At 32.5% G+C, this 56,440-nt stretch carries 76 protein-coding genes, 1 pseudogene and 1 riboswitch (1 of these 78 cut by a window edge); of the genes and pseudogenes, 5 read left to right on the top strand and 72 right to left on the bottom strand.

Annotation, left to right across the window (positions count from 1 at the left end; translation table 11 throughout):
* Both ACREVU_RS17620 and ACREVU_RS17615 read right to left on the bottom strand, forming a co-directional pair.
* Positions 1–231, bottom strand: partial view of an SHOCT-like domain-containing protein gene (locus tag ACREVU_RS17620; protein ID WP_431552905.1) — the 5' portion only. Its footprint begins 186 nt before the window's first position; the window shows 231 of its 417 coding nt (coding positions 1–231); it begins with the start codon at positions 229–231; its stop codon lies beyond the left edge, outside the window.
* Between the two features lie 47 nt (positions 232–278).
* Positions 279–647 carry a DUF2089 domain-containing protein gene (locus ACREVU_RS17615; RefSeq protein WP_431552904.1) on the bottom strand — a complete coding sequence of 123 codons (369 nt, stop codon included), beginning with the start codon at positions 645–647 and terminating at the stop codon, positions 279–281.
* A 412-nt stretch (positions 648–1,059) separates the two neighbouring features.
* Between ACREVU_RS17615 and ACREVU_RS17610 the strand changes: the two genes are divergently transcribed.
* Positions 1,060–1,464 carry a hypothetical protein gene (locus ACREVU_RS17610; RefSeq protein WP_431552903.1) on the top strand — a complete coding sequence of 135 codons (405 nt, stop codon included), beginning with the start codon at positions 1,060–1,062 and terminating at the stop codon, positions 1,462–1,464.
* A gap of 391 nt (positions 1,465–1,855) precedes the next feature.
* Here the strand turns inward: ACREVU_RS17610 and ACREVU_RS17605 are convergent, their stop codons facing one another.
* The 11 genes from ACREVU_RS17605 to cdaA all read right to left on the bottom strand — a co-directional run bounded on the left by ACREVU_RS17605 (position 1,856) and on the right by cdaA (position 12,374).
* The gene (locus ACREVU_RS17605; RefSeq protein ID WP_431552902.1) at positions 1,856–2,386 is read right to left on the bottom strand and encodes a 2-oxoacid:ferredoxin oxidoreductase subunit gamma family protein; all 531 of its coding nucleotides are present in this window, start codon (positions 2,384–2,386) and stop codon (positions 1,856–1,858) included.
* Between the two features lies 1 nt (position 2,387).
* Entirely contained in the window at positions 2,388–3,137 is a 750-nt protein-coding gene (locus ACREVU_RS17600; protein ID WP_431552901.1) for a thiamine pyrophosphate-dependent enzyme, read from the bottom strand.
* Positions 3,137–4,207, bottom strand: a complete 1,071-nt coding sequence (locus ACREVU_RS17595; RefSeq protein WP_431552900.1) for a 3-methyl-2-oxobutanoate dehydrogenase subunit VorB — start codon at positions 4,205–4,207, stop codon at positions 3,137–3,139. The genes ACREVU_RS17600 and ACREVU_RS17595 overlap by 1 nt, the downstream gene beginning before the upstream one ends.
* 19 nt (positions 4,208–4,226) lie before the next feature.
* Positions 4,227–4,436, bottom strand: a complete 210-nt coding sequence (locus tag ACREVU_RS17590) for a 4Fe-4S binding protein (protein WP_431552899.1) — start codon at positions 4,434–4,436, stop codon at positions 4,227–4,229.
* A 109-nt stretch (positions 4,437–4,545) separates the two neighbouring features.
* Positions 4,546–5,208, bottom strand: coding sequence for a nucleotide-binding protein (locus tag ACREVU_RS17585; protein WP_431552898.1), 663 nt, complete (start codon positions 5,206–5,208; stop codon positions 4,546–4,548).
* Positions 5,209–5,354: 146 nt separating this feature from the next.
* A complete protein-coding gene (buk, locus tag ACREVU_RS17580; protein ID WP_431552897.1) occupies positions 5,355–6,425 on the bottom strand; it encodes a butyrate kinase in 1,071 nt (356 codons plus the stop codon).
* 97 nt (positions 6,426–6,522) lie between these two features.
* Complete coding sequence (ptb, locus tag ACREVU_RS17575; RefSeq protein ID WP_431552896.1) at positions 6,523–7,431, bottom strand: phosphate butyryltransferase; 909 nt, start codon at positions 7,429–7,431, stop codon at positions 6,523–6,525.
* A gap of 36 nt (positions 7,432–7,467) precedes the next feature.
* Positions 7,468–8,553: a butyrate kinase gene (gene buk, locus ACREVU_RS17570; RefSeq protein WP_431552895.1), complete on the bottom strand. Its 1,086-nt coding sequence runs from the start codon at positions 8,551–8,553 to the stop codon at positions 7,468–7,470.
* A gap of 167 nt (positions 8,554–8,720) precedes the next feature.
* Positions 8,721–10,319 (bottom strand): NAD(P)/FAD-dependent oxidoreductase, encoded by a 1,599-nt coding sequence (locus ACREVU_RS17565; protein WP_431552894.1) that lies wholly within the window; start codon positions 10,317–10,319, stop codon positions 8,721–8,723.
* A complete protein-coding gene (locus ACREVU_RS17560) occupies positions 10,309–11,556 on the bottom strand; it encodes a CdaR family protein (protein WP_431552893.1) in 1,248 nt (415 codons plus the stop codon). Before ACREVU_RS17560 ends, ACREVU_RS17565 begins: the two co-directional genes overlap by 11 nt.
* Entirely contained in the window at positions 11,526–12,374 is an 849-nt protein-coding gene (cdaA, locus tag ACREVU_RS17555) for a diadenylate cyclase CdaA (RefSeq protein WP_431552892.1), read from the bottom strand. The genes ACREVU_RS17560 and cdaA overlap by 31 nt, the downstream gene beginning before the upstream one ends.
* Before the next feature lie 264 nt (positions 12,375–12,638).
* On the opposite strand from cdaA, the gene ACREVU_RS17550 reads away from it, so the two are divergent.
* Both ACREVU_RS17550 and ACREVU_RS17545 read left to right on the top strand, forming a co-directional pair.
* Positions 12,639–13,658, top strand: coding sequence for a hypothetical protein (locus tag ACREVU_RS17550; RefSeq protein ID WP_431552891.1), 1,020 nt, complete (start codon positions 12,639–12,641; stop codon positions 13,656–13,658).
* A gap of 25 nt (positions 13,659–13,683) precedes the next feature.
* A riboswitch (cyclic di-AMP (ydaO/yuaA leader) is annotated at positions 13,684–13,813 on the top strand.
* Position 13,814: 1 nt separating this feature from the next.
* A complete protein-coding gene (locus ACREVU_RS17545; protein ID WP_431552890.1) occupies positions 13,815–14,375 on the top strand; it encodes a cell wall hydrolase in 561 nt (186 codons plus the stop codon).
* A gap of 63 nt (positions 14,376–14,438) precedes the next feature.
* Here the strand turns inward: ACREVU_RS17545 and ACREVU_RS17540 are convergent, their stop codons facing one another.
* From ACREVU_RS17540 to ACREVU_RS17520, 5 genes are all read right to left on the bottom strand, one after another.
* Positions 14,439–15,308 carry an NAD(P)/FAD-dependent oxidoreductase gene (locus tag ACREVU_RS17540; protein ID WP_431552889.1) on the bottom strand — a complete coding sequence of 290 codons (870 nt, stop codon included), beginning with the start codon at positions 15,306–15,308 and terminating at the stop codon, positions 14,439–14,441.
* Between the two features lie 99 nt (positions 15,309–15,407).
* On the bottom strand, positions 15,408–15,725 hold the full coding sequence (trxA, locus tag ACREVU_RS17535; RefSeq protein WP_431552888.1) for a thioredoxin: 318 nt from the start codon (positions 15,723–15,725) through the stop codon (positions 15,408–15,410).
* 208 nt (positions 15,726–15,933) lie between these two features.
* Positions 15,934–17,178: a tetratricopeptide repeat protein gene (locus ACREVU_RS17530; protein WP_431552887.1), complete on the bottom strand. Its 1,245-nt coding sequence runs from the start codon at positions 17,176–17,178 to the stop codon at positions 15,934–15,936.
* A gap of 311 nt (positions 17,179–17,489) precedes the next feature.
* Positions 17,490–18,545 carry a DUF4652 domain-containing protein gene (locus ACREVU_RS17525; RefSeq protein WP_431552886.1) on the bottom strand — a complete coding sequence of 352 codons (1,056 nt, stop codon included), beginning with the start codon at positions 18,543–18,545 and terminating at the stop codon, positions 17,490–17,492.
* The gene (locus tag ACREVU_RS17520) at positions 18,542–19,096 is read right to left on the bottom strand and encodes an RNA polymerase sigma factor (protein WP_431552885.1); all 555 of its coding nucleotides are present in this window, start codon (positions 19,094–19,096) and stop codon (positions 18,542–18,544) included. The genes ACREVU_RS17525 and ACREVU_RS17520 overlap by 4 nt, the downstream gene beginning before the upstream one ends.
* A gap of 61 nt (positions 19,097–19,157) precedes the next feature.
* Here ACREVU_RS17520 and ACREVU_RS17515 point away from each other — a divergent pair, with 61 nt between their 5' ends.
* A complete protein-coding gene (locus ACREVU_RS17515) occupies positions 19,158–19,844 on the top strand; it encodes a L,D-transpeptidase family protein (protein WP_431552884.1) in 687 nt (228 codons plus the stop codon).
* A 115-nt stretch (positions 19,845–19,959) separates the two neighbouring features.
* On the opposite strand, the gene citG is transcribed toward ACREVU_RS17515, so the two are convergent.
* The 13 genes from citG to ACREVU_RS17450 all read right to left on the bottom strand — a co-directional run bounded on the left by citG (position 19,960) and on the right by ACREVU_RS17450 (position 32,540).
* Positions 19,960–20,856, bottom strand: a complete 897-nt coding sequence (gene citG / locus ACREVU_RS17510; protein WP_431552883.1) for a triphosphoribosyl-dephospho-CoA synthase CitG — start codon at positions 20,854–20,856, stop codon at positions 19,960–19,962.
* Entirely contained in the window at positions 20,846–21,358 is a 513-nt protein-coding gene (gene citX, locus ACREVU_RS17505) for a citrate lyase holo-[acyl-carrier protein] synthase (RefSeq protein ID WP_431552882.1), read from the bottom strand. The genes citG and citX overlap by 11 nt, the downstream gene beginning before the upstream one ends.
* A gap of 6 nt (positions 21,359–21,364) precedes the next feature.
* Positions 21,365–22,408, bottom strand: coding sequence for a [citrate (pro-3S)-lyase] ligase (citC, locus tag ACREVU_RS17500; RefSeq protein ID WP_431552881.1), 1,044 nt, complete (start codon positions 22,406–22,408; stop codon positions 21,365–21,367).
* A 204-nt stretch (positions 22,409–22,612) separates the two neighbouring features.
* Positions 22,613–24,151: a citrate lyase subunit alpha gene (gene citF, locus ACREVU_RS17495; protein WP_431552880.1), complete on the bottom strand. Its 1,539-nt coding sequence runs from the start codon at positions 24,149–24,151 to the stop codon at positions 22,613–22,615.
* Between the two features lie 49 nt (positions 24,152–24,200).
* Positions 24,201–25,073, bottom strand: coding sequence for an HpcH/HpaI aldolase/citrate lyase family protein (locus tag ACREVU_RS17490; protein WP_431552879.1), 873 nt, complete (start codon positions 25,071–25,073; stop codon positions 24,201–24,203).
* A gap of 12 nt (positions 25,074–25,085) precedes the next feature.
* Positions 25,086–25,349 carry a citrate lyase acyl carrier protein gene (gene citD / locus ACREVU_RS17485; RefSeq protein ID WP_431552878.1) on the bottom strand — a complete coding sequence of 88 codons (264 nt, stop codon included), beginning with the start codon at positions 25,347–25,349 and terminating at the stop codon, positions 25,086–25,088.
* 32 nt (positions 25,350–25,381) lie between these two features.
* Positions 25,382–25,939: a Fe-S-containing hydro-lyase gene (locus ACREVU_RS17480; protein WP_431552877.1), complete on the bottom strand. Its 558-nt coding sequence runs from the start codon at positions 25,937–25,939 to the stop codon at positions 25,382–25,384.
* A 20-nt stretch (positions 25,940–25,959) separates the two neighbouring features.
* Positions 25,960–26,802: a fumarate hydratase gene (locus ACREVU_RS17475; protein WP_431552876.1), complete on the bottom strand. Its 843-nt coding sequence runs from the start codon at positions 26,800–26,802 to the stop codon at positions 25,960–25,962.
* A 93-nt stretch (positions 26,803–26,895) separates the two neighbouring features.
* On the bottom strand, positions 26,896–28,137 hold the full coding sequence (locus ACREVU_RS17470; protein ID WP_431552875.1) for a methylaspartate ammonia-lyase: 1,242 nt from the start codon (positions 28,135–28,137) through the stop codon (positions 26,896–26,898).
* Positions 28,138–28,189: 52 nt separating this feature from the next.
* A complete protein-coding gene (locus tag ACREVU_RS17465) occupies positions 28,190–29,647 on the bottom strand; it encodes a methylaspartate mutase subunit E (protein WP_431552874.1) in 1,458 nt (485 codons plus the stop codon).
* Between the two features lie 18 nt (positions 29,648–29,665).
* Positions 29,666–31,060, bottom strand: a complete 1,395-nt coding sequence (gene glmL / locus ACREVU_RS17460) for a methylaspartate mutase accessory protein GlmL (protein WP_431552873.1) — start codon at positions 31,058–31,060, stop codon at positions 29,666–29,668.
* Between the two features lie 33 nt (positions 31,061–31,093).
* A complete protein-coding gene (glmS, locus tag ACREVU_RS17455) occupies positions 31,094–31,507 on the bottom strand; it encodes a methylaspartate mutase subunit S (RefSeq protein ID WP_431552872.1) in 414 nt (137 codons plus the stop codon).
* Between the two features lie 49 nt (positions 31,508–31,556).
* Entirely contained in the window at positions 31,557–32,540 is a 984-nt protein-coding gene (locus ACREVU_RS17450; RefSeq protein ID WP_431552871.1) for a GntR family transcriptional regulator, read from the bottom strand.
* A gap of 272 nt (positions 32,541–32,812) precedes the next feature.
* On the opposite strand from ACREVU_RS17450, the gene ACREVU_RS17445 reads away from it, so the two are divergent.
* Positions 32,813–33,031: a hypothetical protein gene (locus ACREVU_RS17445; protein ID WP_431552870.1), complete on the top strand. Its 219-nt coding sequence runs from the start codon at positions 32,813–32,815 to the stop codon at positions 33,029–33,031.
* Positions 33,032–33,188: 157 nt separating this feature from the next.
* On the opposite strand, the gene cwlD is transcribed toward ACREVU_RS17445, so the two are convergent.
* The 41 genes and pseudogenes from cwlD to ACREVU_RS17240 all read right to left on the bottom strand — a co-directional run.
* A complete protein-coding gene (cwlD, locus tag ACREVU_RS17440) occupies positions 33,189–33,911 on the bottom strand; it encodes an N-acetylmuramoyl-L-alanine amidase CwlD (RefSeq protein WP_431552869.1) in 723 nt (240 codons plus the stop codon).
* A 143-nt stretch (positions 33,912–34,054) separates the two neighbouring features.
* Positions 34,055–35,668 (bottom strand): Na/Pi cotransporter family protein, encoded by a 1,614-nt coding sequence (locus ACREVU_RS17435; RefSeq protein WP_431552868.1) that lies wholly within the window; start codon positions 35,666–35,668, stop codon positions 34,055–34,057.
* Positions 35,669–35,935: 267 nt separating this feature from the next.
* The gene (rpsI, locus tag ACREVU_RS17430; protein WP_216157219.1) at positions 35,936–36,328 is read right to left on the bottom strand and encodes a 30S ribosomal protein S9; all 393 of its coding nucleotides are present in this window, start codon (positions 36,326–36,328) and stop codon (positions 35,936–35,938) included.
* Positions 36,329–36,352: 24 nt separating this feature from the next.
* Positions 36,353–36,793: a 50S ribosomal protein L13 gene (gene rplM / locus ACREVU_RS17425; protein WP_431552867.1), complete on the bottom strand. Its 441-nt coding sequence runs from the start codon at positions 36,791–36,793 to the stop codon at positions 36,353–36,355.
* Positions 36,794–36,957: 164 nt separating this feature from the next.
* Positions 36,958–37,692, bottom strand: a complete 735-nt coding sequence (gene truA / locus ACREVU_RS17420; protein WP_431552866.1) for a tRNA pseudouridine(38-40) synthase TruA — start codon at positions 37,690–37,692, stop codon at positions 36,958–36,960.
* A gap of 39 nt (positions 37,693–37,731) precedes the next feature.
* On the bottom strand, positions 37,732–38,532 hold the full coding sequence (locus tag ACREVU_RS17415; protein WP_431552865.1) for an energy-coupling factor transporter transmembrane component T family protein: 801 nt from the start codon (positions 38,530–38,532) through the stop codon (positions 37,732–37,734).
* A gap of 77 nt (positions 38,533–38,609) precedes the next feature.
* Entirely contained in the window at positions 38,610–39,464 is an 855-nt protein-coding gene (locus ACREVU_RS17410; protein ID WP_431552864.1) for an energy-coupling factor transporter ATPase, read from the bottom strand.
* Positions 39,449–40,294 (bottom strand): energy-coupling factor transporter ATPase, encoded by an 846-nt coding sequence (locus ACREVU_RS17405; protein ID WP_431552863.1) that lies wholly within the window; start codon positions 40,292–40,294, stop codon positions 39,449–39,451. Before ACREVU_RS17405 ends, ACREVU_RS17410 begins: the two co-directional genes overlap by 16 nt.
* An 80-nt stretch (positions 40,295–40,374) precedes the next feature.
* Positions 40,375–40,716: a 50S ribosomal protein L17 gene (rplQ, locus tag ACREVU_RS17400; protein WP_216157237.1), complete on the bottom strand. Its 342-nt coding sequence runs from the start codon at positions 40,714–40,716 to the stop codon at positions 40,375–40,377.
* A gap of 12 nt (positions 40,717–40,728) precedes the next feature.
* On the bottom strand, positions 40,729–41,676 hold the full coding sequence (locus tag ACREVU_RS17395; RefSeq protein WP_216157240.1) for a DNA-directed RNA polymerase subunit alpha: 948 nt from the start codon (positions 41,674–41,676) through the stop codon (positions 40,729–40,731).
* Between the two features lie 64 nt (positions 41,677–41,740).
* Positions 41,741–42,361, bottom strand: coding sequence for a 30S ribosomal protein S4 (rpsD, locus tag ACREVU_RS17390; RefSeq protein WP_216157243.1), 621 nt, complete (start codon positions 42,359–42,361; stop codon positions 41,741–41,743).
* Positions 42,362–42,412: 51 nt separating this feature from the next.
* Complete coding sequence (gene rpsK / locus ACREVU_RS17385; protein WP_216157246.1) at positions 42,413–42,805, bottom strand: 30S ribosomal protein S11; 393 nt, start codon at positions 42,803–42,805, stop codon at positions 42,413–42,415.
* Between the two features lie 15 nt (positions 42,806–42,820).
* Positions 42,821–43,189 (bottom strand): 30S ribosomal protein S13, encoded by a 369-nt coding sequence (gene rpsM, locus ACREVU_RS17380; protein WP_431552862.1) that lies wholly within the window; start codon positions 43,187–43,189, stop codon positions 42,821–42,823.
* Between the two features lie 136 nt (positions 43,190–43,325).
* The gene (gene rpmJ, locus ACREVU_RS17375; RefSeq protein ID WP_021122033.1) at positions 43,326–43,439 is read right to left on the bottom strand and encodes a 50S ribosomal protein L36; all 114 of its coding nucleotides are present in this window, start codon (positions 43,437–43,439) and stop codon (positions 43,326–43,328) included.
* Between the two features lie 15 nt (positions 43,440–43,454).
* Positions 43,455–43,673: a translation initiation factor IF-1 gene (gene infA / locus ACREVU_RS17370; RefSeq protein ID WP_431552861.1), complete on the bottom strand. Its 219-nt coding sequence runs from the start codon at positions 43,671–43,673 to the stop codon at positions 43,455–43,457.
* Positions 43,674–43,680: 7 nt separating this feature from the next.
* The gene (locus ACREVU_RS17365; protein WP_431552921.1) at positions 43,681–43,908 is read right to left on the bottom strand and encodes an RNA-binding protein; all 228 of its coding nucleotides are present in this window, start codon (positions 43,906–43,908) and stop codon (positions 43,681–43,683) included.
* Between the two features lie 104 nt (positions 43,909–44,012).
* Positions 44,013–44,333, bottom strand: a pseudogene (locus tag ACREVU_RS17360) (M24 family metallopeptidase); the annotation flags it as partial.
* Complete coding sequence (locus tag ACREVU_RS17355; protein WP_431552860.1) at positions 44,330–44,983, bottom strand: adenylate kinase; 654 nt, start codon at positions 44,981–44,983, stop codon at positions 44,330–44,332. The pseudogene ACREVU_RS17360 and the gene ACREVU_RS17355, both read right to left, overlap by 4 nt.
* 22 nt (positions 44,984–45,005) lie before the next feature.
* Entirely contained in the window at positions 45,006–46,286 is a 1,281-nt protein-coding gene (gene secY / locus ACREVU_RS17350; RefSeq protein ID WP_431552859.1) for a preprotein translocase subunit SecY, read from the bottom strand.
* Positions 46,287–46,727 carry a 50S ribosomal protein L15 gene (rplO, locus tag ACREVU_RS17345; protein ID WP_431552858.1) on the bottom strand — a complete coding sequence of 147 codons (441 nt, stop codon included), beginning with the start codon at positions 46,725–46,727 and terminating at the stop codon, positions 46,287–46,289.
* A 17-nt stretch (positions 46,728–46,744) separates the two neighbouring features.
* Positions 46,745–46,924: a 50S ribosomal protein L30 gene (rpmD, locus tag ACREVU_RS17340; protein ID WP_431552857.1), complete on the bottom strand. Its 180-nt coding sequence runs from the start codon at positions 46,922–46,924 to the stop codon at positions 46,745–46,747.
* A gap of 12 nt (positions 46,925–46,936) precedes the next feature.
* Positions 46,937–47,434 carry a 30S ribosomal protein S5 gene (rpsE, locus tag ACREVU_RS17335; protein ID WP_216157266.1) on the bottom strand — a complete coding sequence of 166 codons (498 nt, stop codon included), beginning with the start codon at positions 47,432–47,434 and terminating at the stop codon, positions 46,937–46,939.
* A 17-nt stretch (positions 47,435–47,451) separates the two neighbouring features.
* A complete protein-coding gene (rplR, locus tag ACREVU_RS17330) occupies positions 47,452–47,814 on the bottom strand; it encodes a 50S ribosomal protein L18 (protein ID WP_431552856.1) in 363 nt (120 codons plus the stop codon).
* Between the two features lie 20 nt (positions 47,815–47,834).
* Positions 47,835–48,374 carry a 50S ribosomal protein L6 gene (gene rplF, locus ACREVU_RS17325; RefSeq protein WP_431552855.1) on the bottom strand — a complete coding sequence of 180 codons (540 nt, stop codon included), beginning with the start codon at positions 48,372–48,374 and terminating at the stop codon, positions 47,835–47,837.
* Between the two features lie 198 nt (positions 48,375–48,572).
* The gene (rpsH, locus tag ACREVU_RS17320) at positions 48,573–48,971 is read right to left on the bottom strand and encodes a 30S ribosomal protein S8 (protein ID WP_431552854.1); all 399 of its coding nucleotides are present in this window, start codon (positions 48,969–48,971) and stop codon (positions 48,573–48,575) included.
* 32 nt (positions 48,972–49,003) lie between these two features.
* Positions 49,004–49,189, bottom strand: a complete 186-nt coding sequence (locus ACREVU_RS17315; RefSeq protein WP_125002882.1) for a type Z 30S ribosomal protein S14 — start codon at positions 49,187–49,189, stop codon at positions 49,004–49,006.
* Positions 49,190–49,204: 15 nt separating this feature from the next.
* Positions 49,205–49,747: a 50S ribosomal protein L5 gene (gene rplE, locus ACREVU_RS17310; RefSeq protein WP_431552853.1), complete on the bottom strand. Its 543-nt coding sequence runs from the start codon at positions 49,745–49,747 to the stop codon at positions 49,205–49,207.
* Between the two features lie 22 nt (positions 49,748–49,769).
* Positions 49,770–50,093 carry a 50S ribosomal protein L24 gene (gene rplX / locus ACREVU_RS17305; RefSeq protein ID WP_431552852.1) on the bottom strand — a complete coding sequence of 108 codons (324 nt, stop codon included), beginning with the start codon at positions 50,091–50,093 and terminating at the stop codon, positions 49,770–49,772.
* A 17-nt stretch (positions 50,094–50,110) separates the two neighbouring features.
* Complete coding sequence (gene rplN, locus ACREVU_RS17300) at positions 50,111–50,479, bottom strand: 50S ribosomal protein L14 (RefSeq protein WP_431552851.1); 369 nt, start codon at positions 50,477–50,479, stop codon at positions 50,111–50,113.
* Between the two features lie 36 nt (positions 50,480–50,515).
* On the bottom strand, positions 50,516–50,770 hold the full coding sequence (rpsQ, locus tag ACREVU_RS17295) for a 30S ribosomal protein S17 (RefSeq protein ID WP_431552850.1): 255 nt from the start codon (positions 50,768–50,770) through the stop codon (positions 50,516–50,518).
* Positions 50,771–50,791: 21 nt separating this feature from the next.
* The gene (gene rpmC, locus ACREVU_RS17290; RefSeq protein ID WP_164951487.1) at positions 50,792–51,004 is read right to left on the bottom strand and encodes a 50S ribosomal protein L29; all 213 of its coding nucleotides are present in this window, start codon (positions 51,002–51,004) and stop codon (positions 50,792–50,794) included.
* Entirely contained in the window at positions 50,994–51,437 is a 444-nt protein-coding gene (gene rplP / locus ACREVU_RS17285; protein WP_431552849.1) for a 50S ribosomal protein L16, read from the bottom strand. The genes rpmC and rplP overlap by 11 nt, the downstream gene beginning before the upstream one ends.
* Positions 51,438–51,462: 25 nt before the next feature.
* A complete protein-coding gene (rpsC, locus tag ACREVU_RS17280) occupies positions 51,463–52,128 on the bottom strand; it encodes a 30S ribosomal protein S3 (protein WP_431552848.1) in 666 nt (221 codons plus the stop codon).
* Positions 52,129–52,144: 16 nt separating this feature from the next.
* Positions 52,145–52,480 (bottom strand): 50S ribosomal protein L22, encoded by a 336-nt coding sequence (gene rplV, locus ACREVU_RS17275; protein ID WP_431552847.1) that lies wholly within the window; start codon positions 52,478–52,480, stop codon positions 52,145–52,147.
* A gap of 22 nt (positions 52,481–52,502) precedes the next feature.
* Positions 52,503–52,784 (bottom strand): 30S ribosomal protein S19, encoded by a 282-nt coding sequence (gene rpsS / locus ACREVU_RS17270; RefSeq protein ID WP_216157295.1) that lies wholly within the window; start codon positions 52,782–52,784, stop codon positions 52,503–52,505.
* 47 nt (positions 52,785–52,831) lie between these two features.
* Positions 52,832–53,665 (bottom strand): 50S ribosomal protein L2, encoded by an 834-nt coding sequence (rplB, locus tag ACREVU_RS17265; protein WP_431552846.1) that lies wholly within the window; start codon positions 53,663–53,665, stop codon positions 52,832–52,834.
* Between the two features lie 56 nt (positions 53,666–53,721).
* Positions 53,722–54,015, bottom strand: a complete 294-nt coding sequence (rplW, locus tag ACREVU_RS17260) for a 50S ribosomal protein L23 (protein WP_431552845.1) — start codon at positions 54,013–54,015, stop codon at positions 53,722–53,724.
* Complete coding sequence (gene rplD / locus ACREVU_RS17255; protein WP_431552844.1) at positions 54,015–54,635, bottom strand: 50S ribosomal protein L4; 621 nt, start codon at positions 54,633–54,635, stop codon at positions 54,015–54,017. Before rplD ends, rplW begins: the two co-directional genes overlap by 1 nt.
* 24 nt (positions 54,636–54,659) lie before the next feature.
* Entirely contained in the window at positions 54,660–55,289 is a 630-nt protein-coding gene (gene rplC / locus ACREVU_RS17250; protein ID WP_216157306.1) for a 50S ribosomal protein L3, read from the bottom strand.
* A 119-nt stretch (positions 55,290–55,408) separates the two neighbouring features.
* Positions 55,409–55,717 carry a 30S ribosomal protein S10 gene (rpsJ, locus tag ACREVU_RS17245; RefSeq protein ID WP_216157430.1) on the bottom strand — a complete coding sequence of 103 codons (309 nt, stop codon included), beginning with the start codon at positions 55,715–55,717 and terminating at the stop codon, positions 55,409–55,411.
* 406 nt (positions 55,718–56,123) lie between these two features.
* On the bottom strand, positions 56,124–56,440 hold a 317-nt coding region (locus tag ACREVU_RS17240), incomplete at its 5' end, for an EF-Tu C-terminal domain-related protein (RefSeq protein WP_503417262.1).

Below are 56,440 nucleotides of genomic sequence, written 5' to 3'. Positions count from 1 at the left end.
CAGCGGTAGGTTAATATTAACAATATCATTCTCTTTAGACCTTACTTTTATTCTGAGCATTTTTACTTTAAATTTACTGTTACTTTGACTATTGTTTTTTAATGGTGATTTTTCTAAAGTAACAAATTCTTTACTTTCTCCCTTTAGCGCTTCTATAAGCTGCATAGCTTTTTTCGAATCAATTTTACCTTCTTCAACCATTTTTAATATTCTTGAGATTTCATCATTCATTATATAAACCCCCTTTTTATAGCTCAAACTCTCTTTTTACAGATTAGTTACTTTCCATTTAACATTATTAATGCTTCGTCAGCAGTTATTTCACCTTTTTCTAACATATCTACTACATCCTTTTTATCAACAGAAGGTTTTTGCTTTAAAACAGTATACCCAAGTGCAATAATAACCTCGTCTAGCTTTGCTCTAACTGTTGGATATGATATTCCAAGTTCTTTTTCCACGTCCTTAATATTCCCTCTAGATTTTAAGAATACTTCAATGAAATATAGCTGCTCACTATTCAAATAATCAAATTTTGATAATTCAAATTGATTTTCAACAGTAGTGTCACATTCATCACATTTAAGCCTAGTTACTTTTAATTTCGAACTACAAACTGGACATTTACACAATATTTTATAAGCCAATTTTAGCACCTTCTTCCTCTATACTATTATATTGCCAATAATTAATATAGTCAATATATAAATTGATTATATTAATTATTTTTTAATATATATTTATTATATTAATATATATATTAATATTGTTAATACATATATTATATGTCTATCTTGAAATATTGTGATTAATTTAACCTATAGTGATGTGGTTTCCTCTTACTATTTTTGCATTTGTGTTTTGGAGATATATCTCATTTCCTTCAACTAAAAAAGCTAATAATTTGACGTAAATTATGTCATTAACAATGATATGTTTTGCTATAAAATAATACTTTAGATTTTTCATATCCAGTTTCTAATATTAATGATATGATTGAATTAAGGTTACTGTCATATTATATTTATCCCAATAGTGTATTTAAGGAGAATTGTTTCAATGGATAAATTTTCATACAAAAAAATCATGTATATAAATGAATTTTCATTTTTCTTTGGTTGGACAATCATATTTCTTCTAGGAGCAGACAAACCACCACCAATTGGATTTCTTTGGCTTGTTCTTTTAACTGCTTTTCTTGATGGTATCCAATTTTTATATCTAAAAGTATTTCTGCCCAAACTATTTTGTTCAGCTAATAAACTTTTTATTAAAAATCTAATGTTCTCTACCTTTGGAGGCTTAGCTGTTGGCTTATTAGTAATACTTATAAATTTTCAGCAATTTTTAAGTATCGGTTTATTAAATAACGCAATTTGGTTGGCTGTCATCACAATTGTAGGATTATTATATGGAATTTTCTTTTATTGGTTTAATCGCATATTAATGCGATTGATAAAATGAAAATATTATGTAATTGTACTCAATTCACATTTTTCTTTTACTCGGACCTCATCACAAGAAAAGGCTACTGGTTTACCAGCAGCCTTTTCTTGATGTTCTCGATGTTCCTTATCCTTACTGTTTTAATAGAGCTTCATATATCAAGTAGCATAAAAAGTATCTATTACGCAAACTTCATGAGAGCAAGCCTTAGTAATTCACAACTAACTTTAATGAAATATGCGTTAAGAAAATTACATGTTTGAGCACACAACAATTGAGAATTGTTGTGTGCCCATGAGGAATACTAAGGGGAAGCGAGTTTGTAATTTTTAGCATCTTTCAATAAAATTTGTTTAGAATTCCTTAGCAAAGCGAACTGAAGTTGTAGTAATAGATACTTTTTTCTTTCCTACTTGATATATGAAGCTCCTATTTCAAGCGCTTTTTTGTTTATCTCGAAAAATCTTTCTTTACCATGAGCTTTTAAAGCCTCTACTAATCCTTCCATAGTTACTATTCCCGTTCTCTTTACTAAAGCTCCTAAAAGTACCATGTTAGCAATCTGCTTGCTTCCAATTTTCATAGCTTCTGTTTGAGCTGGAACACATATTACTTCTATATCATTTCTAGTAGGCATTCTATCTACAAGGTCAGAATCCATTATTAATAGTCCACCTTTAACTAAGGTAGTTTCAAACTTATCAAGAGAAGGTCTATTCATAACTACCAATGTGTTTGCATCATTGATTATTGGTGAACCAACTAGCTCATCAGAAAGTATAACTGAGCAGTTAGCAGTACCTCCACGCATTTCTGGTCCATAAGATGGAAGCCACGAAACGTTCATATTGGCATCCATTCCTGCATATGCTAAAAATTTTCCCATTGAAAGTGTACCTTGACCACCAAATCCTGCAAATATAATTTCTTGAGATGCCATACTATTCAACCTCCCCAGTTGTATCTTTTTTAACTCCAAGAGTATAAAATGGCATCATATTATCTCGTAGCCATTCCATTGACTCCTGAGGTGATAATCCCCAGTTAGTTGGGCATATTGATAATACTTCCACCATTGAGAACCCTTTCCCATCAATTGCATTTTGGAAAGCTTTCTTTATAGCTTTTTTAGCTTTATTAACATTAGGAACATTATCTACAGCTACTCTTTCTACATAACAAGCACCTGCCAGAGTTGATATCATTTCTGATACTCTAATTGGGTATCCTTGAATCTTTACATCTCTTCCATAAGGTGTAGTTTCTGTTACTTGACCTGGAAGTGTAGTCGGAGCCATTTGTCCACCCGTCATACCGTAAATACAGTTATTTACGAAGATAGTAACAATGTTTTCTCCACGAGTCGCCGCATGTACTATTTCAGCGGTACCTATTGCTGCAAGATCTCCATCTCCTTGGTATGTAAATACCACTGCATCTGGATTAGATCTTTTAATTCCTGTAGCAACTGCTGGTGCTCTTCCATGTGCTGCTTCAAACATATCACAGGCAAAATAGTCATATGCTAAAACAGAACATCCAACTGGAGCTACCCCTATAGTTTTATCTATTATATCTAACTCTTCAAGTACTTCTGCTACTAATCTATGAATCAATCCATGAGTACATCCAGGACAATAATGTGTAGGAACGTCTAATAATCCTATAGTTGGTTTAAATACTATTGCCATTATTTACCGCCTCCTACTATTTCTTTAACTTTACTTAATATATCTTCAGGATGAGGAACCATTCCACCTGTTCTACCATAAAAATATACTGGTTTTCTTCCTTCAACTGAAAGTCTAACATCTTCAACCATTTGTCCACAACTCATTTCCACTGATATATATCCAAGTTTTGTGCTACCTATAGTTTTTTCAAAAGCTTCTAGTGGGAAAGGCCATAGTGTAATTGGTCTTATTAATCCTAATTTTATGCCTTCTTTTTCTGCCATTTTAACAACATTTTTACATATTCTCGATGTTGTTCCATATGCAACCATTATTAAATCGCTCTCACCATCACAATTGTACATTTCATATCTTGTTTCATTTTTCGTTATTTGTTTAAACTTTTCTTGTAGTTTTAAATTGTGTTGTTCTAGGTCTTCTGATTTTAAATAAAGAGAATTTATTACATTATGTTTTTTTCTCCCTTTTAACCCACTAGCAGCCCAAGTTTTTTCTGGTAATAATTTTGGTGTTCTTTCTTTAAACTCAACAGGTTCCATCATTTGTCCAAGCATTCCGTCTCCCATAACCATTACAGGAGTTCTATACATATCTGCAGTATCAAAAGCATCTTGAACTAAATCTACCATTTCTTGTATTGATGCTGGTGCATATACTGGCATGTTAAAATCACCATGTGATCCACCTTTAGTTGCTTGGAAGTAATCTGATTGAGCTGGTTGAATACTACCAAGTCCTGGACCACCTCTAACTATATTTACAATGACACATGGAAGTTCTGCTCCTGCTATATAGGATATTCCTTCTGCTTTCAAGCTTATTCCTGGTGAACTTGAAGATGTCATGCATCTTACTCCTGTACCAGCTGCTCCATAAACCATGTTTATAGCAGCAATTTCGCTTTCTGCTTGTAAGAAAATCCTATCAATCTTAGGCATTTTTCTTGATAAATATGCAGATATTTCTGTTTGAGGTGTTATTGGATATCCAAAAAAGCATTTGCAATTTGCTCTTATAGCTGCTTCTCCAATGGCCTCGTTACCTTTCATTAACACTTTTTCTCCCATAAGTTCATCCTCCTATTCTTTACTTTTCAACTGTTATTACACAATCAGGACACATTTTTCCGCAAGATGCACATCCAATACATTCCTTCATCTTTTCCTGCGTTACTCCTGCAGGATGATATCCTTTTATATTTAATTTATCCGAAAAACTTATGATTTTCTTAGGGCATGCTGTTATACAAAGTCCACACCCTTTACATCTGTCTTCTCTAAAAGTTACTCTTGGCATGTTTAAACCTCCTTAAAATACTATTTTATAAAATTTAAACGTTTACTTATTAATTTTACCCCGTGAATGTTCAACTGTCAATATTGTTAATATTTTAATTATATTCTTGCTATCTCCAAGGCGGTAACATATGTATATCTATCCCAAATATATCTCCTTGCAATTTTCCAGTCATTTCGGGAACTAAATCTTTTCTGCAAACCGTATATGCATGGGGTATATTTAATTCTTCAGATAGTTTAGCCACTATTTTATCTCCATCTATTATATGTTGTGGCAGTGTTTCGTAAGATAAATTAGTATTGGAGATTAAATGTGTTATCTTGAGTCTTGAGGCTCTTTCTATTGCTTTAAAGTATTCCACAACATCCCCAGCATTTGATGTGAATGGTCTATTTGTATTTATAACAAAGTACATATCGTAGGGCTCTTCCACGAAAAACCTATTGTACTGACCAAGGGCTATTGAACCTAAATCGTCTCCACCTACATCTACTACAACTTCATAGCTTTTATCGTTAAATATAGCTATTATTTCTGCTGGAACTACCATTAGTTCTGCGTTAACTAGTTCTGGATTTGATGCTATAACTCTTATTCCGTATTCCTCTAGTTGTTTTCTAACGTCTCTTACACAGAAATAAGGATTTACTATATCTAAATCAGCTATTGCAACTTTCTTTCCTTGTTTTGCAAGATTTACTGCATAATTTATTGCTATTTCTGTCTTTCCTGAACCAAAGTGACCTGTAAATACCCTAATTCTACTCATTTCACTCACTCCCCTTTAAAATTGCTTATTTTATTAAATTATTAAAAAAGTTTAGGCACATTCAAATAAATAGTATACTACTTATCATTTATTTGAATGTGCCTTGTTACTATAATTACTATAATTACTATAATTACTACAGTTTATTATTTATATTCTTTTGCCTTTTCTTCACCGTTTAACACTCTAAGTCCGCCTTCTGCTAGTGCTAATAGTTCATCTTCACCTGGATAAACTACAACCTTTGCAATGAATGCTACTCTTTCTTTTATATACTCAACCGTTTCTTTACCATAAGCTATTCCACCAGTTAAAATTATAGCATCCACTTTACCTGCTAAAACTGCTGCACATTTACCAATTTCTTTAGCTACTTGATAGGACATAGCATCAAAAACTAATTTAGCTTCTTTATCGCCAGCTTCTACTTTAGCTATTACTTCTCTAGCATCATTGGTGTTAAGGTAAGCAACAAAGCCACCTTTTCCATTTATCATTTTCCTTATATCCTCAATAGTGTATTTTCCACTAAAGCACATTTTAGATAAATCACCAACTGGTAATCCTCCAGCTCTTTCTGGTGAGAATGGGCCATCTCCATCTAATGCATTATTAACATCAATAATTCTTCCAGCCTTGTGAGCTCCTACTGAAACTCCTCCACCCATGTGTGCTACTATTAAATTGATTTCTTCATATTTTTTACCAATTTCTTTTGCATATCTTTTAGCTACTGCCTTTTGATTTAGTGCATGAAAAATACTCTTTCGTTCTAGTTCTGGAAGTCCTGATATCCTAGCTACATCCTCCATTTCATCCACAACTACTGGATCAACTATAAATGCTGGTATATCTAACGATTTTCCTATTTCATTTGCAATTATTCCACCTAAATTAGATGCATGCTGGCCTTGTACCCCAATTTTCAAATCATTGAGCATAGCATCATTTACAGCATAAGTTCCACCTTCGATAGGTTTTAGAAGTCCACCTCTGCCTACTATGGCATCTAGTGTATTTATATCAAAATTCTTTTCTTTAAGTACATTTAATATAACATCTTTTCTGAAATTAAGTTGGTCAAATATATCTTCAAATTTAGCTATTTCTTCTGATGAATGTCTTAAAGTCACTTCTAAAATTTGATTTTCATCCTCGTATACACCTATTTTAGTTGAAGTTGAACCTGGATTAATTATTAACAATTTATGTGTCATATATTTCCTCCTTAGTCTTTTAAAATTATTTATTATATTCTGCAAAACCCTTTCGGTTAGGTTAATAGTTGCAGATGCAGCCTAACAATTAGTAATCTTATTTGCTATACTCTGCAACTAATGCTGCAAGTGCTATAGAATTTAATTTTGTTTCTGGAGTATCTGCTCTAGAAGTTAATATAACTGGAGCAGAAGTTCCTACTAAGAGTCCACCATTCTTAGCCTCAGTAGTATAAGTTAAACATTTATACATAGCATTCCCAGCTTCAATATTAGCCATTAAAAGAATATCTGCTTTACCGGCTACTGGTCCTTGTAGGTTTTTATGTTTTGCAGCTGTTTCGGATAATGCATTATCTAGGGCTAGAGGTCCATCAACAATACATCCTTTTATTTGGCCTCTTTCATTCATTTTTGAGAGCATAGCTGCATCAAGTGTTGCTGGCATACTTTGGTTTACTACTTCTACCGCGCAAACTGCTGCAACTTTAGGAAGATCAATACCGCAAGCTTTTGCTACTTGTACGGAATTTTTTATTATATCTATTTTTTCTTTTAATTCTGGATACATATTAAAAGCAGCATCTGTTAAAAATATTAATCTATCATAGCCAGGTATTTCAAATACTGCTACGTGAGACATTTGCTTTCCAGTTCTAAGACCTACTTCTTTGTTTAATACAGCTCTTAAGAATGTAGCCGTATCTACTAGTCCCTTCATAAGCATATCAGCTTTTCCTGATGATACAAGTGAAACTGCAGTCATAGATGCTTTTTTATCATTTTTCTCATCTATAATTTCGAAATCTTCTATGTTCATACCTATTTTACTTGCAATAGAAATTATTTTTTCTTTATCTCCTACTAGTATTGCATTTGCTATACCATTTTTCTTAGCGTCTTGTATTGCCTCAAGAACTGGTGCGTCTTGTGCTACAGCTACTGCTACAGTTTTCATACCTTGCATTTTTGCGGTTTTTAATACTTCATTAAAAGTTTTAATCATTTGAGTACACTCCTTCTAATCTATTTCATATTTTTTTTACTTTGTTTCTTCTTCATATATTTTAGCTTTTTCTTCTCCATTTAATATTCTTAGAGCTCCCTGTGCCAAAGCTAACATTTCATCTTCCCCTGGTACTAATTCAACGGGAGCTATAAAGCTCACCATTTCACTTATCCAAGCAGTAAGTCTCTTATTGTAGACAAGTCCTCCTGTAAGAATTACAGCATCAATTTGCCCAGAAACTACTGTTGCCATGGCCCCAATTTCCTTAGCGATTTGATATGCCATAGCTTTTAAAATTAATTCTGCTCTCTCATCGCCATCGTCTATCATCTTGTCAACGATTCTTCCATCGTTAGTGTTTAGATAAGCTGCAAGCCCCCCCTCACCGGTTAATTTTTTCTTTAGCTGTGGAAGCGTATACTTTCCACTAAAAGCTAGTGCTACTAAATCTCCTGCTGGAAGTCCACCAGTTCTTTCTGGGGAAAAAGGTCCTTCTTCATTGGCGTTGTTAACATCTAAAATTCTTCCATTTTTAACTGGAGACACAGAAATACCTCCACCAATATGCGCAACGACATAAGTGCTATTATTAAAATCTTTATGTAATTTAGTACAAATCCTTCTTATTACAGCTTTTATATTCAATGCATGAACTAGTGAGCGTCTTGGGATTTCTGGAAGCCCCGATATTCTCGCTACATCTATTATCTCATCCACTGCAACAGGATCTACTATAAATGATGGTATGTTAATTTTGTTTGCGATCTTAAATGCTATTACTCCACCTAGGTTAGAAGCATGCTCTGCTTGATATCCTATTTTTAAATCCTCTAGCATTTTCGGTGTAATTTCATATGTACCACCAGGCATTGGTCTTAATAACCCACCTCTGCCAACTACTGCAATTAAATCTTCAAGGGCTATGCCTTCTTTCTCTAACCACTGTAGAATCAAATTGGTTCTCATATCCTTTTGGTCATAAATCTTATCAAATTTCTTGATTTCATCATAGCTATGGGTCAAATTAGATGTAACTACACAATTTTCGCCTTCGAAAATTGACAGTTTAGTTGATGTAGACCCGGGATTTATTGCTAAAATATATCCTTTGGTTTTCATTTAAACACCTCCCCTTATTTGCCTATGTAATAATAGCAACTACTCATTATTTATTATGTAAATATACTAATTATATAAATATACTACTATCTTGTAAATATGAGTTTCCGTTGCTACATTCATTTTAACAAATTTCATAGATGAAATTCAAGGGTTATAAAAATTTATTATAATTGCTTCCATTCTTTCATTATGTTTTCTGCCACTTTTAAACCATCCACAGCTGCAGATACTATTCCACCTGCATATCCTGCACCTTCACCTGCTGGATATAGCCCTTCTAAAGATATACTTTGAAGTTTTTCATTCCTATCAATTCTAAGTGGCGCTGATGTTCTTGTTTCAATCCCAGTCATAACTCCATCTTCTCTTGCAAAGCCTTTTATTTTATGTTCAAATTTAGGCAATGCCTCTCTTATAGTGTCAGTTACAAAACTTGGCAAACACTTAGTAAGATCAGCAAATTTGTATCCTGGTGTATAACTTGGTTTTACACCCCCTAATTCACTGCTAGTAGTACCCTTTAAGAAGTCTCCTACTAATTGTACCGGTGCATTATAATTTGCCCCTCCCAGTGTGTATGCTAAGGATTCGTAATGTCTTTGAAACTCTATACCAGCCAGTGGACTATCTGATGCAAAATCTTTAGGTCCTACTGATACAACTATAGCTGAATTACCATTTGTTTTATTTCTGTTATAACTGCTCATACCATTTATTGCAAGGCATCCCTTTTCTGAAGCTGCGGCTACTACTTCTCCACCTGGGCACATACAAAAACTATATACCGATCTCCCAGATTTTTCACTTGTATAAGTAAGCTTATAATCAGCTCCCTTTAATCTTGGATGACTGGCATATTTCCCATATTGATTTTCGTCAATCATAGCTTGGGGATGTTCTATTCTAACTCCTACAGCAAAAGGCTTACTAGACATAAATATTCCCTTTTCATATAACATTTCATAGGTATCCCGAGAACTATGTCCTGGAGCTAATATTAAGTTATCACAAGGTATTTCTTCTCCATTTACTATTATGCTTCTTATCTTTTTATCTTTAATTATTATATCGGAAAGTTTACTGTTAAATTTTACTTCCCCGCCTAGACTTATAATGGTTTCTCTAATGTTTTTCACCACTGATTTAAGTATATCTGTACCTATGTGAGGCTTACCCATATATAATATTTCCTCTGGAGCGCCAGCTTTCACAAATTCTTCTAATACGTAATCACATCTAGTGTCCTTTATTCTTGTGGTTAACTTTCCATCTGAAAAAGTTCCTGCACCACCCTCACCAAATTGGACATTAGACTCTGTATTTAAAACTGCCCTGGTCCAAAACTTAACAATACTATTTGTCCTACGTTCTACATTTTCCCCTCTTTCTATAATCAGTGGCTTATACCCCTTTTGTGCCATAAGAAGACCCGCAAACATTCCTGCTGGTCCCATTCCTACTATTATAGGCCTATGCTTCATCTCTTTACTGCCAAATTCGAACTCAGAATCATATCTAACTTCTTCAAGTTTAACATCCTTATCATTTGCCCTAGCAACGATTTTCATTTCGTCATCCATTTCCACAAGAACAGAATAATTAAACTTAATATTATTTTTTTTCCTAGCATCTATGGATTCTTTAGCTATTCTAAAAATCTTTATTTCGCTTTCAGAAACCTTCATTTTTCTTGCTGCCTTTATTTTTATATCCTCTATATCTTCCTCTATATCTAATCCTAAGTTGTTTATTTTAATTGCCATTACTGGTAGTTACCCCCGTTTGTTTTTTAGTTATAGTTACTAAGATTTTATCTGGAACTCCAGATATTAAATTTATACCCTCTGGCATAGGTACTGATACTTTAACTGTATGCTCACCTTCTACTAAATTTGCTAAATCTACTGAAGCACTAAACTTTTTTAAATCAAGTGAATCTATAAGCGCTTCAGTACCTGAAATAACTAGTTCTTGTTTAACTTTTTCTAACTTAGCATCGTATTTTTCATCTAAATTAACATATTTGATATCTAAACTTAGATTCTTTTGTACTACTTTATTTAGAGTAATTTTAACCTTTACTATTCCATCTGTAGTATTATTAACTAAACTTAATCCGTCTGGAATTACTACCCTTGCGCTCATTGTAGTAGTTTTACTTATTTTGCTTAAATCAATAGCCTCTGTATTTAAATTTTCTAGTTGATCAAGCTCAGTTGTGTTTCCAGTTACATCTAACTGTTCCGGTAACACACTTATACTTGATAAAGTAAAATCATTAGGTAAATTGCCTATAGTTTTTACTTTTACTCCTACAGATTTAGTTTTTCTTATAGGAATATTGACATTCATATTAGATGGGTTTACAGTGACTTCTTTTACTTCTTTTCCTGCTGCATCTACTGGTTTAAGCTTATAGCTTTTAACTAGATCTGATTCTTGGCCATCTATATTCACCTCTACTAATAACTCTTTTACTACATTCACAAAGTTTGATCCACCTACTACAGTAGCAGACTCTTGTGATAATTTTGCTGTTGATGCATAAAAGCCTTCTTTGGGTTTTCCACTTACATTTACATCTATAGGTAATTTAGCTTCAATACGTTCGTCTAAATTTATGTTTATAAAAAGACTATCACTATTTAAAACACTTATATTATCAGGACTTTTCCTTATTTGTATAGGTATTTTTTGTTCACCTTTTTTAAGCGCATATTGACTTAAATCTACTACTACAGTAAAATCCTCTGCTTTTGCATTTAGAAGCATGCTAGTATTAGCTCCTTTAATATTTAAACTTGTAGTTAAATCTTGCCCTGGCACTAAAACAAGATCTGAACGAGTTAGTATATCACTATTTACAAGTTGTACAGGTATACCTTTAATTTTAAATGCAGTCACTGGATTTTCTGTACTTGTTATAAAAAGCCATAGTGCAAAGGCAGCTATCACACAGCAAATTTTAATTATAAATTGTTGTTTTCCGTCTTTATCCATGACTTCACTCTCTCCTTTAAAGTTATTTTTTTGCTCTGTCTATTTTTTATTATTTGAACAAGTATTTTCTTAAGCTTATCCTTGTCGTAGTTTCTTACTAATCTTCCATTAACCGCTAAAGATATATTACCAGTTTCCTCTGATACTATTATTGTTAGCGCATCTGATGTCTCAGTTATTCCTATGGCCGCTCGATGCCGTGTACCTAGTTTTTTACTTATTTTATCATTATTTGTTAGGGGCAGAAAACATCCTGCAGCTATTATCCTACCATTTCTTATTACTGTGGCCCCATCATGAAGTGGAGTGTTAACTACAAATATATTTTCTAAAAGCGCACCAGATATTACTGCATCTATAGTGGTTCCTGTTTTAATTATTTCTCCGATACCTGTCTTTTGTTCTATTACTATTAATGCTCCTGTTTTACTTTTTGATAAGTTTTCAACAGCATTAACAATTTCAGTAATAACTATCTCCATAGTCTCTTCATTTTCAAATATATGCTTATCCGTAAAGGCTGACCTTCCCAGGTGCTCTAATGCTCTTCTTATTTCTGGTTGAAAAATTATAATAATACTCAAAACACCGATTGTTATTGTCTTATTTAAAATAAAATATAACACTGTTAAATTAAGCAATTGGCTTATTGGAATAAGTACAAAAATAAGAATAATTCCCTTGAATAATTGCTCAGCTCTTGTTTCTTTCATTAACATATAGATTTTGAAAAATATATATGCCACCACTAATATATCTAAAACCGAAAAGAAACTCATATTTTTAATTGTACTTAACATTAACTTAAATATCTCCATAAAGCTTCCACCTCCCCACTAAAACTACTATCTTTAATTATACACCATGATTTGGCTTATTAATATAAATTATAAGTTAATTTTATTTTAATAAGCCAACTTATATTCTTAAGTCACTCCAATTAGTATATAATACTTTTAAAAGATAAAGACTGTAATTTCATAATTTGCTAAAATAATTTTGTTAGAATAATTTGTATATTATGATAATATAAGAATATAAGCACATAATAGTATAAGACAGATAATAAGGGAGTGAATATTTTGAGTGAGGATAAAAACATTGTAAACACTAAAAGTGAAAAAACAACATTTAAAACTATACTTTTTTTATCGGTAATAATGGGCTCTATAGGCATTTTTTTAGCTACCTACTATTCATCAATAAATAAGGCATATGGCTCCTATGAAACCATATTACTAACTAATATTAACCACATTAATGAAGTTAATAAAAATATAGCACAATTTAATAGTCTCCAAACCATAGATGTTAAATATGCCAAAGACCAATTACCTAATATTATTAAAAATTTATCCACATTCAGATATGATTTATCAAATTCACAACCTTCTGCAAAATATAGAGAGGACCATGAGAATCTAAAATCAGGCTTAGATAATAACATATTGATATATAGGCAAGCACTAGCAATTTTAAATAATCCATCTGGGCCTGATGTAGCTGAATTTAGTACCAATCTTAAAACTTATAGAAATGATTGTATGAATTTTTACTCCACAATAAATATTAAGAATATTAGAATAGACTTACCCCCAACTACTTTATCATTTATAGATAACGTGCTTAATGACAGTTATAAATCATTAAGAATGAAAAGAGAAGACGATATTAAATCACAGCAAAATCAAGAGTTTATCAGTAAAATTGATGATCTATCCAAAAACTTTTTAGATGTTAAAATCAATTATTCCTCATATGTCCTTAAGGTAAGAAAAAAAAGTATGTCTTATGATGAACTTTTGTTACTGGTAGATAATAACTTTACAAAATTAAGCAAGATACAAACTGATTTTAAAAACTTGTCTATACCAGCTTCTACTCTCCCTACTTACGAAGCCTTCAGGCCATTATTAGATATGTACGAAAATTATTTAAGGGATTTCAAACTTGCTTTGACAAGCGAAAAGATTCAAGCCCTAAGTGTAGCAGTAGCTCCATCAGTATTAGATGCTTTATATGATTCTTCTAATATAAAATTTAATGAGCTAGAGAATTTCTATAATAGATTTGTTAAAGTTTTTACTCAATTGAAAAAATAGCGTATTATTTTTACACTACAGGAAATACTATTAAAAGCCTAAGTAAAAAGTAAAAAAACGCGGAGGAACCAAGCATTTGGGGTGAATCACAATTTGTGTAGGTTAAACCTTTTCCGAACCCGTCAGCTAACTCCGTAGGCAAAGGGAGAAGATATTATGAAAATAAAAAACCCGTGTTTTTTAAGTTGTATTCTAACGTTATTTTTAGTATTACCTAGCTTGTGCGTAAATGGAAAATCTCTATATTCACTAGATTTAGAGGTTAATGATTTATATAACGAGAAAATAGCCGCAGTTGCAGTGTTTAATCAGAGCAATACCGCTATTTATGTTACTGATCAAGATATTTATTTAATGTCTCAGGTTGTATATGCCGAGAGTTGTGGTGAACCTAATAGTGGCAAACTTGCAGTAGCATCCGTTATACTAAATCGTGCTAGAGATGGAGCTTTCCCGAAATCTATTTCCGGTGTTATTAATCAAAAGAATGCTTTTTCTTGTGTTAGAAGGGGCAAGGTAATCCACAATGGCAAATCGGATATTATTCCTGATTCCGCTAGTTACACTGCAGTATTAGATGCATTAAAAGGTAAAGATCCTACTGGTAAAGCTGTTTTCTTTTATAATCCTGAAATATCCACTTCTAAGTGGATGAAGGATGTAAAAAAGTCCAATATAAAAGCTATTGGAAATCACGTTTTTTTCGTAGTTAAATAAAAAAAACTGTAGTATAAAAATACACTACAGTCCAGGTAGCTATCTAAAATTAGCTACCTGTTTTTATTTTTTTTCATTTGCCTTATCTAAATAGTTAACTGCACTTAATGCAGCTACCAAGCCCTCACCAGCAGCCTTCATATATTGATATGGCTTTCCAGTACAGTCCCCTGCAGCATAACATCCCTCTATATTTGTTTTCATATTCCTATCTACTTTTATATGGCCTTCTTCTATTTGAAGACCTGGTACTAATTGACTTGGAGATAAACTATCCCTTAGCATGAAAATTCCATCTGTGATTATTTCCCCTACATCTAAAATAATCTTAGTTACCCTATCACCACCAACTATTTCCATTGGTTTACGGCTAATTATCTCTACATTAGGATTTAATTTATATTCCCCTTTGTACATAGGAATATAATATGTTTTACTGCTTAACTCACTTACGTAATTAGCTTCTTCTTCACTTTCTTTGTTGTACCCAACTATAACAACTATTTTGCCTTTATATAATGGAGCATCACAAGTAGCACAGTATCCTACACCCTTTCCTAAAAATTTTTCTTCACCTTTTATTGGTTTCGAATATTCTATGCCAGTAGCTAAAACTATTGATTTAGCCTCATAAATTTTATCGTTAACCATCAGTGCAAAATAATCTCCCATAGCATAAACGTTATTGATTTTCTCATTTACTATACCTATTCCCATAGCTGAAATATGCGCTGCAAACTGATTTTTAAGTTCTTTCCCTGTTACATTATAAAACCCTAAAAAATTATTTACCTTAGGTGCTTTTACTAATTTTGGACTTAGATTCGAACTTCCGAAAATTATTATATTTTTATTTCTAATTTTGGAATTAATAGCTGCTTCAAGGCCTGCTGGACCCGTTCCAATTATAGCTATATCATATCTTTCTCCCATTATCTTTCTCCTTTTTTATCCTGTCATAGGTAAAATGGAGATATCTATTTAAATTATAAAAATTTAAATAATATATCTCCAAAATACTTCTAGCTAATTTTATAAATGTCTTTGAATTATTTTCTTTATGTCCGCTTTAGGTCTAAATCCCACCATAGTCTCTTTTACTGCATCTTTACTAAATACCATAACTGTTGGAATACTTGCAATTCTATATTTTGATGATATCAATGGGTTTTCATCTACATTTACTTTTGCAAATTTAACTTCTTTCCCCATTTCCTTTGCTAATTCTTCAATTACTGGACTTAGCATTTTACAAGGTCCACACCAAGGTGCCCAAAAATCAACTACAACTATGCTATTAGAATTCGTAATTTCTTCATTAAAATTTTTATCATTAATTTCCTTAATCATATTTATTACCTCCAATTTTTATACCCTATTGGGGTATACTCTATACTATTATTGTATACCTTATTATGTGACTAGTCAATAATATTTTATTAATTATTTGTTAAAACTTGGCTTTTTTACAACTTTCAAATTGTAGATTTCTGTTGCATGACTTTATATAATGTACTATTAGTAGTATATCCAAACAAAAATATAAAAATGCCTTTGGCTATTTTAATATATTCTTAACTATAGTGTTATAGTATTGTGAGTTTGGAAATCGTTCTACTAATCTTTCTGCATACCCAACTGCTTTGTTTTTATCTAAATCTTTATTTATAAGAATTAAATTATATAAAACTTCCTCGGTATAACTTCCCTTAGAAAATTGTTTTAAATAATCTTTGTAGTATTTACTAGCTTTTTCAAAATCAGAACTAGATTTGTAACTTACAGCTAACATATAGATGATATGTTCATTAAGATAATTATCTTTGGAGTAAGGTAATCCGTATAAAAAATATTTTTCAGCTTCTGTATACTTTTTATCTTCCATATTCTCTATACCTTTTTCATAAAAGTATACTATTCCATTACTTTTAATTAATTCTTCGCCTTTTACCATAAGTAATTTATCATTCATATCCAAATCAACCTTGCTCCATTCATTCAAATATCCAACTATTTGCTCCATGTTATTATTCTTTATGCTTTCTGCAAGTAACTCTTTTGGAAATTTCGGTATATCTATGGTTTTATTTTCTATAGGTTTTTTCTCTGTGGATTTCTCTATGCTCACACTTGAACCACGCCTTACTAATTCAGTGCTTTTTTCAATTTTATTTGTACCCATTGTTGAAATATTTTTTAATTTATATATATATCCCTTACTTAATAATATCAATGATATTATTACAAGTACACCAGCACAGCCTATAAATATTTTCTTATAGTTTATTTCCCGCTTTAAGTTACCATAATTAATTAATGTTTTTTTATTCATAATAGCTTCAGTATTTTTTTTATCGGTTTTTAAAACTTTCTCTATATGAGATAGTGCTTTATCATATTCTCCTTGTTTTATATAACAAAGGCTAATAAGGTTATTTACATTTATAAAATTAAAGTCGCTATTTTTACACTGATTTAGAATTTCTAGAGCAGCTGATATATTAAAAGCCTTTACTAACTCCAGGGAACTAGCATACAGCTTTAGTTTTTCCACATCATGTAGGCTATCCTTCATATATTTTTTTGATATTTTATCATTATTTCTTTTATAATTTATATTCCACGTTCTTTTTGCATTTTCCAAATCGCCTTTTAGATAATATAAAATCCCCTTTAAGTTTAAAGCTGCAGCATTTGTAACATTTAAAGAAATACTTTTTTCACAAAGAGCTAATGATTTGTCTATATATCCATCATTATATTTGTTCATAGCTTTTACATATGTTTTCCCTGATTTATCCATAGTTTCACCTTTAGTTTCCTATATTTATGAGTATTCTAATTATACCACTAGAAAAATAGAAAAAGTATATATTACTACAGATGCATCTCTCTGCGCTAAGTAATTCTAAACAAATTTTAATGAAAGATGCTAAAAAGTGCAAACTCGATAACGCTCAAACACGCACTTTTCTATACGCATCTTTCATTAAAATTAGTTAAGAATTACTAAAGCTTGTTCGAATGCATCTTACGTAATATATACTCTCCCTCCCGTCTTTAAGTTTAAAAAACACGAAAAAGAATAAATTGCATACTTTACTACTCATAACCTTATTTTTTCTCTTCACTTATAATTTTCATTTCTGATGGTTTGTCTAATTGTGATAATGTCATCTTGCCTGTACCCTTATGAAATGCATTAAGGGTATCATCATTATAGATTATCAATTGGAATATTAAATCCTGCCCCACCTTTTCAAACTCCAACATTTGACGTTTTTTATCATTTTCCTGATACAAGGTTGAAAGTTCACTAGTATTAACATTTAAACTATAAACTTCTGATCCGAAGGCTACAGTGCCGTATCCCAAACCAGCTACTATTATTAAATGCTCATTATCCCACCATTGTATATTTCTCGGTGTGAATTGCCTATCATTATTAATAACTTCATATTTTACTATTTCATTGGTATTTATATTTTTAATGTATAGTAAATGTATACCAAAATCTACGTCCTTCACTGGACTTATATCTATAGCAGCAGAACTTTTCCCATCTGGAGAGGTTTTCCACTTAAGTTCATAACTTAATAAAGGCAGTTTTGCAATTGTAGTTTTTTTAAATTGTAATGTTCCATTCTGTAATGCCACACTCTTTGAGGCTACACTTCCTTTATCGGTTTTATCCATTGCTAAACTTTTCTTGGAACTACCCGCAGCATTATTTTCACTGCTTTTAATAAGTTCTTGCTGGCTTGACCTATCCATGGCTGTGCTTTTATCAGAGGTTTCACTCTTATAGCTAACTCCAGGATAACCCTTTAGCATAATTGGAATGAATACTATCATAGCTATAACTGCCACTGCATAAGATATATATTTATTTTTATATTTTCTAAAGTTGTATAAAACTTTATTTGAAGTCTTTTTACTATATCTATTTTTGTCTATAGACTTAATTATACTAGCCCTTGAACTGTTAAAATCTATCCCATCTATTGATAAAATAATTTTAAAATCTCTATCCATTTTAACTTCTTTCTCATATAGCCTTCTACAACTTTCGCATCCTTCCATGTGTTTTTCTAATGCAAATTTTAAATCATTAGAAATATTTCCTAGTACATAATCATCTAATCTGTCTTTAAACATATTACAATTCATTCTTTACACCCCTTTTCCTTTTGAGATATAAAAGTTTTAAATTTTTCTCTGCTACTATAGTATCTCCGCTTTACATTAGACTCTGTCATTTCTAAAATTTGCGCTAAATCATAAAATGTAATGTTTTGTGAATATTTTATAATTAGTATTTGCCTATCTATTTCATTTAAACAATTTAGATAAGATTCTATAGTTTCTTTAGTTTCTTTAAATTCTGCTACTTGTTCTGGCGACATTTCTTTTGACATAATATTTGTTATATCCTCTATGTTTGATTCATACACCCTTTTATATTTTCTTATATAATCAATACATTTATTTTTTGAAATTTGCAGTAGCCAATTTGAAAATTTATGATTTTTATCATAAAGGTAAAGTTTATTATAGACCGTAATAAATACTTCTTGAGTTATATCCTCTGAGGCTTCTTTATCCTTTATCATGTTGTAAATGAACCTTAAAACTGTAAGTTCATATTTGTTAACTAATATATTAAAGCTATCAACATTTCCGTCCAATATGCTTTCAATTAAATTTAAATCTTCCTGCACTTTCATTCCCCCATTAGGATGGATTTTGAATCTACTTAATATACGTTTGAAATAAATAAAAGTGACAGGGAGAAAGTATATACAACTTAGATTAAATGCATATGGATATAAGCTCGAATCAGATGGCTTATTTAGGGCACTTACTTATGATGCCATATTAAATTTTCAATATAAATGCAGACTAGATATTGACGGGGCGGTTGGTATAAAAACTCTTGAGAAGCTAATTATACCACCCCTTGAAAACACAGAATTTAATACTGTTAAACCAGTATTTTCTAATAATAAAAACAGTACTGCAAATATTGCGTTAAACAATTATAAATCTGTTAAGCAATTGGAGTCTTCTATAAATTCAATAAAGGCTACTAGTGGCACAAATTTCTATGTTCAAGTTGATTTATCAAAACAAAGAGTAAATATTTTCACAAAATCCGAGGAAAAATGGATTTTAGATAAGTCTTTTATGTGTTCTTCTGGAAAATCCTCTACCCCTACTGTAAAAGGTAATTTTATAATTAAAGATAAAGGACCAATGTTTAGAGCTGGGTCAAATACTATTTGCAATTACTATACAAGATTTTATGGTAATTACTTATTTCACACGGTACTGCTTGATAATAATGAAAATATTCAAGATGGTAGACTGGGAACTCCACTATCCCATGGTTGCATAAGACTTGCTATTGATGATGCTAAATATATATATACTAATATTCCATATGGAACAAGTGTATCCGTCCATTAGAAAATGGATGGATACACTTGTATAAAATAATAGTATATGTTAATTTCTTTTTACTGAGGTTATCCACAATCTGAATTTCAAAACTAGTTTATCCACAAAAATTATACACACTTGTTTATAAAGCATTACCCATGCTGTGCATAACTAAATTTTTATTAAAATATTCCTCTACAGAATTAAAAAATACAGTTACAGCGAGTAGGTCTGCAGATCCCCCCGGACTTATATTTCTTTTTATAAATTCAACATCCAATTCTTCTATTGATACTTTTCCTACATTTGTAGACATTCCGCCAAGTGTTATTATATGTTTTGCCTTTTTCTGTACTTGTTTTAGCATATCCATTGAATGTCTGTGAAGAACATTAGAATCCTCACAATATTGCATGATGGAAATAAGCGTATGTATTAACCTATCATTTAATGATAAAGTTTTATTTTCTTTATATACTGGAAGAGCATAATCAAATACTAGGGGGATGCCGCTCTCTACTTGACCTCTTATCCCCTGTACATTGTATTTTACAAACAATTTTTCACCATAGCTTTTGGCTTTATCTTTATCCATATAGCATAGTTCATTCTGAACAAGCCCTTTAGTCATTTGCTTTATTATATTTTTAATTTCACTAAAATCCACTTTATCATAGATTGCTTTTGTAACAGCTGCACAACTTATCCCTAAAAGAAAAATCATACCTTTATGTGTGTTGACACCTTTGGTGCCCTTGAACATTTCACACTCGGCTTCTATTCCTATATTTCGAATAGCTACAAATATTTCTTTAGGAGTTCTATTTGAATATCCTTCCTGCGCAAATAACACCATGTACTTGCTTAAGATAGATGTGCTTTTAATAAATAAGTAATGGTCCATATCCACATGAGCTCCTTTGGATATAGAAGACACGAGGCCCGGTGATGGATATGAAGCCACTTCGCATAGCATTGCTTCAATTGCATAGGAGGCTATACTAAACGCAACCTTTGATATTAAATATTTATTTTCCATAAAATTTCTCCATATATTCCGAATATCTATTTTTTATAAATCCTTCAATTTCATCTTTGCTATGTTTTTTACTTCTTACACAATTATGAGCTATATCATCACAAATAAAACATTTTCTCATGCCAAGTCCAAAATTTTCTCGACCAATACCCCTACCATTTTCATCATATACATCTATGTCTACACATCTTCCTAAAATATGTTTATCCTCAATATCAAGTGTTATTGATTTTATTTCTATTGCTGTTTTGTTTATAGCCATAATCACAATAGGACCTTCCGCAGTAGTAGTCATTATTTTATAATGAATAGAATAAGAAAATATTTCACTAAGTATTTGCTCTATAATGATAGTTATTTGTTGTGAAAAATGGTTATCCTTATTTATTCCAGGATAGTTAACCCTTATAACCAGTATTGACATTTTATATTTTTCTAATAGTTTTTCTTGAAACTCAACTCTTCTTTCTCTTTCTAGAAATATATCTTCTGCTGTATACATATCATATTAATGTGGAGAATCACTTACTTTGATCCGCCCCATTATCTCCTTTCCTGCTAAAGTATTTAAAAATTTCCAAGTTGAACTCGGAACAAGCTTCTGAATATCTGATATTTTTCCTTCAACTATTAATTTTCTCACCTTCGACGCGCTAATAATATCATCCATAAAAGCCTTTCTTTTTACCTCTACAACTTCTACTCCAAAACTCGGTAAAATATCCTTCAAAGCATCATTATAAGCATTTGTAACCTGACAATATGGTTCCTCTCCTATAAATCTTTTAGTTATATTTAGAGTTTGACAAAAATATTTCCCAAAAATAGACGCATCGAGTGTAGTATAAGCCTTTAGTATTTCATCTTTTTTCCTTAAAAAATATGTTGGGAAGGTAGCCTCGGAAATGATGTATTCTCCACCTTTAATCACCCTCACATTAGGTAAATGTGAAACACCTTCTTTAACCATATTATATCTATTAATAAATGGGAACGAGGATTTATCTTCTTCAACTATAAATACCAGTACCTCTTCACTTTGTGATGCAGCTTCTTCTATTAAATACTTATGCCCTAAAGTAAATGGATTGCAATTCATAACTATTGCTGACTTTTTAGTAATTCCATCTATATTATATATTTTTTTCAAATCTTCCAAATACTTTTCTATATCATATATTCCACTTTCAAGTAGAGCCACATTTTCTATTTTATAGATAAGATTGTACCCAAGTGAGGTGAATATATCTATATTTGCTACCTTAGTAAATATAAAACTATGATAAATTCCTTCCTCAAATAACCTATCTGATACTGCTCCCATAAGAATAGCTGCTACACCAGTTCCTCTTAAATCCTCTGAAACCGCAAAACATTTAAACACATTTTTCGCCTTAGAGCAGGTGGCTTTAATTTCTTCATTTTGCCTAACAACTATAGTATAATCAACGTTATCATCAAGTAATAGCTGAAAGGTTTGTAAAAAATCTCTTACTTCTTTTACTGCATCTTTATCCAATAGATTAATTTTCTGGGCTACAATTCCGCACATAAAAATTCCTCCTCATTAAATCATCACCGATAGTGCTAAAACGTCGTTAAATCATCATCTTCGATGGTGCAATTAACAACACTATATTTAAATATATTATATGTTTATTATATATAAAAAGCCAATATATCTAGTTTTACTAGAAAATAATAATATGAAATAAAATAAAGCTGGAAATTATTAATTCCAGCTTTATTTTATGTATTATAGAGGTTTTCTAACCACATCAATTACTGATCCATCTCTATATTCTATAACTGCAACTATTTCATCTGATAATTCAATAGCTTTTGGTTTACCTGTCATCTTTTCAGCTATTGCTTTAAGCTTCTCAATTGTCATTATAGGAAGATTGGTTTTCTTTAATTTCTCTATTATATCTGTTCTTCTTGGATTAACTGCTATTCCTCTTTCTGTTACAATAACATCAATGCTTTCACCTGGAGTTGTTACTGTAGTTACACTGTCAACTATAATTGGAAGTCTTGCCTTCATTAATTGCGTAACAATTATTGTAAGCTTAGCTCCTGCTGCTGTGTCACTATGTCCTCCAGACCCGCCCATAATAGCGCCATCTGAACCAGTGGTTACATTAACATTAAAGTTTGTGTCTATTTCTGTAGCACCTAAGATAACTATGTCTAGGTTGTTTACAACCGCGCCTTTGTTATCTGGGTTTCCGTACATAGAAGCAGACATTCTCTGATGCTTATGTGAACTTACATAGGACTGAATTGCCTCTAAATCAAAACACTGTACATCAAATAAGGATTTAAACAATCCTTCTTTAAACATATCTACAAGATATCCAGTTATTCCACCTGATGCAAAGCTTCCCACTATCTCATTTTCTTTCATGTATTTCTTAAGTTCTGCAGCTACAGCTAGTGAAGTTCCGCCTGCACCTGTTTGAAATGACATTTCGTTCACAACAAGACCGGTAGCCACCATAACTTGGTTAGCCATTTTAGCTATTTTAAGTCCCACTGGATCGTTAGTAATTTTTGTAGTTCCTGATACTATTCCAGCTGGATCACCAATAGAATCCACCTCTACAACATAATCTATATATATCTGACTAATTTCAATAGGGCAAGCTGGATATGGTACTAAATTATCCGTTATTGCTACTACCTTGTCTGCACACTCGGCATCTGCTACTGCATAACCTAGAGCACCACATGCTGATTTTCCATACAATCCATTAACATTTCCATAAGTATCCGCTGTAGGTGCTGCAATGAAAGCTACATCTATGTGCAAATCTCCACTTTCGATTGCTCTAGCACGTCCACCATGGGTATGCATTATTACTGGAGTTTTTAATATTCCTCTAGAAATTTCTTGCGCTACTGGACCGGACATATAATTAGTGAATATTTTAGTAATCACACCATTTTTTATGTGCTCAATTAAAGGCACATTGTTTGGGAATAATGAACTTGCCGCTAATGTAATATTTTTTATTCCTCTAGCAGCAATAGCAGCAACAACTAAATTAAGTACATGATCGCCATTTCTTAAATGATGATGAAATGAAATTGTCATGCCATCTTTTAACTCTACCTTGTCTAAAACTTCCTCAATACTACTTAAAACTTTTTTGTCATTTGGAGTTACGCAGTTTAATTTTACTTCTTTTTTCACCTTAATACCGGCATGTTTAAATGCACCTTCATAAGGGATTACTTTTCCATAACCTTCTATATATTCAGGTATTTCTCTACCTAATACATTTTTCATTATTATCACCTCAATTAACTAATACACTAAAGTAGCTTCTAATAAGCTTTTAGATAAGACCTAAAACTCTTGCTAGTTCTACTGTGTTTTTAGCTCTATTTATAACTGGAGCATCTACCATTTTACCATCTAGAGAAAATACTCCTTTTCCTTCTCTTTCTGCTTCTTCCATAGTCTCGAGTACCCTTTGGGCATGTTTTATTTCCTTTAGACTTGGAGCATATACAGAATGAATAGTATCAATATGTTTTGGACTTATTGCAGCTTTTCCTGTAAATCCTAAACTTTTAGCTTTCCTAGTGTCTATTGCTAATCCATCAAAATCATTGGTATCTGTAAATGGAGTGTCTATAGAGTCCACCTTCATTGCCCTGCAGGCAACAGCTACTTTATTTCTTGCATAGAAAATTTCTTCTCCTGGCTTTGTTCTCACAATACCCAAATCTGAAGTTAAATCTTCTCCTCCAAGTAAAATAGCTACTATTCTGTCACAAGATTTTATTATGCTATAAACATTTTCAAGACCATAGGCTGTTTCTACTAAAGGAATTAATTTTATACTTTTCGCATCAAATCCTTCTTCACTTTCAATCTTTGTAAGTATTTTGTCTATAGCTATAAGTTCTTCTTCTGTAGCTTTTGGTATCATTAGTGTATCTGGTTTAACTCTTGCTATTACATCAATATCTTTTTTTGCAAATTCCGTAGTAAATGGATTTACCCTTACTACTACTTCTACATTGCCATAATCTACATTTTTTATAGCTTCGCTTACCAAAATTCTAGCACTGTCTTTTTCTGTTAGACTTACAGCATCCTCTAAATCTAATATAATTGAGTCTGCACCTAATATGCCTGCATTTTGAAGCATTCCCGGATTATTACCTGGCATAAAAAGCATAGTTCTTCTCAACTTTTTCATATTAATCACCTCTTATTGAGCTCTTTTTGTAGCAGTTTCTATTCTAGCTTTTATTGTATAATTTAATGCACCTTTATCTTGAGCATTTACTATAATACTCTCAACTCCTAATTCCTTAAGAGTATTACGTATTACTTTTTCTATTTCTTCACCAAACTGTTTCATAACAATACTCTGAAGATTAATTTCAATACCACCCTTAGGGCTAGGCATAATCATTACATATATATCGTTAGATTCCATTGTTCCTGCTTTGGCTGGTTTATTTATTTCCATGGTATCACCTCTCGCTCTACTTTAAGTTATATTTATTTTACACTTTCTAAATAAGCACTTTGACCTTGCTTGTATAGGTCGTTACCTTGACTATCTATTACTACAACTATAGGTAAATCCTCTACTTCAAGTCTTCTTATAGCTTCAGAGCCTAAATCCTCATAAGTTACTATTTCTGCCTTTTTTACACATTTGCCAATTAAAGCTCCCGTACCACCAATAGCTGCAAAATATACAGCACCATTTTTAATCATGGAATCTACAACTTCTTCTGATCTGAGTCCTTTACCTATCATTCCCTTTAAACCCTTATCTAAAAGTTGTGGTGTGTAAGCATCCATTCTATAACTAGTAGTTGGACCTGCTGATCCCAATGCATTTCCAGGTTTTGCAGGAGTTGGTCCTACATAATATATAACTGCATCTTTAACATCTATTGGAAGTTTTTCTCCCTTATCTATAAGATCAACTAGTCTTTTATGAGCTGCATCTCTAGCTGTATATATTACACCTGATAACAGTACACTGTCTCCAGCTTTTAAATCTTTAACTTTATCTATCGTAAGTGGCGTAGTTATTCTTTTCTCCATAATATTCTCCTCCCTTATCCTTAAAGCTCTGCACTAGCATGTCTTGCAGCATGACAATTTATGTTTACTGCCACTGGTAGACCTGCTATGTGAGTTGGATAAGTTTCAATATTAACAGCTAAAGCAGTAGTTTTTCCCCCAAAACCTTGAGGTCCTATGCCTAGCTTATTTATTTCCTCTTTAAGCTCTTTTTCAAGATTTTCATAGTATGGATTTGCGTTTGGCTTATCAGTAGGTCTAACTGCTGCTTTTTTAGCAAGATTTGCTGCCTTGTCAAAAGTCCCGCCTATACCTATTCCTACCACTATAGGTGGACATGGATTAGGACCAGCTTCTTTTACTACTTTTATGATAAATTCTTTAACCCCTTGAAGTCCATCTGAAGGTTTGAGCATTTTAATTTGGCTCATATTTTCTGACCCAAATCCCTTTGGAGCTACAGTTATTTTTAATTTATCTCCTGGCACTATATCATAATATATAACTGCTGGAGTGTTATCCTTTGTATTTACCCTTTGAATTGGATCACTAACTACTGACTTCCTTAGAAATCCCTCTTCATAACCCTGCGCTACACCTTTATTGATAGCACTTTCAAGCCCGCCACCTATTATATGAACCTCTTGGCCTAGTTCTATGAACACACAAGTCATACCAGTATCTTGGCACATTGGCATTTTTTCATTTTTAGCTATATCTGCATTTATCAAAATCTTATCTAAAATGCCTTTTGCTATATCCCAAGTTTCCTTTTCTTTAGCCTTTTTTAATTGATCTCTCATATCATCAGAGAGGTAGTAATTAGCATCTATACATAGTTTTTTTATGGTTTTTGTTATTTCTGCTACATTTATTTCCTTCATTCGTTGACTCCTTTTTAAGTAAATATTTTAATATGGGAAAAGGCAGTTTATATAAACCGCCTATCTAAGTAATTTTCCCAAATTTATATTTAATTATTTTTTTCTATTAACTAGAGCTACAACTCTATTCATTTCATTATTAACTATCATGTATCCTTCATCTACACCCATACCTGGTTTAGCAAGACATTGGTCTGCTCCACAAGCAATAGCTATGTTTGTGCAAACTTCTGCTGATCTGTTAGTTTCATTACATGTTCCACCACAGTATGCTCCACGGCCCATTTTCTTGCAGTATAGTATTGATTCAATTATGTTGTTAACTCCACCTAAGTCTGGTGTTTTTATTTGAAGCATATGGCCTGCTTTCTTATCTGCAAACAATACTACGTCTTCATATGTGTTACACCATTCGTCTGCAACTAGTTCAACATTGATTTTTCTATTATCAAGTTCAGCAGTTAATGCAGCTAGTGCTTCAACTTGTCTTTCTCTATGCTCAACATCCATTGGTCCTTCAATTCTCAAAGCAAATGGTTTAGCAGCTTCTTCAAGTGTTGCTATATAGTCTGCTTGAGCTTTTATATCATTGTTAAAAGCAACTCCTATTGTTCCATATACATCTATGTGGAATATTGGGTTATAGTTTTTATCAGTTCGGAGTTTTAATACTCTAGCACTTAACCATTGAACATAAGCAAGTAATTTCTCACCCTTAAGTCCTAATTTTTCTTCTACATTGTTTATTAGTGCGTGAGGCATTACGTCTGCACCTTTAATTATCATTTTATCTGAGCTATTGTATCTATCATCACCTGATTGTGTAAATATAGCAATTCTCTTAATATCTACTCCAGTTTTGTATTCATCACGAACGATTTCTGCCATAGTTACTTTTTTAGCTTTTGCTACAGCATCTAGAATAGCTTGTGTTACTCCGTATCTTATAGCTGTATGAAGTCTTTTACCATTAACTAACATGTGGTCAAACTCTTCTGCCATTTCTTTAAAGTTATTTAATTCTCTACCTATTAATTTTGGTGCTATTTCTTTTTCTATAATTGGGATAAAATCTTTTGAAAGGAATAATGGATCTCTTCCACCAGCTCCTGAATATTGTACAGCTGCACAATCTCCGTAAGCTACTTGACCATCTTCAAGTATAATCATTACTGATATTGATTCTCCTGCTTGTCTAATGGATGTAAATCCTTCTGTTACTGGTTCTCCTACATATGTAAAACCATCATGTCCTGCTCCAGCTTTTATAGCTCTTTGGTCGTCAAAATAAAATCCTGTTCTTCCTGTTGAACATAATACATCAATAATTTTCATAATATACACCTATCCTTCTATATATTTTTGAATCTAATAAAAACATTTTTATTTATTTTTTTTCTGGTCTTCCTATTAATACACCTTTTCCTACTGCGAATATATCATCTATTGTCATTTGGAAGGATACATCTCTATTTTCAAACTTCGCTCTTTCTTCCAACTTTTTACTATTAAAATCTTTCAATTCTTGTGTTAATGGTAGATTACCGAATTTAAAGTATCTAATTGCTCCATTATTATCTCTTGCAGGCATCATTTTACCAGCATTGAATTTACTTGGTGCAAATGGTACATCAATAATTCCCATTTCAAAGCCTTTAATAACTCCTACAGCTAAATCACCTTTTCCAACTTTATAAATCATATCTACCATACATTTCGTTTCTGCTTTTATTATTTCAATTTCAGTTTTTAATTCTGGAGACATAGCCATTCTTTGACCACTTAATAAGTTCAAAGTCATTTTTGTAGCCCTTATTCCCATAGCATTAGCTTCTTTAGTAGGAATTCCTACAGCTTCATGAGGAGTTTTAACTATTACTTTTGTTGCTCCTGCAAGTGCAGCTGCTGCAGCTCCTGTTGCTATAACTCCAAAAGCTTTTGCCTCATCTTCTGGGAATCCTCCCATCCATTCATGCATTACTGTTGTTAAATATACATCATTGTATCCATTAGCTGTTAAATATTCTTGGCACTGTTCCTCTAGAGCTCTTATAGCTGCTACGTCTTGTATTAAGTTACCACACTGACCATATCCAACTGTAACGTTTTTAACTCCTTGTTCAACTGCAACTAATGTTTCTATTATTGCAATTGCATTTGATGTACTAGGTGGAACTAAGGTTCCTGTTAATGGTCCAAAAGGTTCTCTATTTATTGATATTCCTTGTTCTTCATAATAACCAACAAGTCTATCACAATATTGCCAATCTAACATTGATTTTTTCAAACTTGCATTTTTAGCATAAGGAATATTGTAAGAAATTCCGCCGCCTTCATTTGAAGTCCAACCTGAAGCATGAGTTATTTCAGCAAGTAGTCTTGCATCGGGTGTACCATGTCTTGCTTCTAATGGAATATTTACTGCTTCGAATACTTGTCTACAACCTTTAACTCCATGATTTACTGCTGGAAATCCATTTAACAATGATCTTCCTTCAGTTATACTGTCCTTTATTCCTATTTCACATGCATCATATCTATTTAACCTTGTATAACTATCTATTGTTGTTGGCAGTAAATCAGCGCCACCCTCTTTTTCTAAGAAGTTTAGAAGTTCGATGTGCTTGTCAATTAATGCCACACCTGCTCTTGGTTGTGCTAGTGTTATACCTGCTTCTTTAGCTTTTACTAATTTCTTTGCAAAATTTTTATGATCAGGAATTTTCTTATTGTATTCTATAGCTTCTTTTAAATCTACCTCTTTACCTGTTGGCCACTGGTTTAATACTTCTTTTCTAATTTCAAAGAACTCTTCGTCTGTCCATTTCTTATTTCTTAATTCCACTAAAATCCCTCCTAATAATTATACTTGCACTAAATATTTTTTCATGATTCTAACAGCCTTATCTGGATAATCTTGTGAAAGCAATCCCATAGCAGATAATATATAAGTTTTATCAAGCAAATACTTTGCATTATGTGGTTTCAAATATATTGGATTCTCCTCATTAAAAGCTCCTGCACTTAAAATATCTTGTGGATTTTCACTATGGACTAATACTCCACCTGTACCTATAACAAACTTTACATCCATAAGGTCTTTCCCTATTTGAGTATACATAGCTCCCATTGGAGTAAGTGTGTGTTCGATGGTGCCTACATGTCTTTCCATTGATAACTCTGTGGCCACTTTTGCCATAGCCTCATCAAAATCTATTTCTTCCTTAGTCATAGGAACCATCTTTATATGTTCTATTCTATATTTACAATTTGCATCAATATCAATTTTTCGCGTCGTGTCACCTAGATACTTTCTCAATTTTCTGCTACCAGCTGCTTCTCTTAATGAAACTGCCGAATATCTCATTCCAAGATCACCTTCAACAGTTCTTTTAGCAAATGGTTCTTCAAGACCCTTTACGGTAACCCCAGCTTTTGTAGGTTCTCCGTCTGCTATAGAATGTACATCGGTGGTTGCGCCACCAATATCTATAACTACTAAATCTCCTAGACCACTTTCTTCATCACTGCCTTCACTTAATGTCCTTGCAGCCTTTAGAACTGCTGCTGGTGTTGGCATTAAGATACCTTTTACTAACTCTTCTGCATTGCTGAGTCCCTTAGCATCTACGATTTTATCCATAAATACTTTTCTAATTTCTTCGCGAGCAGGCTCTACATTTAGCTTACTTAACTGTGGCATTACATTACTTGTAATAGTAAAGTACATCTTAGCCTTAGTAAATATTTCTCTTATCTCATCGCTTGCCACTTTATTTCCAGCCACTACTATTGGTAATTTAACTTCATTTTCAGCTAACATTTTTGCATTGTGTATAACACATTGTTTGTTACCACCATCAGTTCCACCTGCAAGAAGTATTATGTCCAAATTCGAATTTTTAATTTCTTCAATTTCAGTAAGTGTTAATTCATAGCTATATACTTTTAACACTCTAGCTCCAGCTCCAAGTGCCGCTCTTTTGGCAGCCTCTGCAGTTAAATCTGGCACCAGACCAATAGCTATCATTTTAAGACCACCCGCAGCTGAGGAACATGCTAACTTATTAACGAAATTAACATCCTTTTCTTTTATAATGCCTTCTATTTTTGAATAAGCCTTGTCATAGCCTATCATTATATTATCTTCTATTGTAGTTATGTCTTTAGCTGTTGCAATTATTTCTTCTTTTTCTATATCCACAACAGTTAGTTTAGTATATGTACTTCCAAAATCTACAAGTAAATATGCATCCACTTATATCACTCCTATTGATTTTATAATCCTATTCTATAATAGGCCTAATACTTCTTTTAAATCATGTATTGTTGTTTCTAGTGATGTATTTGGTGGGTAAACCTTATTAAATCCCATTTCAGTAAATCTTTTGTGAACGTCGGCCCAATTTTGTTTTCCTACAACTATGTTTCCACCTACGAATAACGGTATTCCATCTAATCCCGCTTCATCACATTTTTCTCTCATACCCCTGCAATCGATTTCTCCCTGTCCATAAAGAGAAGATACTATTATTACATCTGCATTAGTTTCAACAGCTGCATTTATAAAATCCTCTTGTGGAGAAAGCACCCCTATGTTTATAACATTAAATCCCGCTTCTGTTAGCGCATAATCTAATATTTTATTGCCAACAGCATGACAATCTGACCCTATTACTCCTAAAATTAAAGTCTTTTTTTCCATTTTTTAAAAGCCTCCCAAATAATTTATTAGCACATCATTTTAAAATACATTATTTTTTGAACTTTATTTCAATAATCTTTGACTTAAGTGCTTTTACTGAACCCTCGTCTAGACTATATAGAAATTCTATTATCTCTTTGTTTTTCGAGTTTGCACTTTTAACATCTTTATATCTACCCGGAGATACTATCATCACATCTGATTTCTCAATTATATCCTGGAGTTCTTTTGAATCAGTAGTATTAGAATAGTTTATATCAGCTTCACACAAACCTGCTTTTTCTAAAGCTCCCTTAATTTTAAATATAAATTCCTCAGATATACATATAAACCCAAATTTTGTATTTATACTATACCTAGCAATCTTAACTATTGGTTCTAAATTCGGAGTTATAGCAACTCCTAGAATTTCTTTATCAAGTCCAATGGTAAGATCAGTAACTTCATTGATGTGATTAAAGGTAGTTATTATAAACTCAGCACTTTCAATCTTATCTCTAGTATCCTTGTCCATCTTTTTTAAATCGCTTGTAGTTAAGTACATTACATTCATGTTACTATTCCTACTAAGCTGCTTACTAAACACTTTAGCTTGTTCAATATTGCACTCTACGTATATTACTATGATTTTGTCCATTATCTGTTTTTTTTCATTTACTCTTTGATTTACTAAATCTAAAAATTCTTCTGGTTTCATTCCAATTTCTAAAGCTTCCTCTAGTCCAAGGTCCACGAATTTCATTATCTTATTTTTAATGTCTAGACTTTCCCAAGAAATAGCTTCTTCAACTACAAAAGTTCCCCTTCCCTGATAGGATTTAAGTGCCCCATCTTGTTCTAGGTCATTATATGCAGTACTTATTGTATTTCTGCTTACACATATTCTTTGAGATAATTCTCTTTCTGTAGGCATCTTCGTTCCAACCTTGAGAGATCCTTTTTTTATCTCATCCATGATTTGTTTTTTTACTTGAATATAAAGTGGTACTCCATTTTTTTTATTTACTTCAATATCGATAAAAATCCCTCCCAAAGCATATTGGATTAATGGACTAATCCACCGATACCTTTATGATATCATATGGACTAGTCCATTTCAATGATTGAATTATCAGTCTTTAGTGTTGTATTTCGTGTTCTAAAGTGACTAGCTTTCATGAACTAGCTTAGTCTTACATTTAGTACTGATTTCACATATTAATGATAAGGTTTTCACCGTTTAGTTGATAAGGGTTTCATAATTATGGTTATATTTTTCCAATTTTAGCATTATTATAATATATATAAATAATAAGGAGGACCTTTGTGACCAAAAATGAGTTTTCTTTTGTTATATACATTTTAAGTACTGTTTTGATATTAGCTCTTTCAACATTTATATTTAGGGCTATCACACATATTTCTTATATTAATGATAGCATTTTAAATGAGCAAACCCTAACTTCCTCTGAAGATTATGGCACTGGATTTTCATTGATAAAAACTGTTCTTAATCATACGATTAGTAATGAAATCAGCCTTTAGTACTGACGTGTTCCTAAATTCATATTGGACTTACTATAAAAGGTCCAATTGCATGTAAAAGAGACATATTCATAGAATAATATGTCTCTTTTTATCTTAATAACTCATTAAATATTAATATAATTATATTGAACTAAAGTTACTCAGTTACCATTATTTATTCTACGGAGGAACTTTTAAAAAACTCATCTACAGATTTGCTTATAGACTTTGCAATTTTTTCTTGATAATCAATGGACTTTAATTTTTGTTCTTCTTCATAGTTTGATAAAAATCCACATTCCACTATAACACTTGGCATATTATCATTCTCTCTTAATACCTTGTAAGAATTTTTAGCAGGCTTTTGCACTCTATTATTACTTGGGTCTATATCAATCCTAAAATTTTTCTGAATTATACTGGCAAAATTTAGACTATCCTTATAATTCGAGTACCAAACTTGAGCTCCATAATATTTACTTTGAGTAAAATAATTCAAATGAATACTGATGAACATATTACAATTACTAGATTTCTTTAAATCGTATCTATTTTTTAAATCCTCCTTATACCTTTCTCTTATAGTACCATCAGTTGAATAAATCCCTGTATCCTCTTCTCTTGTCATCACAACCTGATAGCCTGCATTTTGAAGATTATCTTTAAGCTTTATTGCTATACTTAAATTAATGTTCTTTTCCACCGTACCATTTTTAGAACTTGTTCCGCCATCCATTCCTCCATGACCAGCATCAATAAGTATTATTCTACTTCCACTTTGTAATTTTTCATTGTTCATAGTTTCTTTTACAAATCTTAGATTTATACCCATAAAACTCACCATGGCTATTGTGATTACTATAACTATAGCTATTAACTTATTGTTCCTATATTTCAACACACCCACCCTTTTATTTATTCCTGTCCTTAATTTTATTCAACTTGTAGAAGATTTAGTATTTTTGACTTAAAAATGTGGTTAAAATAAAAAACACCCACTAAAAATTTTAGCAGTTGCTTTCTTTTGCATATTTATTGCTTTTATTTTATTACTACTTCAGCAATATTAGTTGCATGATCTCCTATTCGTTCAAAATTACTAATCATATCTAAAAACATAGTACCAACTGTAGCTCCACATACTCCGTTATTTAATCTTCTTATATGCGATAATCTTAATTCTCTTTCTAAGCTATCTATTCTATTTTCTATTGCCCTAATAGATTCCGCTTTTATAATATCATTATTTTCAAAACTCTCAATACTAATCTCTAACGCGTGAACTATGTATTTATACATTCCATCTAATTCCTGCAACGCATCTTTAGAAAAATATAAATTCTTTTGAATCTTTTCACTAGTAATATCTACTAAATTTTCAGCATGATCTCCTATACGCTCTATGTCATTTACTACATTAAACATAGAAGTTACTATTTTAGTTTGCTTTTCTGATAATTGCGTAGAAGAAAGTTTCACTAAATATGATGTAATTTCATCTTCAAGTAAATTTATTAATTTTTCAGTATCATAGACATTTTTTATACTATTTTCATTATCAGTAATAAAGCACTCCATAGCAAGCTGCACATTATCTTTTGCTAAATTGGCCATTCTAACAACTTCTTTTTTAGTTTGCCCAACTGCAATAACTGGTGTCTCTAGCAATCTATCATCTATATACTTAACATCTATTGTTTGAACTTCATCGTCTCCAGGTATTATCTTGTTAACAAGTGCTACAAGATATTTTATAAATGGCACCATAATTATTGTGTTTGATATATTAAATATAGTATGTGCATTTGCAATTTGCCTTGTTATATCCATATTTCCACTTGGTGACATACTTTGTACAACTTGTATTAGTGGATTTATTAATGGAATGAAAATCAACGTACCAAACAAATTGAAAAATAGATGTATTAACGCTGCTTTTTTTGCTGTCTTAGAGGTCCCTATACTTGATAATAGAGCTGTTATACATGTACCTATATTATTACCAAATAGAATTGGAACCGCCGCTCCAAGAGGCAACGCCCCTGTAGAAGCTAAAGCCACTAAAATACCCGTAGATGCAGATGAACTTTGTATTACTGCTGTCATCAATGCACCTGTTAAAATTCCTAAAAAAGTATTCCCTTCGAGTCTCATTATTAAAGTTGCAAAAGCGGGGGATTTAGCTAGTGGAGACATAGTATTCTTCATTAATTCCATTCCTAAAAAAAGAATACCAAAGCCTAATATAATATTTCCTATTTCTTTACCTTTTTTGCCTTTTGAAAATATTATTGTTAAAGAACCTATGCCTAAAAATATTGGTATTATATTATCCAGTTTAAAGGCGATTAATTGAGCAGTTATAGTAGTTCCAATATTAGCTCCCATAATTACTGCAGCCGCTTGATATAGGTTCATAAGGCCTGCATTAACGAAACCTACTACCATTACAGTGGTAGCGCTGCTACTTTGTATAACCGCGGTTATGGCAGCTCCGGTAGCCACTCCCTTTATTGGATTAGATGTTATTTTTTCAAATATCTTTTTAAGCTTTTCACCAGAAGTATTTGCGAGTCCATCGCCCATCATTTTCATTCCATATAAAAATAATCCAAGTCCTCCAAAAAGGCCGATTACCATATTTACAACATTCATTAGATCCCTCCATATTTTTAGGTGTCCTTAGTATTTTAATCACTCATATAAATAATACTATAAATCAGACTATATGTTAGGTAATTGATAACATATTTAACACAAACTTTAATAAATTTAACACAAACATAACATAAATAATATTTACTTTTTAATTATATTAATATATTTCAATTTATGTACTAATAACTCTATAAATTCCTTTAAAGTAAAGAAGAGAATATGCACTTATTAATAAGTGTATATTCTCTCTTGATTGCAATAATCTTATCTCTTTGAAAACTGAGATGCTTTTCTTGCTTTTTTAAGACCATATTTCTTTCTTTCCTTCATTCTTGGATCTCTTGTTAAAAAACCTGCTTTTTTAAGCTCTGGTCTTAAAGTTTCGTCAGCTTTTAAAAGTGATCTAGAAATTCCGTGTCTTATTGCTCCGGCTTGACCTGTATATCCACCGCCGTGTACATTTACTAATATATCGAATTTATCTTTAGTTCCAGTTAACACTAGTGGTTGGTTAACTATAAGCATTAAAGTTTCTAATCCGAAATAATTTTCTATTGCTCTTTTATTTATAACAATTTTACCTTCGCCAGGTACAAGTCTAACTCTCGCAACTGATTTCTTTCTTCTTCCTGTTCCTATATATTGCACTTTTGCCATTATATTTACTCCCTCCTAACCTGATTAGTATTTAAGCACTAATGTTTCTGGGTTTTGTGCCTGGTTCTTATGTTCTGGTCCTCTGTAAACAGTCATTTTTTTAATTGTTTGACGACCTAATGGTCCCTTTGGAAGCATTCTTCTTACTGCCTCTTCAAAAATAAACTCAGGTTTTTTAACCATTGCTACTCTATATGGAACTTCTTTTAATCCACCTGGATAAAAAGAGTGATGTCTTAACATTTTTTGGTCTAATTTCTTACCAGTTAAAACGATCTTATCAGCATTTATTACAATTACAAAGTCACCTGTATCAACATGTGGTGTAAATGTTGGTTTATGTTTTCCTCTTAATATTGAAGCTATTTGGCTAGCTGCTCTTCCTAAAACTTTTCCTTCTACGTCGACAACGAACCATTTTCTTTCGACTTCTAGTGGTTTTGCTATAAATGATTTTGATTTCATTATTTTCCCTCCCTGAACTTTTAACAATTTAATTTCTATGCTAAAGATCCGGGGCTAGTGGATCTCATTACACGATAATATATTCAAACATTAATAAGTATAATACATTCTACCGGGTGTGTCAATGTTTTTACACAAGATATTGTTATTATTCGAGTTTTATTTTAATAAAAAACTTCTTCCAAGCATAATCCACCGGGTGGAGCAGATTTTCCAGCCCTTGCCCTATCTTTTGAATTGATTATATTTTCTATTTCATTGGGTTTAATTTTTCCTTCTCCAACTCTAATTAGTGCTCCCACTATTATTCTAACCATATTATAAAGAAATCCATCAGCTGCAATATATACTTTTATTATGTCTTTACTCTTTATGATATCTAATCTAAAAATAGTTCTTACAGAGGTTTTTACGGAGCTGCCTAAATTCTTAAATGCAGAAAAGTCATGAGTACCTATAAAATACCCTGCAGCTTCTTTCATAGCATCTATGTCTAATATTCTCTTGTGATGGTATATATAATTACGCCCTACTGCAACAGACTCATACCTATTTAGTATAGTATAGCTATAAAGTTTTCCAATACTATTATACCTTGAATGAAACTCACAGGGCATCTCAAATGAATGTAGGATTACAATATCTAGTGGTAGTTTGCTATTAATAGCTCCGGTAAACTTTTCCACAGATATTTTACTATCAGTATAAAAGTTGCCAACATATCCTTTTGCATGAACTCCAGCATCTGTTCTACTAGCACCTGTAATATGAGTTTTTTCACCAGTAATAGCTTCAATAGCAGTCTCTACTTTTTCTTGAATAGTCATTATATTCTTTTGCCTTTGCCATCCAGCATAATTTGTACCATCGTATTCTATCATAATCTTTATATTTCTCATCACTTCACACCCTTTTCTATTTATAACTTTAGCAAAAAATTATGTTCTGCTAATAATAGTAACAACAAATAGAAGTGTAAAAGCAAAACTTGCAATATAATCTTTTCTAGTTACCCTTAATTGTTTCATCCTAGTTCTTCCTTCTCCACCTTTATAACATCTTGATTCCATAGCCATTGCTAGTTCATCAGCTCGTCTAAAAGAACTTATAAATAATGGTACTAAAATAGGAATTAAACTTTTTGCTCTACGCACTAAATTTCCTGACTCAAAATCAGCACCTCTTGCCATTTGTGCTTTCATGATTTTATCAGTTTCATCCATAAGTGTAGGAATAAACCTTAATGCAATAGTCATCATCATGGCTAGTTCGTGAGCTGGCACACCTATTCTTTTAAATGGGTTTAGAAGATTCTCTATGCCATCTGTTAACTCTATAGGTGACGTTGTAAGGGTTAGTATTGATGTTCCCATAATTAAGAAAACTAACCTAACTATCATAAAGGCTGCAATCGTTAAACCTTCTTTATATACATTTATAAATCCCCAGTGAAAAATTGCCGGCTGCTTTCCAGTAGTCATAAAAATATTTAATACTGCAGTAATAAGTAGTAATATTAAAATTGGCTTTAATCCACTGTAAATATACTTAAATGACAATTTAGATATTAAAATTGTGGCTAATAAAAATATGATTACAAATAAATAGCCCTCAAAATTATTCACTAAAAATAAGTTAACAATAAATAAAAGAGATATTAATATTTTAAATCTTGGATCTAGTTTATGTACAAATGAATCTCCTGGTATATATTGACCTATTGTAATATCTTTGATCATACAAATTCCTCCAATGTGTTTCAAGAATCACACATTACTGCTTTATACAAAAAATCTTATTAAGACAAAATTTTAAACTACTGCTTTTTTAATACTCTAAGCAATTCTTGTTTAGCTTTTTCTATAGTAAATATATCCTCAGATATTGGGAATCCTTTTCTGCGCAGTTCTCGAATTAAATATGTAACCTGAGGTACTGCAAGCCCTACACTTTCTAATATCTCTATTTCTTTGAATATTTTCTCTGGAGTTCCGTCTAAAATACAAGTTCCACTATCCATTACTATAATTCTATTTGCAACCTTAGCCACATCTTCCATGCTATGAGATACTAAAATTATAGTGATATTGTTTTCTTTGTATAGCTCAACAATTTTGTTTAAAATATCATCTCTTCCTTTTGGGTCAAGACCTGCAGTTGGTTCATCTAGAATTAAAACACTTGGTTCCATAGCCACTACACCAGCAATCGCTACTCTTCTCTTTTGACCACCACTTATTTCAAAAGGTGATTTATCCTTATACTCTTCATAATCCAGTCCAACAATTTTCATAGCTCTACGGACTCGTTTATTTATTTCATCATTATCTAGGCCTAGATTTTGTGGACCAAAGGCAATGTCTTTTTCGATAGTTTCTTCAAAAAGTTGATATTCAGGATACTGAAACACGAGTCCAACTTTTTTTCGTATGTTTGTAAGTTTCACATTTTTCTTTGTTATATCTATGTCGTCTATTAATAGACTCCCTGACGTTGGTTTTAGAAGTCCATTTATATGTTGTATTAATGTGGATTTTCCTGAGCCAGTATGCCCAATGAGTGCTACAAATTCTCCCTGCACTATTTCTACAGATACATTATCTAAAGCTTTTTTTTCAAAAGGAGTTTTTGGCATATATATATGTGTTAAATTCTCTATTTTAATTGACATAATGCATTCACCATCTCATTTATAGTTAATATATCTGATGCTATATTAATACCATTTTGTTTAAGCTCATAGGCAAGTTCTGTTACTTGTGGAACGTCAAGCCCTATCTTTTTCATAGTAGCAACATTTCTAAATATTTCTCTAGGTATCCCATTCATTACAATCTTACCATTATCCATAACCACAATTCTATCCGCTTCTACTGCTTCTTCCATGTTATGAGTTATTAAAATTATTGTTATACCATATTTTTTGTTTATTTCTTTTATGGTTCGCATAACTTCTTTTCTCCCAAATGGATCTAACATTGCTGTAGGCTCATCAAAAACAATACACTTTGGCATCATAGCAAGAATACCAGCAATAGCTACTCTTTGTTTTTGGCCTCCAGAAAGTAAGTGTGGAGCATGTTTCCTATATTCATACATTCCAACATTTTTTAATGAATCATCCACTCTTTTTCTTATCTCTTTAGGATCTAGTCCTAAATTTTCAGGACCAAATGCTACATCTTCCTCTACAATAGTTGCAACAATTTGGTTATCTGGATTTTGAAATACCATTCCAGCTACCTTCCTAATGTCCCATAAATTGCACTCTAGGGATGTTTGTAATCCATCTACATACATTTGACCATCAGTAGGTATTAATAGTGCATTTATATGTTTAGCAAAAGTTGATTTCCCTGAACCATTATGGCCAAGTACTACTAAAAACTCACCCTTGTTAACCTCTAAATTCAGTCCATCTATGGCTACTTTAGGCTGCTCATCTTCACTTTGAGGGTACTTATAAACAAGATCATTACATACAACCATTTTTTCACCCATAAGTGTCACTCCCTACATCTATAAATATTTATAAGAAAATGGGGACTAAGTTTGATTTAACTTAATCCCCTTTGTTCAAACTATACTAATTCTATTATACTCATCTCTGCTGCGTCGCCTCTTCTTGGACCCATTTTCATGATCCTAGTATATCCGCCGTTTCTCTCAGCATATTTAGGTGCAATATTGTCAAACAAATCTTTAACTACGCTTTCTTCAGTAATGAATGAAAGTGCTTGTCTTCTAGCATGAAGATCTCCTCTTTTTCCAAGAGTTATCATTCTTTCAGCAAATTTTCTAGTTTCTTTTGCTCTAGTAACTGTAGTCTCAATTTTTCCGTACTTCAACAAATTAGTTGCAAGACTTCTAAACATTGCGATTCTTTGATCAGTAGAACGTCCTAATTTACGATACATTGCCATATGTTTTCCTCCTTACTCCTCGCTTAGCTTCAAGTTCAAGCTCAATGCTTGAAGTTTCTGTTCAACTTCTTCGAGTGATTTCTTACCCAAATTCCTGACCTTCATCATATCATCCATTGATCTCTCTGTTAATTCTTGAACTGTATTGATACCAGCTCTTTTTAAGCAATTATAGCTTCTAACAGAAAGGTCTAATTCTTCTATAGTCATTTCAAGAACTTTTTCTTTCTTATCTTCTTCTTTTTCAACCATTATTTCAACATTATCAGCATGATCTGTTAATGTCATAAATAACTTAAAGTGTTCAATAAGTATTTTAGCTGATAAACCAATAGCTTCGTCTGGTCTAATGGTTCCATTAGTCCAGATTTCAATAGTTAATTTATCATAATCAGTAATCTGGCCTACTCTAGTGTTTTCTACAGCAAAATTAACTCTTTTAACTGGAGTATAGATTGAATCTACTGGTATTGTAGCTATAGGTAATTCATCTGTCTTATTTTTAGCTTGAGACACATATCCTCTACCCTTGTTAACAGTCAATTCCATATATAGTTTAGCACCATCATCCAATGTTGCTATATGTAAATCATCGTTAACAACCTCTATATCACCATCAGTTTTAATATCTGCTCCAGTAACTACTCCCGGGCCTTTAGCATCAATGTAGACTGTTCTAGGTCCTTCTCCATTCATTTTAAGTGCTAAGCTTTTGATGTTTAGAATTAATTCTGTAACATCTTCTTTAACACCTTTAACTGTAGAAAATTCATGAAGTACTGTATCAATTTTAACTGCACTTGTAGCAACTCCAGGTAATGAAGAAAGAAGAATCCTTCTCAATGCATTACCTAGTGTTATACCATAACCTCTTTCTAATGGTTCAATTATGAATTTACCATATGAATCATCGTCAGCAGTCTCTACACATTCTATTTTTGGCTTTTCTATTTCTAACATACTAAAACCCTCCTTTTTTTTAATTGGCAACTTATTATGAGGGCAACTGATTCTATATTAATGCCTATTTGCTGTATAACTCGACGATTAACGTCTCGTTAACAGGAACATCTATATCTTCTCTAGTTGGTAGTGCTAAAACTTTTCCTTCAAATTTCTCTGTATCAGCTGCTAACCAACTTGGTAAAGTTTTAGGATTCTCAGCAAATACTTTAAATTTCTCAGTAGCTCTACTCTTTTCACATGGTGATATTACTTCATTTGCAGTTAAGCTGTATGAAGGGATATCTACCTTTTTACCGTTTACTAAGAAATGTCCGTGAGTTACTAGTTGTCTAGCTTCTTGTCTTGAATTACCGTAACCTAATCTATAAACTACGTTATCAAGTCTTACTTCTAGAAGTCTTAATAGGTTTTCACCTGTTATGCCTCTTAGCTTATCAGCCTTATCATAGTATCTTCTAAATTGGCTCTCAAGTATTCCGTATATTCTCTTAGCCTTTTGTTTTTCTCTTAATTGTAATCCATAATTAGACATTTTTTTCTTGCTTTGTCCGTGTTGTCCCGGTGCATAGCCTCTTCTTGCAAATGCACATTTATCTGTAAAGCATCTATCACCCTTAAGGTTTAGCTTCATACCTTCTCTTCTGCAAAGCCTACAAGTAGCTCCAGTATATCTTGCCATTCAAATTACACCTCCTGTTTACTATACGTCTGTTTACCTTAATCTTAATAACTAGACTCTTCTTCTTTTTGGTGGTCTACATCCGTTATGTGGAATTGGAGTAACGTCTTTGATTAAAGTAATCTCTAATCCAGCCGCTTGAAGTGATCTAATTGCCGCTTCTCTACCTGCTCCTGGTCCTTTAACGAATACATCTACACTCTTTAAACCGTGCTCCATAGCTGCTTTTGTAGCAGCTTCTGCTGCCATTTGAGCTGCAAAAGGAGTACTCTTTCTTGATCCTCTAAAGCCTAATCCGCCTGCACTAGACCAAGATAAAGCATTTCCCGCTACATCTGTAAGTGTAACTATAGAATTATTAAAAGTAGACTTTATATGTGCACAACCGTGCTCAATATTTTTCTTCTCTTTTTTTCTTCTACTTCTCTTAACTTTTTGAGCCATTGTATTCCCTCCTAACTATTTCTTTTTGCCCGCCATTGTTTTCTTAGGGCCTTTTCTTGTTCTAGCATTAGTTTTAGTCTTTTGTCCTCTTACTGGAAGACCTTTTCTATGTCTTATTCCTCTATAACATCCAACTTCCATCAACCTTTTTATATCTAACGCAACTCTTCTTCTTAAGTCACCCTCAATTATAAAGTTTTTAGTGATGTATGTTCTAAGTTCATTAACTTCTTCTTCAGTTAAGTCTTTAACTCTAGTATCAGGATTCACTCCTGTTTCTTTTACTATTCCTTGTGATTTAGAAAGTCCAATACCAAATATATATGTTAAAGCTATTTCAACTCTCTTTTCTCTTGGTAGGTCAATACCTGCTATTCTTGCCATTTACTGTTTACACCTCCTAGATACTTGTTGTTACAATCTTATCACACCTATATCATATAAAACGACTTAATGTGATTTATTAATAATATATTAATCTTTACATTTAATAATTAACATCTATTTGTAATAAAACCCATTAACCTTGTTTTTGTTTATGCTTAGGATTTTCACAGATAACCATTACTCGTCCTTTTCTTTTAATAACCTTACATTTTTCGCACATAGGTTTAACTGATGGTCTTACTTTCATAGCAAACCCTCCTTATTACTTATCTCTCCAAGTTATTCTCCCACGAGTCAAATCATATGGAGAAAGTTCTACTGTAACTTTATCACCTGGTAGTATTCGTATAAAATTCATTCTTAATTTACCTGAAATATGAGCTAATATTTTATGTCCACTCTCAAGCTCAACTTGAAACATTGCATTGGGCAAAGTTTCTAATACTACACCTTGCATTTCTATTATATCATCTTTTGACATAAGGTAATCAAACCTCCTTACCAATATCTGCAGATTGCAAAAATATTTTAATTTTTGAATTTGTAACCTCTTTTTTAGATAAAGTTAAATCTCTAATTTCCTCAGCTACAATGCCTGTAAAATCCAGATGCTTAACCTTCTTTTTTTTAGGTTTTTCAATCTTTCTTAAATCTCCATCAGAAATATACACATATTCCTTATTAAGTATACCTACCACAATAAATTTTTTGTGCATATCTCTTCCCGCTTTAGAATGTACTACCTTACCTAAAAGGCTATTTTCGTCCAAATCATTCACCTCTATTAGTTCAAAGTTAATATTTCAGGACCATTTTCTATAGCAGCATCTTCATGATAGCCATTTAATATGACACCACAATCTATGCTAATTATATTTCCCTCAAGTAAAATCCGGTTATTTGGAATTCCATGAACCACTTCATCATTAACAGATGTACATATGGAAACTGGATACCCACAATAACCTTTAAAAGATGGTTTAGCATCCTGCTTTATTATGAACTCTTCAGCTAATTTATCTATGTCTGCAGTGGTTATTCCAGGTTTTATTACTGATTCAATTAATGCAAGAATTTGCGCAACTACTTTACCTGCATTTCTCATATATTGAATTTCCATATCACTTTTTATGTTAATCACTTTTCTATCTCTTCTAATATACCACAGATACTTTCAAATACACTATTAATTGCTTGTGTTCCATCAACTTCTGATAATAAGTTTTTGTTCCCGTAGTACTTTATAAGCGGCTGAGTTTGAGCATCATATATGTCTAACCGTTCACTTACGGTGTCCTTATTGTCATCAGCTCTTTGTACAAGAGCTGATCCGCACACATTACATTTCCCATCAGTTTGTGGTGGATTAAATTTAATATGATAACTAGCACCACAGTTAAGACAAACTCTTCTACCAGTCATTCTATTGAGAATAAAATCTCTAGGAACCTTTATTAATAATGCTGTATCAAGACAGTCACCTTTTTCTTCTAACAGTGTTTCTAAGGCTTCTGCTTGTTTAACTGTTCTTGGATAACCGTCTAATAAAAATCCATTTATGCAATCTTCATTATCTAATCTATCCTTGATTATATCTATAGTCAATCCATCAGGAACTAAATGCCCCTTATCAATATGTTTCTTAGCTTCGATTCCAAGAGGGGTTTTTTCTGAAATATTTTTTCTGAATATATCCCCTGTTGATATATGTGGTATGGAGAATTTATTACTTATTGATTTTGCTTGCGTTCCTTTTCCGGCTCCCGGAGGACCTAACAAGATTATTCTCATAGTATCATCTCCTGGTAATAATTTATCTAAGGAATCCTTGGTAATGACGCATTACTAATTGTGATTCAAGTTGCCTCAATGTCTCAATAGCAACATTTACCATAATCATTAACATTGTCCCACCAAAGTATACTCCCTTAAAGTGAGTATATCCCTCTATAATAATAGGGAATATTGCTATAACAGCCGCAAAAGTTCCTCCAAGTATCGAAATCTTAGTCAATACCATATCGATATATGTCGCTGTATTCTCTCCCGGTCTAATACCTGGTATAAAGCCTGATGATTTATGCATATTTTCAGCCATTTCATCCGGTTTAAATGTTACCTGAGTATAGAACCATGTAAAAAACACTACTAACACAAAATATACCGTGGCATATTTCCAACTGTTTCTTTCAAAAATGCTCCAAGGACTTCCTGTAATGAATTTGGCAATTGCAGATGTCGGTTTAAGTTGCGCTATTGTTTCTGGAAATGTCATTACTGACATTGCAAAAATTATACCGATAACCCCAGAACCATTTACATTGATTGGAATATGTGTTGATTGTCCTTTAAAGGTTTTGTTTCCAACTGATTTACCAGCATACTGTACAGGAATTCTTCTTTCAGCTAAACTTGCTATTACTACTGCTACTAATAATGCTACAGCTACTACAATAAACATTATAACCTCTACAAAATTTACAGTTCCTGCCGTCTGGAGTCCAGCAATTTTATATGCTAGTGAAGGTAACGATGATATAATATTAATAAATATTATTAATGAAACACCATTTCCGATACCTTTGCCAGTGATTTGTTCCCCTATCCACACCAAAAATGTTGATGCAGTTGTCATCGTTAGTATCACCATAAATATAGTCAAACTAGAATTACTTGCGAATGCTCCAGTACCTGAAATAATTGCATACATACCAAAGGCTTGCAATGCTCCAAGTACTATTGAAGCATATCTAGTATAATCCTGTATCTTCTTGCGTCCTTCAAGACCCTCTTTAGAAAGTTGCTCTAAGTAAGGAATTGCTATTACAAGTAACTGCATTATGATTGATGCATTTATGTATGGACCAACACCCATGGCAAAAATACTAAACTTACCAAACGCACCACCTGAAAGCATATCATAAAAACTAAATAATGTGCCTCCATTAGCAGTTAAAGTTAAAAGTTTACTAGCATCTACCCCAGGAACAGGAATGAATATACCCATTCTAATAATTGCAACCATAAGCAGTGTGAATATCATACGTTTTCTTAAATCAGGGATTTTCCAGGCATTACGTAGGGTTGATAACATCTATATCACCTCAACTTTTCCTCCAGCTGCCTCAATTTTCTCAGCTGCTGCTTTAGAGAATTTTGTTGCACTTATAGTTAAACTCTTTTCTAAATTACCGTTACCAAGTATTTTTACACCATTATATAATTTTTTTATTACTTTTCTCTCTAATAGCAATTCTGGTGTGACTACTGTACCATTTTCAAAGATATTAAGTCTATCTACATTTATACAAGCATATTCTTTTGCAAAAATATTAGTAAACCCTCTTTTAGGCAACCTTCTGTATAAAGGCATTTGACCTCCTTCAAATCCTGGTCTTGTTCCTCCACCTGATCTAGAGTTTTGTCCGTCTTGACCTCTTCCCGCAGTTTTACCCCAACCAGTAGCTGTACCTCTACCAAGTCTTTTACGAGATTTTTTTGATCCTTCTGCAGGTCTTAAATCTTGAAGTTTCATGTAAACACCTCCTCGTTTTAAACTTCTTCTACTTTTACTAGATATATAACTTTATTAATCATACCTCTGATTTGAGGAGTTTCCTCGTGCTCAACATTTTGTCTTATTTTTCTTAATCCCAAAGCTTTACAAGTAGCAATATGTTCTTTTTTTCTACCTATTAAACTCTTAACCAATGTTAGTTTAACTTTAGCCAAGGTTTTCCCCTCCTATCTTAATATTTCTTCTACAGTCTTTCCTCTTAATTTAGCAACATCTTCTGCTGTTCTTAGTCTTGCTAAACCATCAATAGTAGCATTAACTACATTTCTTGCATTACTAGAGCCTAAAGATTTAGCTCTAACATCTTTTAATCCTGATAATTCTAGAACTGCTCTAACTGGTCCGCCAGCTAGAACTCCTGTACCTTCTGCACCAGGCATTATGTGTATAACTGAAGTTCCGAATTTACCATCAATAGTATGAGGAATTGTTGTTCCAACCATAGCTACTGTTACTAAATTCTTCTTAGCATCTTCTATTCCTTTTCTAATTGCTTCTGGAATTTCTACAGATTTACCCATTCCAACGCCAACGTGTCCGTTTTCGTCTCCAACAACAACTAGTGCGCTGAATCTGAAGTTTCTTCCACCTTTAACAACCTTAGCAACTCTGTTTATATTAACTACTTTTTCCTTAAGATCTAATGTGCTAGGATCTATTTTCATGTGTTTCCCTCCTTTTCTTAGAATTTAAGTCCCGCTTCACGCGCGCCTTCAGCTAAGTTTTGTACTCTACCATGGTATACATAACCACCTCTGTCGAATACTACTCCTTCTATTCCTTTTGCAAGTGCTTTTTCAGCAATCATTTTTCCTACTAATTTTGCTGCTTCTTTATTGCTTCCCAATTTTAGTTCGAAAGCTTTATCTATGCTTGAAGCAGAAACTAATGTGATTTGAGCAACATCGTCTATTACTTGAGCATATATGTTCTTAGCACTTCTATATACAGCTAATCTAGGTGTTGCTGCTGTACCAGAAATTTTTCTACGTACTCTAAGATGACGCTTAACTCTTTGCTTTTGTCTATCTTCTTTCTTGAACAAATCAATCACTCCTTCCTACTTTATTTCCCTGTTTTACCTTCCTTACGTCTAACAACTTCATCAGAATATCTAATTCCTTTGCCTTTGTAAGGTTCTGGTTTTCTCCAAGCTCTTATTTTTGCTGCAACAGCGCCAACCAATTGTTTATCAATACCTTTTACTATTATTTTATTAGCATCAGGTAATTCAAATTGGATTCCTGCAACTGCATCTATTTCTACTGGATGTGAATATCCAAGATTTAATGTAATTTTAGGTCCTTTTAATTGAGCTCTGTAACCAACACCAACTAACTCAAGAGTTTTTTGGTATCCTTCTGTAACGCCAATAATCATATTGTTTATTAATGATCTTGTAAGTCCATGAAGAGCTCTATGCTCTTTTACATCACTTGGTCTTGTAACTACCAAAATATTGTCTTCTATAGCTATAGTCATTTTAGTGCTCATGTTTTGAGTTAATTCGCCTTTTGGTCCTTTAACATACACAACATTTGCTTCCGAAACTGTAACAGTTACTCCATTAGGTATAGCTACTGGAAGTCTTCCGATTCTTGACATACTTACACCTCCTGTTTTGTTTTTAGACACCTAACAATTATTAATTGCTATGCCCTTTATATTCTTATTAAGTACTAACCAATTTAGAATTATTTATTCCATATGTACTGTGAGTACATACTTTTTTGATTTTCCTTAAACTATATATCAATACTATGTACATAACAAACCAATTCGTTATGTCTTAGAATTATTATACTACCAAATATAACAAATAACTTCTCCGCCTAGTCCTAATTTTCTAGCATCTCTATCTGCAACTAGTCCTTTTGAAGTTGATATTATAGCAACTCCTAATCCGTTCAATACCTTTGGAATATCCTCATTTTTAGAATATACTCTTAGTCCTGGTTTAGATATTCTCTTAAGACCAGTGATAACTCTTTCCTTGTTTTGACCGTATTTCATTGCAAGTCTCATCATAGGAACAACACCATCGTTATATTCTTCAATGTTTTTAAGATATCCTTCTTGAAGCATTATATTTGCAATTTCCTTCTTTATAGTTGAAGAAGGTACTTCTACTATTTCATGTTTAACAACATTTGCATTTCTTATACGTGTTAGCAAATCTGCGATTGGGTCAGTCATAACCATTTTTCGTGCCTCCTTTCATTAGAATGTTCTAATTACCAACTTGCTTTTCTGCAACCAGGAATTTCTCCCTTGTGTGCAAGTTCTCTAAAACAGATACGGCATATACCAAATTTTTGTAATACAGAGTGTGGTCTTCCACATAGTCTGCATCTTGTATAAGCTCTAGTTGAAAATTTAGGTTCTTTTTTCCATTTTTCTATTAATGCCTTACGTGCCATATGTTTCCCTCCTTATTATTGAGCAAATGGCATTCCAAGGAATCTTAATAGCTCTCTTGCTTCCTCGTCTGTCTTTGCAGTAGTAACGAATATTATATCCATTCCTCTTATCTTATCAATTTTATCATATTCAATTTCAGGGAATATAAGTTGTTCTTTAACACCTATCGCATAGTTTCCTCTGCCGTCAAATGCTTTAGAAGACGCTCCTCTAAAATCTCTAACTCTAGGTAATGCAACATTCATTAATTTATCAGCAAATTCGTACATTTGTGATTTTCTTAATGTAACTTTACAACCTATTGGTGTATTTTCTCTTAGTTTGAAGTTAGCTATAGATTTCTTTGCCTTTGTAATAACTGGCTTTTGGCCTGCTATAATTTGCATATCACTAACAGCAGATTCTAAAACTTTAGAATTGTCTTTAGCTTCGCCAACTCCCATATTTAAAACGATTTTTTCAAGTCTTGGTACTTCCATAATGTTTTTATACCCGAATTTTTCCATTAAAGCTTGAACTACTTCGTTTTGATATTTTTCTTGTAGCCTTGAACTCATATGTTAAACCTCCTTTCAGAAATTAAAATGTTTCTCCACATTTTTTGCAAACTCTAACCTTAGTTCCATCATCAAGAATTTTACTACTAATTCTTGTTACGTTCTTACATTTTGTGCAATACAACATAACTTTTGCAGAATTTATAGCTGCTTCTCTATGAGTTATTCCACCTTGCATGTTTTGTTTGCTTGGTTTTTGATGCTTTGTAACCACGCTAACATCTTTCACTAAAACCTTACCAGTTTTAGGAAATACAGCTAAGACTTCGCTTATTTTTCCTTTATCTTTACCAGAAATAACCATTACTGAATCATTTTTTCTTACGTGCACTTTTTTAACTGCCATGTTAGACACCTCCTATCTTATAAAACTTCAGGCGCTAGTGATAAGATCTTACTGAAGTCTTTATCTCTTAACTCCCTAGCAACAGGTCCGAATATACGGGTACCTTTTGGGGTTTTATCATCTTTTATAATAACAGCTGCATTATCATCAAATTTGACATATGATCCATCTGCTCTTCTTAAACCTTTTACTGATCTAACTATAACAGCCTTAACAACTTCGCCCTTTTTAACAACTCCACCTGGTGTTGCACTTTTTACGCTGGCAACTATTGTATCACTAATATTTCCCCATTTTCTATGAGATCCACCTAATACTCTAATACACATAATCTCTTTTGCACCAGAATTATCTGCAACTTTTAACTTAGATTGCTGTTGTATCATTTCAAATACCCTCCTTTCAGTTCATAAACTGAAATATTATTTAGCCTTTTCAACTATTCCAGTAATTCTCCATCTTTTATCTTTGGATAATGGTCTAGTTTCCATAATTGAAACTTTATCATTAATTTGCGCCTCATTATTTTCATCATGAGCTTTAAATTTTGTTGTTTTATTAATTATTTTTCCGTATAATGGATGACGAACTTTTGTTTCAATTGCAACAACTACTGTCTTATCCATTTTATCAGAAACCACTCTACCAATTCTTGTTTTTCTATTATTTCTTTCCACAAGAGCAACCTCCTTTCAGTTTTACTGTTCTAAAGACCTTATTTCTTCTTGTCTAAGGATGGTCTTAATTTGGGCTATAGATTTTTTAACCTGTTTTATTCTCATAGGGTTCTCCAATTGTCCTGTAGCTAACTGGAACCTAAGGTTAAATAATTCTGCCTTTAAATCAGACATTTTCACTTGCAAATCTTGAGGATTACTTTGTCTTAATTCATTTAATTCATTAGCCTTCATTGAGTTCACCACCCATTTCCTCAAAATCTTTTCTAGATACAAACTTAGTTTTAATTGGAAGTTTGTGTGAAGCAAGTCTCATTGCTTCTCTAGCTGCTTCTTCTGTTACTCCTGCAATTTCGAATAAAACTCTGCCTGGCTTAACAACTGCTACCCAATATTCTACTGATCCTTTACCTGAACCCATACGAGTTTCAGCTGGTTTTTCAGTTACTGGCTTATCAGGGAAGATTTTTATCCAAACCTGTCCGCCTCTTTTTACTTCTCTATTGATAGCAACTCTGGCAGCTTCAATTTGATTACTTTTAACCCAACCACATTCCATAGCTTGTAATGCATAATCACCGTATGCAATAAAGTTTCCTCTTGTAGCTTTTCCTCGCATTTTACCGCGATGAACTTTACGATGTTTAGTTCTCTTAGGCATTAACATATTTTATTCCTCCTTCCTTACACTTCTATGCGCTTACTTCTTCCTTAACGATTTTCTTTGTAGGAAGAACTTCACCTCTATAAACCCAAACTTTTACGCCGATTTTACCATAAACAGTATTTGCTTCTGCAAATCCATAATCTATATCAGCTCTCAATGTTTGACATGGAATTGTACCTTCATGATAGTGTTCTGTTCTAGCTATTTCTGCTCCGCCAAGTCTTCCTGCACAAGCAGTTTTTACTCCCTTAACACCAGTTCTCATAGCTCTTTGAATAGTCTGTTTCATAGCTCTTCTAAAAGAAATTCTCTTTTCTAATTGAGAAGCAATGTTTTCTGACATTAACTGAGCATTATTCTCAGCTTGTTTTACTTCTACAATGTTAATTAAAACATTTTTATCAGCTACAAGCTTTTTCATATCTTGTTTTATAACTTCAATTCCAGAGCCACCTCTACCAATAACCATTCCTGGTTTAGCAGTGTGTATGTTAATTTTAACTCTTTTTGCAGCTCTTTCAATTTCAATTTTAGAAATTCCAGCTGTATAAAGTTTGCCTTTTAAGAATTCTCTAATCTTATAATCTTCAACAAGATTGTCTGCGAAATTCTTTTTGTCTGCATACCATTTAGAATTCCAATCTTTTATTACCCCAACTCTAAAGCCGTGTGGATTTACTTTTTGTCCCAAGTTATATCCCTCCTTCTTATAATCTTTCTGTAACTATTATAGTTATATGGCTAGATCTTTTTCTTATTCTATATGCTCTTCCTTGTGCACGCGGTCTAAATCTTTTAAGTGTTGGACCTTGGCATGCATAGGCATTAGCAACATATAATCTATTAACATCTAAGTTTAAGTTATTTTCTGCATTTGCTACAGCAGATTTAAGTACTTTGTTTACTACATCAGCTGCATTTTTGGAAGTAAATTGTAATATAGAAAAAGCTTCTTTTACATTTTTGCCTCTTATTAGATCAAGAACAATTCCCATTTTCATTGAGGATGTTCTCACATATTTAGCTATAGCTTTAGCCTCCATTGATTGTTTCCTCCTTCCGACACTATCTTACTCTGCTTGTTTTTTCCTTGTCAATATGTCCTTTGAACGTTCTAGTTAACGCGAATTCTCCTAATTTATGTCCTACCATATCTTCTAGTACATAAACTGGTACGTGTTTTCTTCCATCATGAACAGCAATAGTATGCCCTATCATTTGTGGAAAAATAGTAGAAGCTCTTGACCATGTCTTTATAACCTTTTTCTCGCCAGCTTTGTTCATTTCATTTATTCTTTTTAAAAGAACTTCTTGTATAAAAGGTCCTTTTTTAACTGATCTACTCACTTTTGTGGCCTCCCTTCATAAAACTTAATCATAGATTAAAGAAAAAACTATTTTCTATTTTTTCCCTTAACAATATATTTGTCAGAGTATTTTTTAGTTTTTCTAGTTTTATATCCCAATGCTGGTTTACCCCAAGGAGTCATTGGACTAGCATGACCAACTGGTGACTTACCTTCTCCACCACCATGTGGATGATCGTTTGGATTCATTACAGAACCTCTGACTGTAGGTCTAAAGCCTAAATGTCTTTTTCTCCCTGCTTTACCTATGTTAACAATATCGTGAGTTACATTAGAAACTGTTCCTATAGTAGCTCTACAGTTTACTCTAATATATCTTACTTCTCCACTTGGAAGTCTTACCTGTGCATATTCTCCTTCTTTAGCCATAAGTTGCGCTGAAGAACCTGCAGATCTTACAAGCTGAGCACCTTTTCCAACCTGTAATTCAATATTATGAATTGTAGATCCTAATGGAATATTACTTATTGGAAGTGTATTTCCAACTTTTATATCAGCATCAGCACCTGATACAATTACATCTCCAACTTTTAATCCAACTGGAGCGATTATGTATCTTTTTTCACCATCAGTATAAACAACAAGAGCTATGTAAGCAGATCTATTTGGATCATACTCAATTGTAGAAACCTTTGCTGGAATACCATCTTTACTTCTCTTGAAATCTATTAGTCTGTATGCTTGTTTTGCTCCACCACCTCGGTGACGAACAGTTATCTTACCTTGGTTATTTCTACCGCCTGACCTCTTAGTACTTACAAGAAGTGATTTTAGTGGCTTATCTGTAGTTATTTCTTTAAAATCAGACATAGTCATATTTCTTCTTGAAGGTGTGGTCGGTCTAAATTTCTTAATAGCCATTTGATTTCCCTCCTTCTTTCTCGCTTATCTGGCTTCTGCCAATACCTGCTTAATAATTACATTCCGTCAAAAAACTCAATTGTCTTACTTTCTGTTGTTAAAGTAACAATAGCTTTTTTGAAATCAGCACGTTTTCCAATGTGAACTCCAACTCTCTTAGTTTTACCTATATTTCTTAAAGTTCTTACATTTTCAACTTTGACTCCAAATACATCTTCTATTGCTTTTTTAACCTGAGTTTTATTGGCATGAATATCAACTATAAAGGTGTATTTTTTATCAGCCATTACAGCCATACTCTTTTCAGTAATTATTGGTTTTCTTATAATATCATGGCTAGTTAGCTTCATTATATATACACCTCCTCAATTTTAGATACAGCATCCTTTGTAACTATGAAATTTTCATATTTAAGTATGTCATAAACATTTAAATTGTTTACTGGAGATACTTGAACTCCTGGTATGTTTCTTGCTGATTTATAGACATTTTCGTTTGATTTTTCAACAACTATCAATGTTTTCTTAGCACCAAATGCGCTTAAAATCTCTATCATTGCTTTAGTTTTTGGTGAATCAAATTCTAAGCTGTCTATAACTATCATTTCATTTTCTGCAACTTTCGCTGATAAAGCTGATTTAAAAGCAACTCTTCTCATTGACTTTGGTACAGACATACGGTAATCTCTTGGCTTTGGAGCAAATACTATACCACCATGTATCCATTGTGGTGCTCTGATTGAACCTTGTCTTGCTCTACCAGTTCCCTTTTGTCTCCAAGGCTTAATTCCACCGCCTCGAACTTCAGCTCTAGTTTTAGCTGATTGAGTTCCTTGTCTTTTATTTGCAAGTAGTGCTACTACAACTTGGTGCATAGCATATGTGTTGATATCTACTCCAAATATGTTTTCATTCAATTGAATATCTCCAACTTTTTCTGCTTGTTTGTTAAATAAATCTAATGTAAGCATTCTGCATCCTCCTTTCCTTTAAAGTTACGCTTTAACAGCATTTCTTATTACAACTGTGCCTTTGTTTGGACCAGGTATACCGCCTTTAATTAGTATAATGTTTTTTTCAACCATTACTTTAACTATTTCAAGGTTTATTACTGTTCTACTAACATTACCCATGTGCCCTGGCATATGTTTGTTTTTAAATGTTTTTGATGGATCAGAAGATGCTCCCATTGATCCAGGGGCTCTATGAAACTTAGAACCATGGCTCATTGGTCCACAAGCTGCGTTCCATCTCTTTATAACACCTTGGAACCCTTTTCCCTTAGATATTCCTGATACGTCAATTTTATCTCCAGCAGCAAATATGTCTGCTTTAAATTCTTGACCTACCACATAAGCACTTGTATCTTCCATTCTAAATTCTTTTACGAATCTTTTTAAAGATGTTCCTGCTTTTGCAAATTGTCCTTGCATTGGTTTATTAACTAATTTCTCTCTTATGTCACCAAAACCCACTTTTATTGCATTATAACCATCATTTTCGATAGTTTTAATTTGAACAACAACACATGGACCTGCTTCAACAACTGTTACTGGAACAACTCTTCTATTTTCATCAAATATTTGAGTCATACCAAGTTTTTTACCCATTATTCCTTTTTTCATGAAAATACACCTCCTACTTATTAGCGGACCACATCAGTGATCATAATAGTTAGTAATAGTTATCTATTACTTGCGCATAGTGAATTATACTTATACGCTTATCGCACTTCTATGTACGCTTATAGTTTTATTTCGATATCAACACCAGCTGGCAAGTCGAGTCTCATCAGAGCATCAACAGTTTTAGGTGAAGGACTAATTATATCTATTAGTCTCTTATGAGTTCTTATTTCGAATTGTTCTCTTGAATCTTTATATTTGTGTGGGGCTTTTAAAACTGTAATTACATCTTTTTCTGTAGGCAGTGGCACTGGACCAGCTACTTTAGCTCCTGTACTTTTTGCTGTCTGAACGATTTTTTCAGCTGATTGATCTAGTATGTTATGATCAAAAGCCTTTAATCTGATTCTAATTTTTTGTTTTATCATTAATATACCCTCCTTTTCATCGCACGCTCTACTTCTTACGTGCAACAGCGGATGTTCTGTAAACTGTTCCGGGTGTTGCATGCAATAAATACATGAAACAACCACAAGAACCCCGTCGCCCGATTCAAGATCAGGACATGCTCGGTGAAGAATAACCCGGAAGTCCGGCAACCTCTTCCCTCATCGCTGTTACCACAATACAACTACTAAAGTATACAACACTTTATTTGCTTTGACAAGTATTTTTTCACTATTATCTTATAATTTTTATATTAATAATTTATACCTTTTGTTTTGTATTAATTTTATTGTATTTTAAAGGAGAAGAGCGTCCTCTTCTCCTTAATAATAAAAGCTTTTATTACTTAAAATTTTAATCAATTGATAATACAATAAATTGAAATTACTATTTAACTATTGAAGTAACAACTCCTGAACCTACTGTTCTTCCGCCTTCTCTGATTGCAAATCTTAATCCTTCATCCATTGCTACTTGAGTGATTAATTCTACATTCATGTCAATGTGGTCTCCTGGCATTACCATTTCCATTCCATCTGGTAATTTGATTGAACCAGTTACATCAGTTGTTCTGAAATAAAATTGTGGTCTATATCCGTCGAAGAATGGTGTATGTCTTCCGCCTTCTTCTTTTTTAAGTACATATACTTGACCTACAAATTTATCATGTGGATGTATTGAACCTGGTTTTGCAAGTACTTGAC

The sequence above is a fragment of the Clostridium sp. genome (genome assembly GCF_050717535.1).
Lineage (GTDB): Bacteria > Bacillota > Clostridia > Clostridiales > Clostridiaceae > Clostridium_AD.
This window is presented reverse-complemented; position numbering and strand designations above follow the sequence as displayed.

Bases quoted from the DNA above. Each gene is read 5' to 3' on its own strand.
- rpsM (WP_431552862.1), bottom strand. From the start codon at position 43,189: ATGGCAAGAATAGCAGGTATTGACCTACCAAGAGAAAAGAGAGTTGAA.
- citG (WP_431552883.1), bottom strand. From the start codon at position 20,856: ATGGAAAATAAATATTTAATATCAAAGGTTGCGTTTAGTATAGCCTCC.
- rplF (WP_431552855.1), bottom strand. From the start codon at position 48,374: ATGTCAAGAATCGGAAGACTTCCAGTAGCTATACCTAATGGAGTAACT.
- rpsI (WP_216157219.1), bottom strand. From the start codon at position 36,328: ATGGCAAAAGTGCAATATATAGGAACAGGAAGAAGAAAGAAATCAGTT.
- ACREVU_RS17545 (WP_431552890.1), top strand. From the start codon at position 13,815: ATGAAAATAAAAAACCCGTGTTTTTTAAGTTGTATTCTAACGTTATTT.
- infA (WP_431552861.1), bottom strand. From the start codon at position 43,673: ATGTCAAAAGATGATATAATAGAAATGCAAGGTGTAGTATTAGAAACT.
- ACREVU_RS17490 (WP_431552879.1), bottom strand. From the start codon at position 25,073: ATGAAAAAGTTGAGAAGAACTATGCTTTTTATGCCAGGTAATAATCCG.
- rplW (WP_431552845.1), bottom strand. From the start codon at position 54,015: ATGAAGCTAACTAGCCATGATATTATAAGAAAACCAATAATTACTGAA.
- rpmC (WP_164951487.1), bottom strand. From the start codon at position 51,004: ATGAAGGCTAATGAATTAAATGAATTAAGACAAAGTAATCCTCAAGAT.
- rplP (WP_431552849.1), bottom strand. From the start codon at position 51,437: ATGTTAATGCCTAAGAGAACTAAACATCGTAAAGTTCATCGCGGTAAA.
- ACREVU_RS17560 (WP_431552893.1), bottom strand. From the start codon at position 11,556: ATGGATAAAGACGGAAAACAACAATTTATAATTAAAATTTGCTGTGTG.
- ACREVU_RS17470 (WP_431552875.1), bottom strand. From the start codon at position 28,137: ATGAAAATTATTGATGTATTATGTTCAACAGGAAGAACAGGATTTTAT.
- rpmJ (WP_021122033.1), bottom strand. From the start codon at position 43,439: ATGAAAGTAAGACCATCAGTTAAACCTATGTGCGAAAAATGTAAGGTT.
- rpsE (WP_216157266.1), bottom strand. From the start codon at position 47,434: ATGAAAATAGATCCTAGCACATTAGATCTTAAGGAAAAAGTAGTTAAT.
- ACREVU_RS17315 (WP_125002882.1), bottom strand. From the start codon at position 49,189: ATGGCACGTAAGGCATTAATAGAAAAATGGAAAAAAGAACCTAAATTT.
- rpsD (WP_216157243.1), bottom strand. From the start codon at position 42,361: ATGGCAAGATATACTGGAGCTACTTGTAGGCTTTGCAGAAGAGAAGGT.
- ACREVU_RS17585 (WP_431552898.1), bottom strand. From the start codon at position 5,208: ATGAGTAGAATTAGGGTATTTACAGGTCACTTTGGTTCAGGAAAGACA.
- truA (WP_431552866.1), bottom strand. From the start codon at position 37,692: ATGAGAAATATAAAGATTATGATAGAATACGATGGTACAAATTATGCT.
- citF (WP_431552880.1), bottom strand. From the start codon at position 24,151: ATGAAAAATGTATTAGGTAGAGAAATACCTGAATATATAGAAGGTTAT.
- buk (WP_431552897.1), bottom strand. From the start codon at position 6,425: ATGACACATAAATTGTTAATAATTAATCCAGGTTCAACTTCAACTAAA.
- secY (WP_431552859.1), bottom strand. From the start codon at position 46,286: ATGTTATCAACCCTACGTAATGCCTGGAAAATCCCTGATTTAAGAAAA.
- ACREVU_RS17355 (WP_431552860.1), bottom strand. From the start codon at position 44,983: ATGAGAATAATCTTGTTAGGTCCTCCGGGAGCCGGAAAAGGAACGCAA.
- rplQ (WP_216157237.1), bottom strand. From the start codon at position 40,716: ATGGCAATGTATCGTAAATTAGGACGTTCTACTGATCAAAGAATCGCA.
- glmS (WP_431552872.1), bottom strand. From the start codon at position 31,507: ATGGAAAAAAAGACTTTAATTTTAGGAGTAATAGGGTCAGATTGTCAT.
- ACREVU_RS17415 (WP_431552865.1), bottom strand. From the start codon at position 38,532: ATGATCAAAGATATTACAATAGGTCAATATATACCAGGAGATTCATTT.
- ptb (WP_431552896.1), bottom strand. From the start codon at position 7,431: ATGATTAAAACTTTTAATGAAGTATTAAAAACCGCAAAAATGCAAGGT.
- ACREVU_RS17435 (WP_431552868.1), bottom strand. From the start codon at position 35,668: ATGAATGTTGTAAATATGGTAATCGGCCTTTTTGGAGGACTTGGATTA.
- ACREVU_RS17540 (WP_431552889.1), bottom strand. From the start codon at position 15,308: ATGGGAGAAAGATATGATATAGCTATAATTGGAACGGGTCCAGCAGGC.
- citD (WP_431552878.1), bottom strand. From the start codon at position 25,349: ATGGAAATAAATAAACCAGCCAAAGCAGGAACAATGGAATCTAACGAT.
- ACREVU_RS17480 (WP_431552877.1), bottom strand. From the start codon at position 25,939: ATGGAGAAAAGAATAACTACGCCACTTACGATAGATAAAGTTAAAGAT.
- rplO (WP_431552858.1), bottom strand. From the start codon at position 46,727: ATGAAACTTCAAGATTTAAGACCTGCAGAAGGATCAAAAAAATCTCGT.
- citX (WP_431552882.1), bottom strand. From the start codon at position 21,358: ATGTATACAGCAGAAGATATATTTCTAGAAAGAGAAAGAAGAGTTGAG.
- buk (WP_431552895.1), bottom strand. From the start codon at position 8,553: ATGAAAACCAAAGGATATATTTTAGCAATAAATCCCGGGTCTACATCA.
- ACREVU_RS17530 (WP_431552887.1), bottom strand. From the start codon at position 17,178: ATGGATAAATCAGGGAAAACATATGTAAAAGCTATGAACAAATATAAT.
- rpsJ (WP_216157430.1), bottom strand. From the start codon at position 55,717: ATGATAAAACAAAAAATTAGAATCAGATTAAAGGCTTTTGATCATAAC.
- rplB (WP_431552846.1), bottom strand. From the start codon at position 53,665: ATGGCTATTAAGAAATTTAGACCGACCACACCTTCAAGAAGAAATATG.
- rpsK (WP_216157246.1), bottom strand. From the start codon at position 42,805: ATGGCTCAAAAAGTTAAGAGAAGTAGAAGAAAAAAAGAGAAGAAAAAT.
- ACREVU_RS17605 (WP_431552902.1), bottom strand. From the start codon at position 2,386: ATGGCATCTCAAGAAATTATATTTGCAGGATTTGGTGGTCAAGGTACA.
- rplE (WP_431552853.1), bottom strand. From the start codon at position 49,747: ATGAGTTCAAGGCTACAAGAAAAATATCAAAACGAAGTAGTTCAAGCT.
- trxA (WP_431552888.1), bottom strand. From the start codon at position 15,725: ATGATTAAGGAAATTAATGATAAAAATTTTAATGAAGAAATTACGAAT.
- rplN (WP_431552851.1), bottom strand. From the start codon at position 50,479: ATGATACAACAGCAATCTAAGTTAAAAGTTGCAGATAATTCTGGTGCA.
- ACREVU_RS17405 (WP_431552863.1), bottom strand. From the start codon at position 40,294: ATGGGTGAAAAAATGGTTGTATGTAATGATCTTGTTTATAAGTACCCT.
- ACREVU_RS17610 (WP_431552903.1), top strand. From the start codon at position 1,060: ATGGATAAATTTTCATACAAAAAAATCATGTATATAAATGAATTTTCA.
- rplC (WP_216157306.1), bottom strand. From the start codon at position 55,289: ATGAAAAAAGGAATAATGGGTAAAAAACTTGGTATGACTCAAATATTT.
- rplM (WP_431552867.1), bottom strand. From the start codon at position 36,793: ATGAAATCAAAATCATTTATAGCAAAACCACTAGAAGTCGAAAGAAAA.
- rplX (WP_431552852.1), bottom strand. From the start codon at position 50,093: ATGGCAGTTAAAAAAGTGCACGTAAGAAAAAATGATTCAGTAATGGTT.
- ACREVU_RS17475 (WP_431552876.1), bottom strand. From the start codon at position 26,802: ATGAAGGAAATAAATGTAGCAGAAATAACAAAAACCATAAAAAAACTA.
- ACREVU_RS17365 (WP_431552921.1), bottom strand. From the start codon at position 43,908: ATGCACAAAAAATTTATTGTGGTAGGTATACTTAATAAGGAATATGTG.
- ACREVU_RS17600 (WP_431552901.1), bottom strand. From the start codon at position 3,137: ATGGCAATAGTATTTAAACCAACTATAGGATTATTAGACGTTCCTACA.
- cdaA (WP_431552892.1), bottom strand. From the start codon at position 12,374: ATGGAGATATTTAAGTTAATGTTAAGTACAATTAAAAATATGAGTTTC.
- ACREVU_RS17590 (WP_431552899.1), bottom strand. From the start codon at position 4,436: ATGCCAAGAGTAACTTTTAGAGAAGACAGATGTAAAGGGTGTGGACTT.
- ACREVU_RS17395 (WP_216157240.1), bottom strand. From the start codon at position 41,676: ATGTTAGAAATAGAAAAGCCAAAAATAGAATGTGTAGAGACTGCTGAC.
- ACREVU_RS17525 (WP_431552886.1), bottom strand. From the start codon at position 18,545: ATGAATTGTAATATGTTTAAAGACAGATTAGATGATTATGTACTAGGA.
- rplV (WP_431552847.1), bottom strand. From the start codon at position 52,480: ATGGAGGCTAAAGCTATAGCTAAATATGTGAGAACATCCTCAATGAAA.
- citC (WP_431552881.1), bottom strand. From the start codon at position 22,408: ATGTGCGGAATTGTAGCCCAGAAAATTAATCTATTGGATAAAGATGCA.
- ACREVU_RS17565 (WP_431552894.1), bottom strand. From the start codon at position 10,319: ATGGCAATTAAAATAAACAACTTAGGATTAGATATAGAGGAAGATATA.
- ACREVU_RS17595 (WP_431552900.1), bottom strand. From the start codon at position 4,207: ATGGGAGAAAAAGTGTTAATGAAAGGTAACGAGGCCATTGGAGAAGCA.
- rpsH (WP_431552854.1), bottom strand. From the start codon at position 48,971: ATGGTTATGACTGACCCAATCGCAGATTTGCTAACACGTATAAGAAAT.
- rplD (WP_431552844.1), bottom strand. From the start codon at position 54,635: ATGCTTACATTAGATTTATTTAACAAACAAGCAGAAAAAGTTGGAGAT.
- ACREVU_RS17410 (WP_431552864.1), bottom strand. From the start codon at position 39,464: ATGTCAATTAAAATAGAGAATTTAACACATATATATATGCCAAAAACT.